General features: G+C 39.3%; 43 protein-coding genes, 4 tRNA genes, 4 pseudogenes and 1 riboswitch. Of the genes and pseudogenes, 36 read left to right on the top strand and 15 right to left on the bottom strand.

The features are described from left to right. The first annotated feature begins 308 nt into the window (after positions 1–308). The 14 genes and pseudogenes from BSM4216_RS15685 to rlmH all read left to right on the top strand — a co-directional run bounded on the left by BSM4216_RS15685 (position 309) and on the right by rlmH (position 10,778). Positions 309–1,601: an adenylosuccinate synthase gene (locus BSM4216_RS15685; protein ID WP_003353447.1), complete on the top strand. Its 1,293-nt coding sequence runs from the start codon at positions 309–311 to the stop codon at positions 1,599–1,601. Between the two features lie 52 nt (positions 1,602–1,653). Further along, entirely contained in the window at positions 1,654–2,010 is a 357-nt protein-coding gene (locus BSM4216_RS15680) for a hypothetical protein (RefSeq protein WP_048624323.1), read from the top strand. Positions 2,011–2,031: 21 nt separating this feature from the next. Then, a tRNA-Lys gene (locus tag BSM4216_RS15675) sits at positions 2,032–2,107 on the top strand. A gap of 4 nt (positions 2,108–2,111) precedes the next feature. Next, positions 2,112–2,183, top strand: a tRNA-Glu gene (locus BSM4216_RS15670). 51 nt (positions 2,184–2,234) lie between these two features. Further along, a tRNA-Asp gene (locus BSM4216_RS15665) sits at positions 2,235–2,310 on the top strand. A gap of 103 nt (positions 2,311–2,413) precedes the next feature. Further along, positions 2,414–2,486: transfer RNA gene (locus BSM4216_RS15660), tRNA-Phe, on the top strand. Between the two features lie 234 nt (positions 2,487–2,720). Continuing rightward, positions 2,721–3,431, top strand: a complete 711-nt coding sequence (gene yycF / locus BSM4216_RS15655; RefSeq protein ID WP_003353449.1) for a response regulator YycF — start codon at positions 2,721–2,723, stop codon at positions 3,429–3,431. 6 nt (positions 3,432–3,437) lie between these two features. Beyond that, positions 3,438–5,261, top strand: a complete 1,824-nt coding sequence (gene walK / locus BSM4216_RS15650; RefSeq protein ID WP_048624322.1) for a cell wall metabolism sensor histidine kinase WalK — start codon at positions 3,438–3,440, stop codon at positions 5,259–5,261. Next, on the top strand, positions 5,258–6,589 hold the full coding sequence (locus tag BSM4216_RS15645; RefSeq protein WP_048624321.1) for a YycH family regulatory protein: 1,332 nt from the start codon (positions 5,258–5,260) through the stop codon (positions 6,587–6,589). Before walK ends, BSM4216_RS15645 begins: the two co-directional genes overlap by 4 nt. Further along, on the top strand, positions 6,576–7,358 hold the full coding sequence (locus BSM4216_RS15640; RefSeq protein ID WP_048624320.1) for a two-component system regulatory protein YycI: 783 nt from the start codon (positions 6,576–6,578) through the stop codon (positions 7,356–7,358). Before BSM4216_RS15645 ends, BSM4216_RS15640 begins: the two co-directional genes overlap by 14 nt. Before the next feature lie 16 nt (positions 7,359–7,374). Further along, positions 7,375–8,169, top strand: coding sequence for an MBL fold metallo-hydrolase (locus BSM4216_RS15635; RefSeq protein WP_003353456.1), 795 nt, complete (start codon positions 7,375–7,377; stop codon positions 8,167–8,169). A 436-nt stretch (positions 8,170–8,605) separates the two neighbouring features. Further along, a pseudogene (locus BSM4216_RS15630) lies at positions 8,606–9,810 on the top strand (S1C family serine protease). A 246-nt stretch (positions 9,811–10,056) separates the two neighbouring features. Further along, positions 10,057–10,215: a CxxH/CxxC protein gene (locus BSM4216_RS16580; protein WP_003353458.1), complete on the top strand. Its 159-nt coding sequence runs from the start codon at positions 10,057–10,059 to the stop codon at positions 10,213–10,215. An 83-nt stretch (positions 10,216–10,298) separates the two neighbouring features. Next, entirely contained in the window at positions 10,299–10,778 is a 480-nt protein-coding gene (gene rlmH, locus BSM4216_RS15625; RefSeq protein WP_048624319.1) for a 23S rRNA (pseudouridine(1915)-N(3))-methyltransferase RlmH, read from the top strand. 438 nt (positions 10,779–11,216) lie between these two features. On the opposite strand, the pseudogene BSM4216_RS16575 reads toward rlmH, so the two are convergent. Then, positions 11,217–11,444, bottom strand: a pseudogene (locus BSM4216_RS16575) (transposase); the annotation flags it as partial. 487 nt (positions 11,445–11,931) lie between these two features. On the opposite strand from BSM4216_RS16575, the gene BSM4216_RS15615 reads away from it, so the two are divergent. The 3 genes from BSM4216_RS15615 (at position 11,932) to BSM4216_RS15605 (ending at position 17,516) form a co-directional block, all read left to right on the top strand. Then, positions 11,932–13,590: a lactate permease LctP family transporter gene (locus tag BSM4216_RS15615; protein ID WP_048624317.1), complete on the top strand. Its 1,659-nt coding sequence runs from the start codon at positions 11,932–11,934 to the stop codon at positions 13,588–13,590. A 1,593-nt stretch (positions 13,591–15,183) separates the two neighbouring features. Then, positions 15,184–15,783, top strand: a complete 600-nt coding sequence (locus BSM4216_RS15610) for a deoxynucleoside kinase (RefSeq protein WP_048624316.1) — start codon at positions 15,184–15,186, stop codon at positions 15,781–15,783. 626 nt (positions 15,784–16,409) lie between these two features. Next, positions 16,410–17,516, top strand: a complete 1,107-nt coding sequence (locus BSM4216_RS15605) for a hypothetical protein (RefSeq protein WP_048624315.1) — start codon at positions 16,410–16,412, stop codon at positions 17,514–17,516. A 162-nt stretch (positions 17,517–17,678) separates the two neighbouring features. On the opposite strand, the gene BSM4216_RS15600 is transcribed toward BSM4216_RS15605, so the two are convergent. Beyond that, on the bottom strand, positions 17,679–17,951 hold the full coding sequence (locus BSM4216_RS15600; RefSeq protein WP_156179277.1) for a hypothetical protein: 273 nt from the start codon (positions 17,949–17,951) through the stop codon (positions 17,679–17,681). A gap of 454 nt (positions 17,952–18,405) precedes the next feature. On the opposite strand from BSM4216_RS15600, the gene BSM4216_RS15595 reads away from it, so the two are divergent. The 11 genes from BSM4216_RS15595 (at position 18,406) to BSM4216_RS15545 (ending at position 27,983) form a co-directional block, all read left to right on the top strand. Then, positions 18,406–19,887, top strand: coding sequence for an ArnT family glycosyltransferase (locus tag BSM4216_RS15595; RefSeq protein WP_048624313.1), 1,482 nt, complete (start codon positions 18,406–18,408; stop codon positions 19,885–19,887). A gap of 479 nt (positions 19,888–20,366) precedes the next feature. Further along, the gene (locus BSM4216_RS15590) at positions 20,367–21,920 is read left to right on the top strand and encodes a sodium:solute symporter family protein (RefSeq protein ID WP_048624312.1); all 1,554 of its coding nucleotides are present in this window, start codon (positions 20,367–20,369) and stop codon (positions 21,918–21,920) included. Continuing rightward, positions 21,898–22,125, top strand: coding sequence for a hypothetical protein (locus tag BSM4216_RS15585; RefSeq protein WP_048624311.1), 228 nt, complete (start codon positions 21,898–21,900; stop codon positions 22,123–22,125). Before BSM4216_RS15590 ends, BSM4216_RS15585 begins: the two co-directional genes overlap by 23 nt. 194 nt (positions 22,126–22,319) lie before the next feature. After that, complete coding sequence (locus tag BSM4216_RS15580; protein ID WP_048624310.1) at positions 22,320–22,622, top strand: urease subunit gamma; 303 nt, start codon at positions 22,320–22,322, stop codon at positions 22,620–22,622. A 16-nt stretch (positions 22,623–22,638) separates the two neighbouring features. Beyond that, on the top strand, positions 22,639–22,962 hold the full coding sequence (locus BSM4216_RS15575; protein ID WP_048624309.1) for an urease subunit beta: 324 nt from the start codon (positions 22,639–22,641) through the stop codon (positions 22,960–22,962). Beyond that, positions 22,959–24,668 (top strand): urease subunit alpha, encoded by a 1,710-nt coding sequence (gene ureC, locus BSM4216_RS15570; RefSeq protein ID WP_048624308.1) that lies wholly within the window; start codon positions 22,959–22,961, stop codon positions 24,666–24,668. Before BSM4216_RS15575 ends, ureC begins: the two co-directional genes overlap by 4 nt. 12 nt (positions 24,669–24,680) lie before the next feature. Beyond that, on the top strand, positions 24,681–25,127 hold the full coding sequence (gene ureE, locus BSM4216_RS15565) for an urease accessory protein UreE (RefSeq protein WP_048624307.1): 447 nt from the start codon (positions 24,681–24,683) through the stop codon (positions 25,125–25,127). Continuing rightward, a complete protein-coding gene (locus tag BSM4216_RS15560; protein WP_048624306.1) occupies positions 25,120–25,803 on the top strand; it encodes an urease accessory protein UreF in 684 nt (227 codons plus the stop codon). Before ureE ends, BSM4216_RS15560 begins: the two co-directional genes overlap by 8 nt. A gap of 26 nt (positions 25,804–25,829) precedes the next feature. Further along, on the top strand, positions 25,830–26,444 hold the full coding sequence (gene ureG, locus BSM4216_RS15555) for an urease accessory protein UreG (protein WP_003354884.1): 615 nt from the start codon (positions 25,830–25,832) through the stop codon (positions 26,442–26,444). Beyond that, positions 26,441–27,256, top strand: coding sequence for an urease accessory protein UreD (locus tag BSM4216_RS15550; protein WP_048624305.1), 816 nt, complete (start codon positions 26,441–26,443; stop codon positions 27,254–27,256). The genes ureG and BSM4216_RS15550 overlap by 4 nt, the downstream gene beginning before the upstream one ends. A gap of 40 nt (positions 27,257–27,296) precedes the next feature. After that, the gene (locus tag BSM4216_RS15545) at positions 27,297–27,983 is read left to right on the top strand and encodes an urease accessory protein UreH domain-containing protein (RefSeq protein ID WP_048624304.1); all 687 of its coding nucleotides are present in this window, start codon (positions 27,297–27,299) and stop codon (positions 27,981–27,983) included. 244 nt (positions 27,984–28,227) lie between these two features. On the opposite strand, the gene gntK is transcribed toward BSM4216_RS15545, so the two are convergent. Both gntK and BSM4216_RS15530 read right to left on the bottom strand, forming a co-directional pair. Further along, positions 28,228–29,769 (bottom strand): gluconokinase, encoded by a 1,542-nt coding sequence (gene gntK / locus BSM4216_RS15535; RefSeq protein WP_174521030.1) that lies wholly within the window; start codon positions 29,767–29,769, stop codon positions 28,228–28,230. Between the two features lie 321 nt (positions 29,770–30,090). Further along, positions 30,091–31,416 carry a GntT/GntP/DsdX family permease gene (locus BSM4216_RS15530; RefSeq protein ID WP_003354888.1) on the bottom strand — a complete coding sequence of 442 codons (1,326 nt, stop codon included), beginning with the start codon at positions 31,414–31,416 and terminating at the stop codon, positions 30,091–30,093. A 458-nt stretch (positions 31,417–31,874) separates the two neighbouring features. Here BSM4216_RS15530 and BSM4216_RS15525 point away from each other — a divergent pair, with 458 nt between their 5' ends. Further along, the gene (locus BSM4216_RS15525) at positions 31,875–33,248 is read left to right on the top strand and encodes an IS1380 family transposase (RefSeq protein WP_048624384.1); all 1,374 of its coding nucleotides are present in this window, start codon (positions 31,875–31,877) and stop codon (positions 33,246–33,248) included. A 592-nt stretch (positions 33,249–33,840) separates the two neighbouring features. On the opposite strand, the gene BSM4216_RS15520 is transcribed toward BSM4216_RS15525, so the two are convergent. Further along, complete coding sequence (locus tag BSM4216_RS15520) at positions 33,841–35,463, bottom strand: MDR family MFS transporter (RefSeq protein ID WP_156179276.1); 1,623 nt, start codon at positions 35,461–35,463, stop codon at positions 33,841–33,843. A 90-nt stretch (positions 35,464–35,553) separates the two neighbouring features. Then, on the bottom strand, positions 35,554–36,012 hold the full coding sequence (locus BSM4216_RS15515) for a MarR family winged helix-turn-helix transcriptional regulator (protein WP_048624300.1): 459 nt from the start codon (positions 36,010–36,012) through the stop codon (positions 35,554–35,556). A gap of 396 nt (positions 36,013–36,408) precedes the next feature. Between BSM4216_RS15515 and BSM4216_RS15510 the strand changes: the two genes are divergently transcribed. Continuing rightward, positions 36,409–37,044 (top strand): TetR/AcrR family transcriptional regulator, encoded by a 636-nt coding sequence (locus tag BSM4216_RS15510; RefSeq protein WP_048624299.1) that lies wholly within the window; start codon positions 36,409–36,411, stop codon positions 37,042–37,044. 35 nt (positions 37,045–37,079) lie between these two features. Beyond that, positions 37,080–37,535 (top strand): annotated as a pseudogene (locus tag BSM4216_RS15505) (ABC transporter ATP-binding protein); the annotation flags it as partial. Positions 37,536–37,910: 375 nt separating this feature from the next. Here BSM4216_RS15505 and BSM4216_RS15500 read toward each other — a convergent pair. From BSM4216_RS15500 to pepT, 4 genes are all read right to left on the bottom strand, one after another. Further along, positions 37,911–39,101, bottom strand: a complete 1,191-nt coding sequence (locus BSM4216_RS15500) for an oxalate decarboxylase family bicupin (protein WP_048624298.1) — start codon at positions 39,099–39,101, stop codon at positions 37,911–37,913. A gap of 125 nt (positions 39,102–39,226) precedes the next feature. After that, the gene (locus BSM4216_RS15495) at positions 39,227–40,141 is read right to left on the bottom strand and encodes a DMT family transporter (RefSeq protein WP_048624297.1); all 915 of its coding nucleotides are present in this window, start codon (positions 40,139–40,141) and stop codon (positions 39,227–39,229) included. 274 nt (positions 40,142–40,415) lie between these two features. After that, on the bottom strand, positions 40,416–41,537 hold the full coding sequence (locus tag BSM4216_RS15490) for a 5-methyltetrahydropteroyltriglutamate--homocysteine S-methyltransferase (protein ID WP_048624296.1): 1,122 nt from the start codon (positions 41,535–41,537) through the stop codon (positions 40,416–40,418). Between the two features lie 281 nt (positions 41,538–41,818). After that, on the bottom strand, positions 41,819–43,057 hold the full coding sequence (gene pepT, locus BSM4216_RS15485) for a peptidase T (RefSeq protein WP_003354897.1): 1,239 nt from the start codon (positions 43,055–43,057) through the stop codon (positions 41,819–41,821). Between the two features lie 375 nt (positions 43,058–43,432). On the opposite strand from pepT, the pseudogene BSM4216_RS15480 reads away from it, so the two are divergent. The 3 genes and pseudogenes from BSM4216_RS15480 to BSM4216_RS15470 all read left to right on the top strand — a co-directional run bounded on the left by BSM4216_RS15480 (position 43,433) and on the right by BSM4216_RS15470 (position 46,213). Next, positions 43,433–44,146, top strand: a pseudogene (locus BSM4216_RS15480) (polysaccharide deacetylase family protein). 275 nt (positions 44,147–44,421) lie between these two features. Continuing rightward, entirely contained in the window at positions 44,422–45,072 is a 651-nt protein-coding gene (locus tag BSM4216_RS15475) for an IS607 family transposase (RefSeq protein ID WP_048624295.1), read from the top strand. Next, positions 45,035–46,213, top strand: coding sequence for an RNA-guided endonuclease InsQ/TnpB family protein (locus tag BSM4216_RS15470; RefSeq protein ID WP_048624294.1), 1,179 nt, complete (start codon positions 45,035–45,037; stop codon positions 46,211–46,213). The genes BSM4216_RS15475 and BSM4216_RS15470 overlap by 38 nt, the downstream gene beginning before the upstream one ends. Positions 46,214–46,781: 568 nt before the next feature. On the opposite strand, the gene BSM4216_RS15465 is transcribed toward BSM4216_RS15470, so the two are convergent. From BSM4216_RS15465 to BSM4216_RS15450, 4 genes are all read right to left on the bottom strand, one after another. Beyond that, complete coding sequence (locus BSM4216_RS15465) at positions 46,782–47,585, bottom strand: glycosyltransferase family 8 protein (protein WP_048624293.1); 804 nt, start codon at positions 47,583–47,585, stop codon at positions 46,782–46,784. A 388-nt stretch (positions 47,586–47,973) separates the two neighbouring features. Next, the gene (gene metE / locus BSM4216_RS15460) at positions 47,974–50,253 is read right to left on the bottom strand and encodes a 5-methyltetrahydropteroyltriglutamate--homocysteine S-methyltransferase (protein WP_048624292.1); all 2,280 of its coding nucleotides are present in this window, start codon (positions 50,251–50,253) and stop codon (positions 47,974–47,976) included. Between the two features lie 141 nt (positions 50,254–50,394). Then, positions 50,395–50,590: riboswitch (cobalamin riboswitch) on the bottom strand. A 172-nt stretch (positions 50,591–50,762) separates the two neighbouring features. Continuing rightward, entirely contained in the window at positions 50,763–51,332 is a 570-nt protein-coding gene (locus BSM4216_RS15455) for a CBO0543 family protein (protein WP_048624291.1), read from the bottom strand. Between the two features lie 387 nt (positions 51,333–51,719). After that, complete coding sequence (locus BSM4216_RS15450) at positions 51,720–53,396, bottom strand: glycosyl hydrolase family 28-related protein (RefSeq protein WP_082142363.1); 1,677 nt, start codon at positions 53,394–53,396, stop codon at positions 51,720–51,722. A 453-nt stretch (positions 53,397–53,849) separates the two neighbouring features. Between BSM4216_RS15450 and BSM4216_RS15445 the strand changes: the two genes are divergently transcribed. Further along, complete coding sequence (locus BSM4216_RS15445) at positions 53,850–54,878, top strand: DUF3048 domain-containing protein (RefSeq protein ID WP_048624290.1); 1,029 nt, start codon at positions 53,850–53,852, stop codon at positions 54,876–54,878. 75 nt (positions 54,879–54,953) lie between these two features. On the opposite strand, the gene BSM4216_RS15440 is transcribed toward BSM4216_RS15445, so the two are convergent. Then, positions 54,954–56,246, bottom strand: a complete 1,293-nt coding sequence (locus BSM4216_RS15440; protein ID WP_003354904.1) for a CitMHS family transporter — start codon at positions 56,244–56,246, stop codon at positions 54,954–54,956. Positions 56,247–57,264: 1,018 nt separating this feature from the next. On the opposite strand from BSM4216_RS15440, the gene BSM4216_RS15435 reads away from it, so the two are divergent. Continuing rightward, on the top strand, positions 57,265–57,486 hold the full coding sequence (locus BSM4216_RS15435) for a P-loop NTPase family protein (RefSeq protein ID WP_053083266.1): 222 nt from the start codon (positions 57,265–57,267) through the stop codon (positions 57,484–57,486). Positions 57,487–57,671 lie beyond the last annotated feature (185 nt).

The following is a 57,671-nucleotide window of genomic DNA, read 5'->3' as shown; positions in this document are numbered from 1 at the left end:
CGAAATTAGCCAAAAGGGGCCTTTTCGCTTGCTCTCTATTGTCATCACGGAATTTTTTTGCTCGTGAAAAATGATTTTTACGAACGAAAACAATTTATATAAAAATAAATGTTCGGATTTTGAATTGACTAACAAGAGAAGATATTGGTAAAATAAAAAAGGTGCCAAAACTGAAAAGTTCATCTTCCAAGTGATGGTGGTATCTTGAACATGGAAGTTGTTCAGACCGGGATCTCAAACATGACTTTTGAGTTTTCTGCCGGTTTAAACAATAGAAACGATTAAAGGACCTTGCGGAGGTGCGGAGAATGTCATCAGTAGTTGTGGTTGGAACCCAGTGGGGGGACGAAGGAAAAGGAAAAATAACGGACTTTTTGTCCGAGCATGCTGAAGTGGTTGCTCGCTACCAAGGAGGCAATAATGCCGGTCACACAGTCCGTGTGAATGGAGTGACATATAAACTTCATTTAATTCCCTCAGGGATTTTTTATAAAGAAAAAATATGCGTGATTGGAAACGGTGTGGTGATTGATCCCAAAGCGCTTGTTGAAGAGCTCAATTACTTGCGAGACCACGGTGTATCCACAGAAAATTTGCGTATTAGCGACCGGGCTCATGTGATCCTTCCTTATCATTTGAAGCTGGATGAAGTGGAAGAAGAGCGTAAAGGAGCCAACAAAATCGGTACGACGAAAAAAGGAATTGGCCCTGCTTACATGGATAAGGCGGCGCGAGTCGGCATTCGCATTGCGGATTTGCTGGATAGAGAAATATTTGAAGAAAAGCTTGCCCACAATTTAAAAGAAAAAAATCGTCTATTGGAACGTTTTTATGAAACAGAAGGCTTTAAATTGGAAGACATTTTAGATGAGTATTACGAATACGGACAGCAGATCAAAAAGTATGTGTGTGATACGTCCGTAGTATTAAACGATGCGATTGATGAAGGACGCCGTGTGCTTTTTGAAGGGGCTCAAGGAGTCATGCTCGATATCGACCAAGGTACATATCCGTTTGTGACATCTTCTAACCCGGTTGCTGGCGGTGTGACTATTGGATCTGGCGTAGGTCCGACTAAAATCAATCATGTTGTCGGTGTGTGCAAAGCCTATACATCCCGTGTTGGAGACGGTCCTTTTCCAACAGAACTGCATGATGAAATAGGCGACCATATTCGTGAAGTTGGCCGCGAGTATGGAACCACAACCGGCCGTCCGCGTCGTGTCGGCTGGTTTGATAGCGTAGTGGTACGTCATGCTCGCCGTGTCAGTGGCATAACGGATTTATCACTGAATTCGATCGATGTGCTGACAGGGTTAAAGACGGTAAAAATTTGCACTGCTTACCGGTATAAAGACCAAATATTGAGCCATTATCCTGCCAATTTGCGCGTGCTGTCAGAATGCGAACCTGTTTATGAAGAATTGCCAGGATGGACAGAAGATATTACCGGTTGTAAAACGTTGGATGAACTTCCGGAAAATGCTCGCCATTATGTGGAACGTATTTCGCAGTTGACCGGTATTCCTCTTTCCCTCTTTTCGGTCGGTCCAGATCGTTCGCAAACAAATGTGGTGCGCAGCGTCTGGTCGCAAAATTAAACAAAAATAGGCTGACTTCTTAAAGATTGGACTCCTCCGAAGTTTACGATATATGGAGATGATCAAAGCAGATTATCGAGTATATTGTGAAGGAGGAGTTCAAACTTTAGATGAGGTCAGCTTTTTTTACATCCCATTCTTTTTTTCGACAAATCTTTTAAAAAGGTGTTGTCTAATTATCAAATGTTGTGTTATTATTAACAACGTCGCCGCTAATCATATCTTGAAAGATCATGCTCCCGGTGCGATTTCAGATACACAGTACAAACACCTATTGAAATTAGTCATTCGAGAGCCGGCGGCAAAAGGATGTTGGCAGCTTGAGCTGTTCATTGATGAAAAGACAGGACAAGCGGTTCTAGCCGTAATGATTAGATTAGTTCCTTTGTCCAAACTTCTTTATACATAAGAAGCATTAACATTTAATAATGAGCCATTAGCTCAGTCGGTAGAGCATCTGACTTTTAATCAGAGGGTCGGAGGTTCGAATCCTCCATGGCTCACCATTTCGGCCCGTTGGTCAAGTGGTTAAGACACCGCCCTTTCACGGCGGTAACACGGGTTCGAATCCCGTACGGGTCACTTGCCAGAAGAAAAGCTTCTTGCTGCCAACTTCCTTTCATGATGAATATTGGTCCCGTAGTGTAGCGGTTATCACGCCTGCCTGTCACGCAGGAGATCGCGGGTTCGATTCCCGTCGGGACCGCCATTTTCAACAATTGAACTTTTGCTTTGTTCCGTCAAAATTTGGTGCGGCAATCGTTGAATGAATGCATTGGACGAATGAATAAGCAGGTCGAATTTTTTATTGCGGCTTGGTAGCTCAGTCGGTAGAGCAAAGGACTGAAAATCCTTGTGTCGGCGGTTCGATTCCGTCCCAAGCCACTCAAAGAAGCATTGCGATGACATATTGCTCTCGCAGTGCTTCTTTTTTCATATACCGCCGATGTCCATTTGACAACATTCAGAAATGACGAATAGCGTTGATTTTTCTATCAACAGGTCGGATGAAAAGGCATCAAGAAAGTGTTAAAGTAATAAAAGACCTGTTCTATTTTACATTGAAATGATTTGATAATATATAAATAGTAGGATTCTCAATAAAAGAGGAGAGTAAGTATGCAAAAGAAAATTCTTGTTGTAGACGATGAAAAACCGATTGCAGATATATTGGAGTTTAATTTAAAAAAAGAAGGTTATGAAGTACATTGTGCTTATGATGGGGAAACAGCCATGCAAATGGTGGAGGATATCCAACCAGATATGATATTGCTTGATATTATGCTTCCGGGACGAGACGGCATAGAAGTTTGCCGGGAAGTGCGGAAAAAATACGAAATGCCGATAATCATGTTGACGGCAAAGGATTCTGAGATTGACAAAGTTCTCGGTTTGGAATTGGGAGCCGATGACTATGTGACAAAACCGTTCAGTACACGGGAATTATTAGCTCGTGTAAAAGCAAATCTGCGTCGCCATCAAAATGTGTCGACACAATCAAATGAAGAAGAGAATAACAGTGAGATTACGATTGGACCATTAGTCATTCATCCTGATGCATATGTCGTTTCAAAACGTGGAGAAACCATTGAATTGACACATCGCGAGTTTGAACTGCTCCATTATTTGGCAAAACATATCGGCCAAGTTATGACCCGAGAGCATTTGCTTCAAACGGTTTGGGGATACGATTATTACGGGGATGTTCGGACAGTAGACGTCACCATCCGACGCTTGCGTGAAAAAATTGAAGATAATCCAAGCCATCCGACATGGATTGTAACACGTCGTGGAGTAGGTTATTATTTGCGTACTCCGGATCAGGAGTAGAATTCGATGAAAAAAGTTGGTTTTTTTCGCTCAATCCGGGTCAAATTTGTTGTGATCTATGTCCTCTTGATTTTGTTTGCCACGCAGGTGATCGGGGTTTATTTTGTCCGTGAACTGGAAACAAAACTTGTCACCAATTTTAAAAACTCATTGAAAGAACGAGTCAACTTACTAGAGTATAATTTGCGCGAAGAAATGCTCAAAGACCGGAATGAAAATTCGGCGACATTAGAAAAAGACATTCGCAAAATTTTGGGGGATTTTGCAGCTTCTGACGTGTCAGAAGTGCGAGTGATTGATAACCACAATCGGATTATCGGGACTTCTGATCCTAACAACCAAGGAATTGTCGGACAAAGAACAACAGAGCTGGCGGTCAAGAGAACGCTTGCTGTCGGTTCGGAAGAAGACAAGATATATTTGGATCAGCAGACCCACAACCGCATTTGGGTGTATACTTCCCCCATTGTCTCCAATAAAGAGGTAATCGGGGCCGTCTATCTGGTTGCCAAAATTGAAAATGTCTTTAAACAAATGAATGAAATTAATCAAATCTTTATATCAGGAACCATCATTGCTTTATTGATAACTGCTTTTCTCGGTATTTTGATTGCCAATACGATTACAAAACCGATTACTGAAATGAGGCGGCAGGCCCTTGCAATGGGAAAAGGGAATTTTTCGAGAAAAGTAAAAGTATATGGCAATGATGAAATCGGTCAGCTAGCGATAACGTTTAATAATATGACAAAACGTTTGCAAGAAGCCCAAGCTTCCACTGAAAGCGAGAGAAGAAAATTATCTTCCGTATTATCTTATATGACAGACGGCGTCATTGCGACCGACAGAAGAGGGCGCGTTATTTTAATCAACAAGCCGGCTACTGAAATGTTGAATGTTTCACGTGAAACAGTAATGTCCGAATCGATTGTCACTCTGCTTCATTTAGAGGGCCAATATGAATTCGAGGACTTGCTGAATATGAAAGATTCCATTAATCTCGATTTCAGCACGAAAGATCGCCCTTATATTTTAAGAGCCAATTTTTCGATTTTACAAAAAGAAACCGGGTTTTTAAACGGACTGATTGTCGTTCTGCATGATATTACAGAACAAGAAGAAATCGAAATGGAACGTAAAGAGTTTGTCGCCAATGTGTCCCATGAACTGAGGACTCCATTAACCACGATGCGAAGCTATTTAGAAGCGCTGGCAGATGGAGCGTGGAAAGATCCGGAAATTGCACCGCGGTTTTTAGAAGTCGCGCAAAATGAAACAGAACGAATGATTCGTCTTGTCAATGATCTTCTTCAGCTTTCCAAAATGGACAACACCGATTTCAAACTGGAAAAAGAAGAATTAGATTTTGTGAAGTTTTTCCATAGAATTATTGATCGTTTTGAAATGACGAAAGAGCAGCATGTCGTTTTTGAAAGAAAACTTCCAAACTATCCGTTATATGTCGAGTTTGATCCGGACAAACTGACTCAAGTTCTGGACAACATTATTTCCAACGCCTTGAAATATTCTCCGGAAGGCGGTCAAATTACTTTCAAGGCGGAAGAAAAGAATCATTATATTGAGGTCAGCATTAAAGACCAAGGAATGGGTATACCGAAAAAGAACTTGGATAAGATTTTTGAGCGTTTTTACCGGGTGGATAAAGCACGTTCTCGTAAAATGGGAGGAACAGGACTGGGACTGGCAATCGCTAAACAGTTGATCACTGCTCATGGCGGAAAAATTTGGGCGACCAGTGTGGAAGGAAAAGGTACGACTATTTATTTGACGTTGCCATATGAACCATCAGAAGAGGAAGATTGGTCATGAAGAAGTACGAAAAAATCAAATCCGTCATTTTAGCAGTGTTGGTGGTTGCCAGCGCGATTTTAACGTGGAACATATGGACGTATCAGCCGGATTATGAGACGATTAACAATCACTATTTATATGAAGTAGAGATCAGCGAAAATCGCGATGCTTCCAGTTTAATTAAACCTGTCAAGATCATCTTCCATAAAGAGGGTGCACATTACGGCACTGTGAATGAGCGAGATATCGATACCATGATGAAGGAATTGATGAAGTGGAAATTTTATGATTTCCGCAATGTATCTCGCTATTTCAACCAGAAGGAACTGCAAAGGCTGGTCAATGGAAACGGCCGAGTGGATATTGAATATTCGGCACAAGTTCCGCTCAAAATGTATCAAAATGTACTGCACTTTGAAGATAAGAAATTGCCCAACGGCACTTTTGATCATATTATTTTGAACGATATGAACACGGCTGGAAGTGAGGCAACGGTCTATTTCGTATCTGTTCATAACAAAGCTGTTTATAAAACCACAATCGCTTCCAGTCAACTGAAAGAATGGAAAAAAATTTATCTAACCAAAGTCAATGACAAGAAGGAATACAGCGCCTATAAGTTTAAAACCGGCACCGTTTACTTGCCGAAAGAAAAAACAACGATGATTCGTTATAAATATATTCCCGATTTTATAGAAACCGAAAAATTTAAAGATGCCCTCTTTAGCGATCCCCATTTTGTGAAAAAGAATGTCAATTCCGAAGGGGAAGAATATACGGATGGTTCGAGTTTGATGAGGGTCAATTACACCAATAATATGATGTTTTATGTCAACCCTGCCCAGGAAGCGGAACTGGGCCATATATCCGATCTGAATGATTTAATGGGGAAAAGCATTCAATTTGTGAATGAACATGGCGGCTGGACAGATAAATATCGTTATTTTGACAGCGACTTGAAGGAGTCAAAGATTGTGTATCGGCTTTTCGTGAATGGGTATCCCGTTTTTAATGAAAATGGAATGGCGGAAATTCAGCAATATTGGGGAAAAGAGAAAATTTATAAATATGAGCGCCCTTACTTTACTCTTAATATTTCGCTGCCATCGGAAACTGTGGAAATCACGTTGCCGTCTGCTCAGGAGGCATTGGATTTTATTTCCAAACAGCCGGATTTTAATCCGGATTTACTGGAGGATATGGAAATTGGATACCAATTAATCCGTAGTCCACAAACCCCTAAAATATTGATCTTGGAGCCGGCTTGGTACTATAAGTACGGCGAGTCATGGTTCCCGCTCACGAATAAAAATTCGGGAGGAGGGAATCAAAGTGGATTGGAGTAAAACGAAAACCATTTTTATTTTTGTTTTTTTCATACTCGATATTTTTTTGCTGACGGTTTTTTTGAACAAACATTCGGCCAGCCAATTTGATATTATCGAAGAATCGTCTATTCAAGACAAACTAAAAAACGATGATATTAAATACGATAAGCTGCCGGGCGAGGTGGGGAAAACTCCTCTGATTACTGCCAAAGCCAAAACATTTACCAAAAAAGAAGTAGCTGGATTGAATAAACAAAAAGCAGCGTTGACGAGCGATCAAACGATGATCGTTTCCCATTTGGATAAATCGATTCCTTTAGATAAAGATTGGAAGGAAAATCTAAAGAAGTTTGTAAAAGAAGAAGTGTTGTATGGAGATCATTATGAATATTGGGGTTACGACAAGGATCAAAACCAAATCATTTTTTCTCAAGTATTCAAAGGAAATAAGCTTTTTAAAAACGGCAGCGGGCAGATATTGTTTGAAGTAAATAACAACAATGAAATTGATTCTTATGAACAGACCATGCTGGAAGAAATCGAAGAAAATAATAAAGAAAGCGTCCTTCCGGCAACGCAAGCAGTCAATAATTTATATAAAAATGGAATGCTGAAGCCGAACAGTACGATTAAAAAAGCCGAACTCGGCTATTATACGTTGGTTCAGCTAACGGAATCTCAAGTTCTTTCCCCTACTTGGCATTTTGCCATCGAACATAGAGGAAAAGTGAACCATCTATTTGTCAACGCTTTTGATGGCTCTATTCAGCAAACAGATAAAGAATGAATTGGGAGAGGATACCATGGCCATTCAATTTAGTGTACTTGCCAGCGGAAGCACTGGAAATGCCATTTACGTAGAAACAGATAAGCATTCGTTTTTAGTCGATGCAGGTTTAAGCGGAAAGCAAATGGAAGGATTATTTTCGAAAATAGGCCGCAATATTCGCGATTTGACCGGTATTTTGGTCACGCATGAACACAGCGACCATATTAAAGGCTTGGGAGTGCTGGCCCGCAAATACCAGCTTCCGATTTATGCGAATGAAAAAACATGGAGAGCGATGGAAGGGCTGGTCGGGGAAATCCCTACTGACCAAAAATTTGTGTTTGAAATGGAATCGGTTCAGACATTCGGAGACTGCGACATTGAGTCTTTTGGGGTATCCCACGACGCAGCGGAGCCGATGTTTTATATTTTCCATCATGAAGGAAAAAAACTAGCTTTAATTACCGATACCGGATATGTAAGCGACCGCATGAAAGGAACGATCCGGAATGCCGATGTGTTTGTTTTTGAAAGCAATCATGATGTGGAAATGCTGCGGATGGGGAAATATCCTTGGAACATTAAACGGAGAATTTTGAGCGATGTGGGACACGTATCCAACGAAGACGCCGCTTTGGCTATGAGTGAAGTCATCGGCGATCGGACAAAACAAATCTATCTTGCTCACCTCAGTCAAGACAATAACATGAAAGAACTGGCAAGAATGAGCGTTTCTCAAACACTGGAACAGCGCGGGATCGTTGTTGGAGAGCAAGTGAGGCTGATGGATACCGATCCTAAAATCCCGACGACTTTGACGGCAGTATAAAGCAACACTTTTCATAGCGTCAGTTGTATAAGATTCTATTTCACTTCCTTGTTTTGTACATTTTTCTTTATAACCGATGATAGGGTTCTGTCGGCAAAGAACTTTTTCATTGAAACGGTGCTTCGAGAAGCAAGCTTATTGCCTAGTGTGAACGGCTTCTTTATAGATTCCTGGTCAAGAAATAGATCTGGATCAGCTTATGAGCATATCATAAGCCGCAAAGATTCCGTTGCCTTTTTCGACAGCTAGAGCCTAATACATAACGACCCGTCATATTTTTGGGATGGGAAAGGCAAATCGCTTTGTGAATATTCCGATATTGTTTAAAATAAAAGCGGATGTTTTCATCCTTTTTTCACTATGAGGGGTTATTCTTATAGGAAAAAAGGAAGAATAAACTAACAGGTGAAAGCGATAAGAGAAAGGATGATAGGCAATGGGCTTTTACGATGAGGACCCGGCTCAAAAAAGACAGGCCGAGGAAAAGGAGGCTATTTTTTAGCCAGCCTAGCTGGGCTTATTGTGGGAGCGCTCTTGGTCCTTATAGCGCTGCCGAGATTAACGGATCAATCTATTTTGAACAGTGGCACGGGTACAGACAATACCGAAACGAATCAAACAGTCCGTCATGAAAAAGTATCGGTGAATGTGACAACGGATGTGACGAAAGCGGTCAGCAAGGCAAAGGATGCCGTTGTTGGAATTAGCAACATTCAATCAACCAGCTTTTGGGATACAGGAGAAACGAAATCAGAAGAAGCTGGATCTGGTTCAGGTGTGATTTATAAAAAAGTGGGAAACCGTGCTTTTATCGTCACCAACTATCACGTCATTGAAGGGGCTGAAAAATTGGAAGTCACCCTGGCAGACGGCACAAAAGTTCCAGCCAAAGTCCGCGGCGGGGATATATGGACGGATTTGGCCGTTCTTGAAATTGACGGTTCGCACGTGAAGAAAGTGGCGGAATTTGGCGATTCCAGTGCTTTAAAACAAGGAGAACCGGTTATCGCTATCGGAAACCCGCTTGGACTGGAATTTTCCGGTTCTGTTACCGAAGGAATTGTGTCTGGGCTTGAACGAACCGTTCCGGTCGATATCGATCAAGACGGCGTAGAAGATTGGCAAGCAGAAGTTATTCAAACGGATGCAGCCATCAACCCAGGAAACAGCGGCGGCGCTTTGATCAATCTAGCTGGTCAAGTGGTGGGAATCAATTCGATGAAAATTTCCCAAGAAGCAGTGGAAGGCATCGGATTTTCCATTCCAATCAATTACGCTGAGCCAATTATAAACTCCCTTGAAAAGTACGGGAAAATACAACGTCCGGCAATGGGTGTAACCTTAAGGAATGTAAACGAAATTTCCGCCTACCATCAACAAGAAACATTGAAATTGCCGAGCAATGTGAAAGATGGCGTCATGATCGAACAAGTCTTGCCTAATTCACCGGCAGATAAAGCTGGATTAAAGGAATTAGATGTCATTGTTCAGCTGGATGATCAAAAGATCCATGACATTCTCGGACTACGCAAATACCTGTATAACAATAAGAAAACGGGAGACACCATCACAGTCAAATTTTATCGGGAAGGAAAACTGAAAACGACAACTGTAAAATTAACAAGTGAGAATTCCTTCTAAATTCTGAAGCAAAGGGGCGGAATCCATTTCCGCTCTTTTTTACTGATAATGGACTTTCCGGCACTTCATGAGTTTTGATCGGGTTATTAGAAGGGGGATACTATTGTTTCGCACAGCTTTTATTCGATAGGACGCTCATTCTTTTTTTCGTTTGTTGAAGTGAAAGGCCTGTCGAAAAAGGTTTTTGGACACGCCGGCAATGGTTTAAACTATGGACAAAAAGCATTTTTAGAGGAGGGGATTCAAATGATTTATTGTTGTGAAGAACATGTGGAATTGGCATTAGAAATTGCCATTGACGAGCATGGAACGGCTCCGAACATGGAGAAACTGCCGGAGGAGCAACAATTGTCAACAACCTGTGAATATTGTCAAAACCGGGCGATATATGTTGTGGCAAACTAATATTCCCCTACAATATGTGGATAAAAAATGTGGATATGTGGATAAGTGCTGTGAATAACTTGTTTGTAAAGTGAGGAGAAAGTGTGAATATCTCAATTGTCACGGTCGGTAAATTAAAGGAAAAGTATTTAAAACAAGGAATCGAAGAATATTTAAAACGGCTGTCCGCTTATGCAAAAGTGGAAATCATCGAAGTAGCGGACGAGAAAGCTCCGGAAACATTAAGTGAATCGGAAATGGAGCAAGTCAAACAAAAAGAAGGCGAACGCATCTTGGCAAAACTTCATCCGGACACTCATGTCATCGCTCTTGCCATCGAGGGGAAAATGTACACATCGGAACAATTTTCTGCCCACATCGATCAGCTCACTACATACGGTAAAAGCAAAATCGCTTTTATCATCGGAGGCTCTCTTGGATTAAGCAGCCAAGTGCTAAAAAGAGCCGACGAAACCCTCTCCTTTTCTAAAATGACCTTCCCTCATCAGCTCATGCGCCTCATTTTACTCGAACAAGTGTATCGAGCATTTCGGATTATGAGAGGGGAACCGTACCATAAATAGTGGTAAATCCAAAGTATATAGGTAACTGTAAATAAGGAGAAATGGAAAAGGTTATTGGATAGGGTTATATTTATTTGGGAACTTCGGAGCAATAAAAGTTCTCTGCTTATTCAACTAAAGATCCTTGTTACTTCAATAATTATTCATATATAAATAGTATTCGGAATTCGTCGTGATAATGGTTGCTTATTCAATATCGGTCAAGAAATCTATTACTAAGAATGAAAATTAGAAAGATCATTAATAAAAATCTTAAGAACATCCATTTCTTGCAAACAGGAAAATTTTAAAAGCGTGAATTGAAAAAACGCCAAAGAAATAATGATTCTTTGGCGTTTCAGAGTGTAGACAAAAGGCATCCGAATGTGCGCTTTCGGATGCCTTTTGTCACTTTTATGCTTTCAAAGGTTGGGATTAGACCCCTCTAAGGGGTCTATTTTATGCCATTATTGGACTTTTCCATGCCCAGCAGGCCATCTTTTTCAAATTCATTGCAGCAAAAGTTAGCATCGCCTGCATGGACAATTTTTTTAAACCTCTTAAAGTTGTCCAACGCATACCATGCTTTTCCTTTGCATCAGCAAAAACACGTTCAATGGTTTCTTTCCGTCTTGCATAAATGCTCTTATTCTCTTGTGTATGCCGAAGATGATCAGCTTCCTCTAATGTTTTTTTATGCCGTTTGCATTCAGAATAATCAATTTATTGATATTTGGACTGGTTGACCAGTTTCGATTCTTGAGTTTTCAATATGTTTGGTCATTCCAATTAAATTGAATCTTTTCATTTTAATTTTTTTGAGGGCTATTGTTATCAAATTATACAAGTATACCTGTCATACTAGATTGAGATTTTCCATAATGGCTAATATCATTAGTCAAACGTCAGTTCCTTTATATGCAAGGGTTTTTGATTTAAAGGGAATTTTGTTTTTTTTTCTGCCCGTCTCTTTCAACATTTAAGTCTGAAGATGATAACTCTGCAAATAGAAAAAGTTCAAATTAAATTCACAAATAAATGTGAAATATTTCACAAAGTAATGGTATATTAACATTGTAGAATTGATTGTGAAATATTTCACAATAATATTTAGACTAAGTTTATTTTTACAGGCAAGAATAAAAAGGAATTACTGATTAGGAGTTGAAAGGTCATGAGTGTATGGGAGCAATTATATAATCCATTGAACAACATTTGGTTGTCAGCTGCTATAGCAGCCATTCCAATCATCCTTTTTATTGTTATGTTAGTCTTTATTAAGTTAAAAGGATATGTCGCAGGTGGCTTAAGCGTTCTAGCAGCAGGAGCTGTGGCTCTTTTCGTCTATAAAATGCCGGCTGCTATGGTTGCCGCATCTGCCGTATACGGTGTTCTTGCCGGGATATGGCCGGTGGCATCCATTGTATTAGCTGCTATCTTTTTATATAAAATAACGGTAAAAACGGGACAATTTACGATTATCAAGAATAGTATTTCATCTGTAACGGAAGACCAGCGAATTCAAGTGTTGCTTGTAGCTTTTTCATTTGGAGCCTTTTTGGAAGGAGCTGCAGGGTTTGGAGCGCCCGTAGCCATCACTGCTGCGATTCTTGTTGGTCTTGGATTTCGTCCTTTGTATGCCGCAGGACTTTGCTTGATAGCCAATATTGCAGGCGGGGCTTACGGTGCAATGGGAATACCGGTAACCATCCCTGCACTGCTTACCGGTTTAAATGGCCTTTCTGTTGCAAGATACACTGCTTTGGTTCTGCCTTTGGTGAGCTTTATGATTGCCTTTTTGCTTATCTTCATTGTGGATGGCGTTAAAGGAATACGCCAAACTTTCCCTGCCATACTGGTAAGCGGTGGCTCATTCAGTCTTACACAGGCTTTCGTATTGTATTTCTTGGGAGCTGAACTGGCAGATATTTTTTCTGCGATTGTTAGTTTACTTGCACTCATTCTTTTGTTAAGAGTATGGAAACCAAAAGAAATCTATCAGGTGAAACGCTCTGAAAACAACTCGGAAACAGCAACAGAAGAGACGGAAGCAACAGAAGCAATGGAAGCAAAGGAAGTATATCCTATTAATAAAATTATATTTGCCTGGCTGCCATTCATATTATTAACTGTATTCGTAACGTTGTTTAATCTATCTTTCATAAAAAAATTGTTTGAAGCGGGCGGTCCGTTGAATAAACTTGTTCTTCTTTTTCCGATTCCTGGGCTAAATAACCTAGTGATTCGGCATGCGCCGGTGGTGCCTGAAAAGAGCCCGTATCCTGCTGTTTTTAAACTTGATTTATTCTCATCTACAACGACAGCTATTGTATTAGCGATCATTTTTACTTTGCTGATACTACACTGCGATTGGAAGTTGATAAAAGAAACGGCTGTCGAAACAGGAAAGGAACTCATTTCACCTATATTAACCATTTGCAGTGTACTGGCATTCGCCTATATTTGTATGTATTCAGGCATGTCATCGACGCTTGGTCTTGCTTTTGCTTCTAGCGGAAAGATTTTCCCGCTATTTTCACCCATTCTTGGTTGGCTAGGGGTATTTTTAACCGGTTCTGTCGTGAATAGTGGATCATTATTTGCTCCTCTTCAATCTGTAACGGCAACACAAATCGGAATTCCGCCGGAAACAATGGTTGCTGTTAACGTCATGGGGGGAACAATGGCGAAAATGATTTCTCCGCAGTCTATCGCTGTGGCTGCTGCGGCTGTAGGACTGGTAGGAAAAGACAACGAATTGTTCAAGTTTACAATAAAGTACAGTTTAGTTTTACTGATTTTAATTGGTTTCATTAGCTGGTTTATTTTCTAATCTTTCACATTTGAAAAGAGCAACATCATCATGATGAAAGAAAAAATAAATTAGGTTGGCAAGGAATAGTGATATAAAAAAGAATGTTTAGGTGATATTTTTGGTACAGCCTCACACTGATCCAATTAAGATATATGCGATTATATGAATAATATTTGAGGAAAATTTATTCGAGAAATTTATATACGTTGCAGAAAACCGTATCATAAGCGAATGAGATGATTAGAAATGTTCGCTAGCGGAATGGTTAATAGAGCTGGATGATTCTCGTATCATCCAGCTCTTTTGTGCGCCTGGCATGGGTGCAGTCTATAGGGTGAAAGTCCTGAACTGCGAAGACAGTAGTAGCAGTTAGCTTAACGCAAGGGTGTCCGTGGTGACGCGGAATCTGAAGGAAGCGAGCGGCAAACTTAGGGTCTCTCGGAACACGAACTTCATAGAAGGCTAGGTAACATTGGATGAGTCTGCAAAACAAGATAAAGTCCATACTGCCTTACCCAGGGAGGTCTGACGGACACGCCAACTGAGTTGGTAACCCATCTAGCGATGGATGGCTGAACCGTCAGAAGTCAGCAGACGTCATAGTACAAATAAGGTCGCTCCTTTGAGAGCTTCTGGTCAGCATCGGTTCCATCTGCTTCCGGCAACATCCAATCTGTTGTCAATAATGAACGGTTATTCTTTTGCTTCGAATATCCCATCTTATCCGTTTTTGCCGTTACGTTTCAAATCCTTCTACATTCTAAAAAGGTTTCATTAATGCAATGACATTTTCTTCGTCATCCACAAGGACTATTATTCAGCATTCTATCAAATCTCCTTTAAAGTATTAGACTTATTTTTCATCAAAACCGTAATCTTTCGTCATAAGTTCACAACATTTTGTTAGTAATATGTATTTGAATAACAAATGAAAATTCGGTAGCGAAGTGAGTAAACAGTCGTTTTTTTCGTTCGTTGGCAAATTTAATCAATACAGAAAAAGAGTGGTCTATAGGCAGTAAAGGTGTTTGAGAATTGAAAGAGCATATTGAGAAAAATGTGCATCTTTTTTAAGGAACTAGACAAACCTTATTCGAAAAGCAGAAAGAACCAGATTTTTATGAAAAATATGGTAGTACCATTACCCTATATGATTTACGTCATTTTTATCATACTTTTGCAATTACCCAATGGAGTTAGCTGGAAATTGATCCTCCGCATTCATCAATAAAAAGAAGAAAAGAGAAGGCAAGTACCCCTCTAAAAAGTTCCACTGTACATTTAACAGCAGCGCTAATATAATAGAATCTTGCGTAACAATGAGATAAACCTTTCAACAACGACTCTTTCTTCCTGCTGAAAAGTATACCTGATTCGTCATTCATGGACGGATTTACCGAAAAGGGAGTTCCAATAAATAATATCAACAAAAAATAGCAAAAATTTTTCATTCATATCTCATGCTTATAAAAAGATAATGGGTATCGTTCGATTCAATTTAAGTGAAACCTATCTCATTCAAAGGTGCAAACTTAAGAAAAGTAGGTGACCTCTTTGTTTTACTACAACCAGTTGAAAATACTCAATCAAAAGAAGGGGGATTATGGGGACATGATCGTAATAGATGGAGTGGTAGGTGTTGGAAAGAGTACATTGATGGAAATTCTGGAGAAAAACGGGTACATAGCTTTTAAAGAGCCTGTCACTAATAATCCCATTTTGGATAAATTTTATTATGACAGAGAAAGATATAGCTTTCCCTTGCAAATTTATTTTTTAAATGAAAGGTTTAAACAAATTAAAAAAGCTTCTCAATATCCAAATTCGGTTTTAGACCGAAGTATATATGGCGACGTCATTTTTGCCAAAATGTTGCGCGACAATGGTGAAATGAGCGAGGTTGAATTTCAAATATACTTAGATTTATTCGGAAATATGATGGAGCATTTAAAAGCGCCTAAACTCTTGGTATACTTAGAAATTTCAACGGATGAAGCCATAAAGAGGATTAAAAAAAGAGGGAGAGAGTATGAACAAGTAGTAGAAAGAGAATATTGGGAAAGACTCAATCAAAATTATCGTGAGTATTTTGAGCAATATTCGTTTTCTCCTGTTTTAAAAATCAATGTGGATCAAATCGATTTTGAAAATAATCTTGAAGATAGAGAATATGTATTGAATTTAATTGAGAAATCACTACATACTGAATGATTGAAGATATGGATAAAAATCGCCGGAACATTATTGCATCTTATATTGTATATTTAAATACGTTTTGAGCCATGGATGTGCTCCTTCTCATTATTGTAAAAGGATCATTTTACAAAGAGGACGCAGCATACGGCTCTTTATTTATTACGTAATTATAAGGACAATGATGAATAAAATGAGGGAATTGCAAGCGGTTCTTATAGGGGAAGAAATATTATTTGCTTCCCTTTGTTTTTTATGTTATTTGCCTCGGGAGATGTTGCGGTGAGCCGTACCATAAATATATTAGCTTCTTGATAGAGTCTCGGATCCGCATCGATTCATAGTTAATATTTGTTGAGTCAGAAAAATGTACAATCTTGTTTTTGTTCAATGCTGATTTATAGATGCAACGGGGGTTGCGGTGCTTTGCAACTACGGCTATCTTTACTTTTTAAATCTAATGTATTATTAAGTAAGGATTAGGAGAATTTATTTCTATCGTTGGATCTTTTGGTTGTGGCAAGTCCGCTTTTGCTCAATTTAATAGAATGATTATTTTGAAAAAAGTAAGCATCAAGGTTCTTTTTATAGTTTTCGATTTACATCATCATCTTATGACTAGGCTTTAGTAAGAGGGTGATCATATGAACATTATTCAACTGTTTAATTGCTTTTATAGAGAAGATGTGGTTACGGATCTGATGGCAAATTTAATCAATACAGAAAAGAAGTTTGCGAACTGGTTTGTGGAAGATGTATGTCAGGTTTCTGGTTCATATAGGGTGGTGAACGCACATACGCGTGTGGGATTAGGAAAGGGCATTGGAACTCCGGATTTAATTATTGAATTGAAAAATGATTCAGCAGCTGAAAAAATTTTGGTTATTGAAAATAAACTAGGTGCTTTAGAAGGCTATGAGCAAACAAATCGGTATGCATCCGACCAGGGAAAGGAAAAGCTTTTTAAAGCTCTTAAGATTTCCCCGGTGCCTATTGAGTTTTTCTTTCTTACTTTAGATCCTTTTACGCTGCCAAAGAATACGCAATTTCATAAAAGAGATTATCAACAATTTGTTGACATGAAATGGGATACACTGATCCAAGATCCGACAGCTGTTCTAGTCATGAAAGATTTTTCTTCTTACTTAAAATCGTTTTATGCCCCTATTTTAAATGTAGACTTAAAAGATCAGATTGAAAAAGCGACGACTGGCTTAGATTCTTTGCAAAGAAAACTTTTATGGATCCAAGTTTTTCAACAAAGTCAAAGTCAGTTTCCTGAATCGTTAAAAATGCATTTCGGAGAAGTAGAAGGATATGGAAGGAATTCTGCTGTGTTTTTATTTCAAAAAGAAGAATGGAAGCAAAATGAATTTAACGGAAAAGAGCTCCAAGCAAACTCAATCAATATTCATTTCGAAGTTACGGTCAATTTGGTAGGAAGTTCGCCCGGTAAAGTATCTAGCTTTTCGGTCCATTATGAACCCAATCCATACAAATCGAAAAAGACGTATGAAGGTATTCCCGGTTATGAAAAATACACCATGCTCCGCTCAAAACGTACAAAAGCTTTTCATCAATCCGTGTTGAATTCGGATTTTTCAAATGAAGTATCACTGCGAAATGGCAGTAATTCGATTTTATTTGTTCCGTTAAATGACCATACGACGTTTGAAGGACTAATCGAAGAATTGCTGCAAAAAATGAAAAATATTGAACCATATATAGATCGTATGTTGCAAATAAAATGAAACAAGCAGAAACACTTTTCTTTTCTGCTTGTTTTATGCAAGTAGAACACGTTGAGATGGCTTGATACACCTGCTGATTAAATTTGCGGTGGATAGTGGTATAAAAAATGATTTTATTGGTAGACATTATAATTCATTAAAATACCTTTTTAGTTTGTCATTTTACAAATTTCGAGTTTGGATGAATTCTTCTAGTTCCTGTTTTAAACGATCCATATTTTCCTTCAGGTGAATTTCATCTTGCAGATTATAATGGCTGATGATCTTTCTTACGTCGGAATTCAATAAAAATAAAGGCCCATGGTGTTCTCGCAAGTTATGGAACCATAATTGTTGTTTCAGTATTTTTATATTCTGATTCGTTCTTCTTTGTTTTTTTGAAGGTATTGAAGTTATACATAACCAAACGACGATATCGAAGAATGCAGCAATCAAAAGAAAGCCCCCTTTTTTATTTTTCGCTTCAAAAGAAGAATTGGAAAAAAGCATATAAAAAGAAAGCACCGCATTCTTATGATTGAAAAAATTGGACATATCCGTAAAAATTCAGTACGTGACATGGCCTTATCTTAGTGCTAAAATTCATACGAAGGATGCTAGCCAATCTCTGTACAGGATGATTTAATATAATGATATTGGAAGATTTAGCCTTGTTTTCATCTCTATGTAACGAGGCTTTTTCCTTTTTTGAAGTTTTTGGAGTGCATCTTTGCAAAAAGTTTTAAGCGACGGTGTCAAAAGCGTAAAGGATTCCATAAAACTCCATGAGTAGGAGAAAATTTTGTTCTTCACAATAAACATGTGTTGGGAAATGGAGTTTCTATATGGAATTTTTATAATGAGTTTTGAATTTTAGATTTTGAATTTATGACAACAAGGAGTTTGGCTTATGTACTGGTCAGATCGAAAAGAAAACGCCATTTATTTTTTGCTGGCCCTGATCTTGTTATCTGTTGCTTGCTATAATATCTTTTTCAATTTAGGCAAATTTCCTATTTATAGTTGGGATGAAGCAAGACACGGAGTAAATGCTTATGAGATGTTAAGACAAGGAAATTTTATCGTCAATACTTATCGTTATAAGATGGATTATTGGAATTTAAAACCGCCTCTTAGTTATTGGGCCATCATGCTTGGCTATAAAACGGCGGGATTCAATGCTTTAGGATTAAGATTAATCTCAGGCATTTGTGCTATGTTGACGATTATCATCGTAGGCATTTTTGTGAAAAAGAATTTCGGAAATGCAGCTTCCTTATTATCGATGCTAACATTGTCGACAAGCACTCAATTTTTAATTAATCATAGTGCACGAACCGGTGACGCAGATTCTCTTTATGTCTTTTTATTTACAGTGGCTATTCTGTCTTTGCTGCTTAGCGAGAAAAAGGATTATTGGCTGTATGTATCGGGACTGGCCTTTGCTTTGGCTTTTTTAACAAAAAGTTGGCATGCAGGGAATATAGCCGTCATTATGGGATTGTACCTCTTTATTACTGGAAAATACAAAAAATTATCCTTTAAAAAATGGATGATGTTATGTTTGTGCATGATCGTGCCCATTTTGATTTGGGCGGTTATACGATATCAATATGACGGCTTTGCTTTTTTCCAAAATATGATTTCGTATGACTTGCTGCATAGATCAACGGTTCCCATTGAAGGTCATGTAGGCGATGAATCTTACTATGGAGTCATATTATCCCATTTTTACTTTTTGTGGTTCGCTGTTTTATTGGGAATGATTTTAGTCTATCATTTTCATCAAAATCTTTCGATTAATCTATCCAAGCATGAAAAACGATCTTATATAATAGGGCTCTGTTTATGGGTGATTGTTCCTTTCATCCTGTATACGTTAGCTAAAACGAAGATAAGATGGTATATTTTGCCTGTTTATCCTCCGCTAGCCATCATGATAGGGATTTTGGCCAGCAGAATTTTGTTGAAAGGTAAATGGCTGGTCAAAATAGTTCTTTTATCGACCATTCTTTTTGTTGCTCATTATTATGAAGGGGAAATTCTAATGTATGTCAACAACCCCATACCGAATGATCAATTAAGTTTGATTGAAAAAACGAAGTCATTGGATGGAGTAAGGGGATACAGCTTATTTAAATACCATCCAAAAAGACATAAGGCGGTATGGGCTCAAAGTGCGGTTCTAACGGCTGAATTAGTGAATGATTTGAAAGTGCAAGGCGGAGATTTTCATGCCTTCTTAAAAAATGATAGAGCCTTGCTTTTAGTGAAAAAAAGGTTTTATACAAAACAATTGGCCGCTTCGAATCATTTAAACATCGTCGCCTCCAATCACTGGGGCTACATTCTTAGTAAAGAGAAGATTCGGATGAAACATCAATTGAATTGAATCAGAGAATGACACATGTGGGATTGGACACCATTTATCGAAGGAGCAGGCAAGAATTTATGGATTCATTCTTGCCTGCTTTGTTCAATTCAAAAGTGATTGGTGACAAATATTTTCTATTCTTTAGGTCTTTAAAATGCCGAAATGCCCCATATATTATCCGCATGTCCTTTTTCAATACTTATATCTGCACTCTCTAATCCCCAAATCTTCCATTTCAAACGTTGTGAAAAAACAAAGTTCCATTATTTCCTCTATAATCCTATTTCTTTATTCATTGTTAAAAAATTTAACATATCGTGTTAAGAACATAATGTCAAAACCATCGAAAATGGGAGAAATAATCTGAAGTACAGATTTATATTTCAGAAAATTTAGTATTGACAAAAAATTAAGTTATATTTTATATTTATTTTGTGTTAAGTTATATAACATTTGTTTGAATTCTAACATTACCATCATATTAAAGGAGGGATAGAATGTTATCATCGAGTGTCGGGTATCTCATATTGCTTATCTTTGGAATTGTTTTTACAGTGATTACAGTTTTGATCCAACGTCGTCAAGGAGAAGTCATGACGGCAGAACAATTTAGCACCGCAGGCAGGAGTGTCGGAGTGGGTTTAGCGAGTGCTTCCATTATTGCCGCTTGGACATGGGCAGCGACATTAATGATGTCTTCTTCTACCGGATATCAATATGGAATTAGTGGCCCTTATTGGTATGCTGCTGGCGCTACTATTCAAATTTTACTATTTGCGATAGTGGCCATTCATTTGAAACGGAAAGCACCGAATGCTCATACATTTTTAGAATTTATCGCTCAGCGATTTGATAAGAAAAATCACCGATTGATGCTCGTATTCGCTTTAATGACCAATATCATCGTAACGGCAATGGTCATTTTGGGTGGAGCGGTTTCTTTACACTCTTTAACGGGAATGAATGTATATATTGCAGCGCTTTTAATTCCTATCACTTTCACGATTTTCACGGTGATCGGTGGATTAAAAGCTTCCTTTATTGCAGACTACTTAAATACAGTTATTATCTTTGCCATTCTTGCGATTTTTGCAGCGGCTGTTTATTACAAATTCGGTGTTACGGATATTTATGAAGGATTACGTAAAATCCCTGAATCCAAACAAATGATCACAATGGCTTCGATACCGGGACTGTTTTTTGGAATGATCAATATTATTGGTAATTTTGGAACCGTATTTGTGGATCAATCTTATTGGCAGCGCGCCATTGCAAGTACAGAAAGAGCGGCAGCGAAAGCCTATATTTATGGAGGGATTGCTTGGTTTTCAATTCCGTTTACCATAGCCACTTTTCTAGGTGTGGGTGCAGCCGGGTTAGGAATTTCTGTTGACTCGCCGGACTCTGTTGCCCCTATTATGGCGGCCCACGTCATGGGGACTGTTGGATCTATCTTATTTTTAATTATGCTTTTTATGGCTGTGATGTCTACGGGTGTTGCGGAACTGACGGCTATTACAAACATCATCGTTACGGACATTTACCTTCACTCCATCCATCCACAAGCAAACAGTCAAAAAATATTAAGTGTTTCCCGCCAAGTAACCTTATGTGCCGGATTGGCAATGGGGCTATTGTCCATTTTGCTTTTTAAAGTAGGGATAAGCCTTAGTTTCGTTTATATGGCAATGGGAATTTTTATAAGCAGTGCCGTGATTCCTGTTACCCTTGGGTTGTTATGGAAACGGGCAACGAATGAAGGATCTTTTTATGGAGCTTTATTGGGAATGATCAGCGGACTCATCGCATGGGTTTCATCTGCCTATGCCACATCAGGAGAAATTACGATCGAATCGTTAGGCGGGCTTTATCCTATGTTGATTGGAAATTTAACGGTTTTTGTTATTAGTGGTGTTATTTCCATTGGTCATGGATTGCTGTCCAGTCAGGAATTTGATTTTGATTCTTTAAAAGATAAGTTTAAAAGCTACGATGATGACTTATCTGAATATGGAAAGGAAGTTAGCTATGGAGAAACAGCCAATAAATAAAGACGCCAAGTTGTGCATACAGTGGGCTATTTGGTTAACCGTTATTTTGATATTTGTGTGGCCCGGGATTATGTTTATCACAGGATATCAGTATAGTTTATCGTTTTTTAAAGGTTGGACTGTACTTGCTTTCGTATGGTTAATGGTAGCCGGTATTTTTATCACGATCAGACCGTTGATGGAGCTTTTTAAGAAAGATCAATAATATATCGCAAAAAATATTTTAAAAAATCGCAGTTGCTAGCGGGTTTGTAAAATGAGTGAGAATCTGTTGGATGTATTAGAAGGAAATTTGATATAATTATTAGACGAAAAATTCTAAATATTCGATCTTGTGAATGGAGATTTACAAGATCAATTTCATAGTTTGGAACAAGCACTTAAAATAGGAGGTTATCCATGAAACTGACTTCACGTGAAATGGAAAAGCTCATGATTGTAGTGGCGGCTGACTTGGCCCGCCGTCGTAAAGAGCGGGGCTTAAAATTAAATTATCCTGAAGCTGTCGCAATGATTACATATGAAGTGCTGGAGGGGGCGCGGGATGGAAAAACGGTAGCTCAGTTAATGCAATACGGTGCAACGATTCTTACAAAAGAAGATGTAATGGAAGGGGTTGCCGAAATGATCCCGGATATTCAAATTGAGGCAACCTTTCCTGATGGAACAAAGCTTGTCACGGTTCATGACCCGATCCGTTAAATGAGGAGGACGTACGATGATACCAGGGGAGTATGTATTAAAAAAAGAACCTATTTTATGCAATCAAAATAAGCAGAGCATCAAGATTCGCGTGTTAAACCGGGGCGATCGACCTGTTCAGGTTGGTTCCCATTTTCATTTTTTTGAAGTGAATCAATCGCTTCAATTTCATCGTGAAAAAGCATTTGGCATGCGTTTGAATATTCCGGCTGGAACGGCGGTTCGCTTCGAGCCCGGAGATGCGAAAGAAGTAGAAATAATTCCATTTTCAGGTGAACGCAAAGTGTATGGTTTAAATAATTTAACGAATGGATCAGTTGAAATGGGGAAAAGAAAATGAGTTTTTCGATGTCTCGAAAGCAATATGCAGATATGTTTGGACCGACTGTCGGCGATGCTATTCGTTTGGCGGATTCAGAATTGTTTATCGAAATTGAAAAAGACTATACAACCTATGGAGATGAAGTAAAGTTTGGCGGCGGCAAGGTGATCCGAGACGGAATGGGGCAGCATCCTTTGGCGACAAGCGATGAATGCGTCGATCTCATATTAACAAACGCGATTATTGTTGACTATACAGGTATTTACAAAGCGGATATCGGCATAAAAGATGGAATGATTGCCTCCATAGGCAAAGCGGGGAACCCGCTGTTAATGGATGGGGTCGATATGGTGATTGGAGCGGCAACGGAAGTCATAGCCGCAGAAGGGATGATTGTGACAGCCGGAGGAATAGATGCTCATATTCACTTTATTTGCCCTCAGCAAATCGAAACCGCTCTTGCATCGGGTGTGACCACTATGATTGGCGGAGGAACAGGACCCGCTACAGGCACAAATGCCACTACTTGTACACCGGGGCCTTGGAATATCCATCGTATGCTTCAAGCAGCCGAAGAGTTCCCGATGAACTTGGGTTTTTTAGGAAAGGGAAACTGTTCAGATGAGGCTCCTTTAAAGGAACAAATAGAAGCGGGAGCAGTGGGATTAAAGCTTCACGAAGATTGGGGATCGACAGCGGCGGCTATTGATACATGTTTGAAAGTGGCGGATCTATATGATGTGCAAGTAGCGATTCATACCGACACTTTAAATGAAGGTGGATTTGTCGAGGATACATTGAAAGCCATAGACGGTCGAGTGATTCATACCTATCATACAGAAGGAGCTGGAGGCGGGCATGCTCCGGATATTATAAAAGCGGCCGGCTTCCCGAATATTTTGCCTTCTTCTACGAATCCAACTCGACCTTATACTATCAATACTTTGGAAGAGCATTTAGATATGTTAATGGTTTGCCATCACCTAGACGCCAATATTCCGGAGGATATTGCCTTTGCCGATTCACGCATTCGGAAAGAAACCATCGCGGCGGAAGATATTTTACATGATTTAGGCGTATTCAGCATGATTTCGTCCGATTCACAAGCGATGGGGCGCGTAGGAGAAGTGATCATTCGTACGTGGCAAACAGCTGACAAGATGAAAAAGCAAAGAGGGAAGTTACAAGAAGACAAAGGTGTGGGAGACAACTTTCGTGTGAAACGTTATATTGCCAAATATACGATCAATCCAGCAATCGCTCATGGTATTGCGGATTATGTGGGTTCTGTTGAAGTGGGGAAATTAGCTGATTTAGTGGTGTGGAATCCTGCTTTTTTTGGTGTGAAACCTGAACTGGTTTTAAAAGGAGGAATGATTGCTTACAGCACTATGGGAGATCCCAATGCCAGCATTCCGACACCGCAGCCGGTTTTATATCGTCCGATGTTTGCAGCGAAAGGAGATGCCAAATATCAAACGTCTATCACCTTTGTTTCAAAGGCAGCGTATGAAAAAGGCATTCATGAACAGTTGGGTTTGAAGAAAAAGGTGAAACCGGTCTATGGAATTCGAAAATTGACGAAAAAAGATTTAATTTTGAATGATAAAACCCCAAAAATTGACGTCGATCCTCAAACATATGAAGTGAGGGTAGACGGTCAATTAGTGACATGTGAACCGGCAGAAATCGTCCCGATGGCACAACGGTATTTCTTATTTTGAGGTGAGAAAAACATGATGGTTGAAAAAGTAGTCGGAAACATCACGACATTAGAGAAAAGAGTTCCACATATAGAACGGGTTTATATGCGAAGCGATGATTTAGTCAAACGGGTGAAACGGGTTGTGACAGATCATGGCAAAGAGATTGGCATTCGCTTAAAAGAACATCAGGAATTACAAGATGGAGATATTTTATACATGGACGATCACAATATGATTGTGATATCGGTCTTAGAAGATGATGTATTAACGATCAAACCAACATCCATGCAGCAAATGGGGGAAATTGCGCATCAACTTGGCAATCGGCATTTGCCGGCGCAATTTGAAGGAAATGAAATGATTGTGCAATATGACTATTTAGTAGAAGAACTGCTTCAGAAGCTATCGATTCCATTTACACGTGAAAAAAGAAAAATGAAACAAGCATTTCGCCCAATAGGACATCGTCATGAATAGATTATTTTCACTTTTTCAGTTGTGTGATTCCAACTTTCCATCGGGATCGTTTTCTCACTCTTTTGGATTGGAAACATACATTCAAGAAAAAGTGATCACGGATAAAGAAAGCTTTAAGAATGCTATTTCCGTTTATATTCGGAAACAGCTGTTTTTCACAGAAGGCCTTGCTTGCAGACTGGCTTATGAAGCAATGGAACAAAATGAACCATCCACATTGGAGGAGCTTGATCACATTTTATTTGCATCGAACGTTGCGCAAGAAACAAGAAGCGGGAATCAAAGGATGGGGGAACGGATGGCCAAGCTATGTGTGGATCTGTATCCATCTCCTATTTTAATAGAATATACAAACCGGATAAAAGAAAAGAAAGCGTATGGTCATTCTGCCATAGTGTTTGCGATTGTCGCTTACCACTTAAAGGTGACAAAGGAAACGGCAGTTGGAGCCTATTTATTTGCCAATGTATCTGCTCTTGTGCAAAATGCGGTGCGTGGAATTCCGATTGGTCAAACAGACGGTCAAAAGATCTTAGTTGAAATTCAACCTCTTTTAGAGGAAGGGGTAAGAACGATTTCACAATTGCCTAAAGAGGATTTAGGAGCGGTAAGTCCCGGGATGGAAATTGCTCAAATGCGCCATGAACGTTTAAATGTGCGCTTATTTATGTCTTAAAATTCGGAATATAAGGAGTGAGAAACGTGGAACCAATACGTATTGGAATCGGAGGGCCTGTTGGAGCGGGAAAAACGATGCTTGTGGAAAAATTGACGAGAGCCATGCATAAAGAATTGAGCATCGCCGTTGTGACAAATGATATCTATACGAAAGAAGATGCTCAATTTCTTCTGAAGCATGGTGTGCTGCCGGCAGATCGCGTCATTGGTGTGGAAACAGGAGGGTGTCCGCATACAGCTATTCGTGAAGATGCATCCATGAATTTTGCCGCCATTGATGAACTAAAAGAAAGGCATCCCGATCTTGAGTTGATATTTATCGAAAGCGGCGGGGATAATCTAGCCGCTACATTCAGCCCGGAACTAGTCGATTTCTCTATTTACATTATTGATGTAGCGCAAGGGGAAAAAATTCCGCGTAAAGGTGGACAAGGGATGATTAAATCTGATCTTTTTATCATCAATAAAATTGATCTCGCTCCGTACGTTGGAGCCAGTTTAGAGGTTATGGAGCGCGATACTCTGGCAGCGAGAGGGGATAAGCCATATATTTTTACCAATTTAAAAGATGAAATCGGTCTTGCAGAAGTATTGGAATGGATTAAAACCAATGCACTTTTGTACGGATTGGAATCATGAAATATACAGGAGTATTACAAGTATCTGCCGCCAAAAAACGGCAAAAAACCATTATCTCATCTTGCTATCATGAAGGGGCCTTAAAAGTGAGCCGTCCCATTTATCTTGAAAAGGATCTACCTTTCTTATATCTCATTCATGTTGGCGGAGGTTATGTAGACGGGGATGTCTATTTAACCAATCTCAACGTGGAAGAAGAAGCTGAGCTGGCGGTTACAACGCAATCCGCCACAAAAGTATATAAAACACCAAAGAAGCCTGTTGTTCAGAAAACGAACATCCACTTAAAAAAAGGAAGCGTTCTTGAATACTTGCCGGATTCTTTAATTGCTTATAAAGAAGCACGTTTTATACAAGAAACGACCGTTCATATAGAAGAGGATTCCGGTTTTTTTTACAGCGATGTCATTACACCAGGTTGGGCGGAAGATGGGAGTTTGTTTCCTTATGATTGGATTCGTTCGAAATTAAAAGTATATAAAAAAGACCGGCTTGTGTTGTTTGATCATTTACGGCTTGAGCCGGATGAAGATATGTCCGGAATGTTGCAAATGGACGGATATACTCATATCGGCACTTTTTTGATCTTTCATCAGAAAGCAGATAAAACATTTCTTGACCGTTTATATGATGAAATGGAGGCTTTTGATTCCGACGTTCGATTTGGTATGACATCATTGCCGGCTAGCGGCATTATTTTACGTATACTTGCACGTAGTACGGGTATCATTGAGAACATGATTTCTCGCGCTCATTCATTTGCCAGACGAGAGTTATTAGGCAAGAATGGTGTCACTTGGCGAAAGTATTGAAAGATAGGGTGAGGAATAAACGATATTAGGAGGCTTATAGATGGACCAAGTAGACTTGCTTTCCGTTTTAACTTTAGGATTCGTTCTTGGAATAAAACATGCTATGGAGCCGGATCATGTGATAGCTGTATCAACGATTGTTTGTCAAAGCAAAAAACTTTGGAGATCCTCTTTAGCCGGAGTCTTTTGGGGGATCGGGCATACATCCACATTACTTATATTTGGAATGACTATTATTTTGATGAAGAAAAAAATTTCACAAGAATGGTCGATGTCATTAGAGTTTTTAGTCGGAATCATACTCGTTTATTTTGGAATTTCAGCCATTCTTTCTCTTAAGAAAACGCATGAACATTCTCATTCACGTCTTCATCTTCATACAGATCATCCTATTTATACATATAAAGGGATTCCCTATGTTAAATCTCTTTTTATTGGGATCATTCATGGACTTGCCGGTAGTGCAGCCATGGTATTGTTGACAATGAGTACAGTAGAAAAGGCATGGGAAGGTCTTCTTTATATTCTGTTTTTTGGCGCCGGAACGGTTTTGGGCATGCTTTGCTTTACGACTTTAATTGGGATCCCATTCACACTGAGTGCCAAAAAGATTCGTATTCACAATGCCTTCATTCAAATAACAGGCTTTATCAGCACGGTATTCGGAATTCATTATATGTATAATTTAGGTGTAACCGAAGGCTTATTTAAACTTTGGATACGGTAAATGGGAACAAGAAAATGTTTTTTGCTGCATCATGATAAGATCATTCGTTCCATCATAATGGCGAACGGTATTAAAAACTATTGGCAGGATGATGGGTGGTTTGACAGATGCTTGGAGATCTTTTTTCTAAGCCAAAAACAAGGGCGGGGTCTTTACCGTTTTTGGTTAGGAAATAAAAAAACAAGGGAATCGTGATTAGACGAAAGATTCCCTTGTTTTTCTTTTCTGCGCTTGCTAAGTGTTCCTACACTCTTTTCTTTTGAAAGGCTGCAATACTTTCATATTCTTCTTTTAACAGTCGAGAAAGACGAATGTAGATAGGAATTAATTCTTTATAGACGGATACATGTTCTGGATTCGGTACATGATGATGGGTGGCGCCTACCATTTCCGATACTACGTGTAATGAATGAATTTCACCTAGACTATATAAGCCAAGGATAGCAGCTCCCAAACAAGAACTTTCAAAACTTTCCGGTATATATACCTCTTGATCGAAGATGTCCGCCATCATTTGACGCCAGAGTGGGGATCTGGCAAAGCCTCCGGTGGCTTGAATTTTTTTCGGCTCACCGATTAATTCTTCTAAGGCAAGCAGAACGGTGTATAAGTTGAAAATAACTCCTTCCAAAACAGCACGAATTAGATGTTCTTTTTTATGATGCAAACCTAATCCAAAGAAAGAGCCTCTTGCATTGGCATCCCACAATGGAGCCCGTTCTCCGGCTAAATACGGATGAAATAATAATCCGTCCGATCCGGGATTGACTTTTGCCGCTATCTCTGTCAACACTTCATATGGATCTTTCCCTAAACGCTTCGCTGTTTCGACCTCTGAAGAACCTAGTTGATCGCGAACCCATCGGAAAATCATGCCTCCGTTGTTGACCGGGCCTCCAATGACCCAATGGTTTTCAGTCAATGCATAACAAAAGATTCTTTCTTTAGGATCGGTTACAGGGCGGTTCGTTACGGTTCGGATAGCACCGCTTGTCCCAATGGTGACAGCCACAACTCCGGGATCTATTGCATTTACTCCTAAATTGGATAATACGCCATCACTGGCTCCTACCACAAAAGGAGTGGACGGGTGCAAATTCATTTCTTTTGCAAACGTTTCATCCAATCCTGTTAAACGATAAGTAGTTGGAACAGGACGTGACAACTGTTCTTCTGATATACCGGCGATATGTAGAGCCTCTTCATCCCATTTTAAGGAATTTAAATGAAACATTCCTGTTGCGGAGGCAATCGAATAATCAATCACATATTCCTTAAATAGCTTATAAAAGATATATTCTTTTATTGATATGAATTTATAGCTGCGTGCAAATATTTCGGGATGCTCATTTCGAAGCCATGTCAACTTAGAAAGAGGAGACATCGGATGGATAGGCGTTCCGGTCCGCCGATAAATCTCATGGCCATTCATTTCCTTTTTTATTTTTTCGGCCCATTTTGCGCTTCTGTTATCCGCCCAGGTGATGCAATTCGTTAAAGGCTTGCCTTCTTTGTCTACAGCAATGACGCTGTGCATGGCGGAACTAAAGGAAACGCAAAGAATATCAGATGGCTGAACATGGCTATCTTGTATCGTTCTCTTAATGGTGTTGACCACAGCGCGGAAAATTTCTTCCGGATCTTGTTCTGCCGTTTCTGGTGTAGGGGAGAATAAAGAATATTCAATTCCATGTCTTGAAATAACGGATCCTTCTGCGGAAAACAAAACGGATTTTGTACTGGTTGTTCCAATATCTACACCGATTACATATTTTGAACTCATGATTTTTTCCTCCTTACAAATACCTGACAACCTAAGTGCTCTCTTTTCCGATAAGCGCCTTTCTTTCTTTAGCAACAAGCTATTATCAGTAAGGTCCAGTCCTGTTTTCATCGGTTCTTTTCTTTACACAGGTTGATGACATGAACCGTTTTAAGCCACTCCATCTCTTAAGGATTAAAAATTTTTCCATCATTTCCTTTTTACAATCTTCTGCCATCGTTTGCATCATACCATATTCTGTCCTATTTTGTTTTCATCAGCTCATGTTGTTGAATTCTCAAAGAGATAAACTCCCTCTACGGATGTGTAGAAGGAGTTTTGTTTTTATACAAACATATTAAGCAGCAAAGCGCCTGCAAAAGCGGTAAATGAAAGGATTGTTTCCAATACGGTCCATGTTTTAAACGTTTCTTTCATGGATAATCCTAAATATTCTTTTACCATCCAGAATCCGGCATCGTTTACGTGTGAGAACATTAAGGAACCTGCACCCGTTGCGATCACGAGCAATTCCAGATTGACACCGGACATATGTTCAATAATAGGTGAAACGATGCCAGCCGCTGTGGTTAAGGCGACGGTTGCTGAACCTGTAGCAATACGAATTAATCCTGATATCATAAAGGCTAAAACAAGGGGAGACAGAGATAGATGTTGGGACATATGACCAATGGTCGTACCAACACCGCTATCGATAAGGATTTGTTTAAATCCACCGCCGGCTCCAATGATTAAAATGATGGAACCAACAGGCAGCAAGCATTGATCTGTTAATTTCTTAATGTCTTTTTTACTCATTCCTTGACGAATTCCAAGGAAGTAGAATGCTGCGAAACAAGCGATCAGAAGCGCAATGATAGGGCTTCCAATGAATTCGAAAAATTTCATGAAGCCTTTAGGCAGTGGCAAATATGGTGCAACGGCCGATAAAATCATTAACAATACAGGCAATAAAATGATGAAGAACGAAAGTCCTGTACTAGGTAATGTTTTCGCTGTCATATTGACGCGAATTAACTCCGGTTCGCTTTCAGGAATGACGCGTTTATGAACCCATTTTGCAAATAATGGTCCTGCGATAATGGCTGCAGGAAGCGCAATAATCAAGGAATAAAGAAGCACTTTTCCAAGATTGGCATTGTAAATCTGGATCGCGGCAATCGCTCCCGGATGCGGCGGCACAAGACCGTGTACGATCGATAAACCGGCAATGACAGGCAAAGCGATTAATAAAATGTTTTGTTTCGTCGTTTTATGAATAGAAATGACTAATGGCAATACAATCAAAATTCCGACTTCAAAGAACACAGGAATTCCAATAATAAACCCTGAAAGAAGCATGGCCCAGGGCAATTTCTTTACACCGAAAAGCCGAACGAAGAAATTGGCCACTTGCATTCCAGCGCCTGATTCTGACATCATCTGTCCTAAAATGATGCCTAATGCCAAAATTCCGACTAAATGGCCTAATACACCCCCAACTCCGGTTTCATAGGCAGTTACGATTTTATCCAAGGACATTCCGGACATGATCGCTAAGAACAAACTGGCGACAAGCAAGCTGATAAACGCATGCCATTTCCACCATGATACTCCTAAAATAACAATGAGAATGGCCAAAAATGTAATGGTCAACAAATATAGATCCATACTTCATTTCACCTTCCTTTTATACGGTAATCGTTTTCAAAAAAGTTGAAAACGATACTGTCATGTTTTTGTTGTGTTAGGGGGTCACAAATTTCCTTTTCGGATGGGACTGAATGTAATCACTGCAGCACAACTAATAATTGAAAGCATTTTCATTTTGTAAGTAAATTATATGAAAAAATTTTTCGTAAATCAATAGAATTTTATTTAAAAAAAAACCGTTTTTGTTTTTTTTTTAAATAAAATTCTATTGATTTACAAAAAATTTTTTGTAAACAAGAGAAAAATTACGAGAAATATCATAAGAAATCGAAATCATTATATTCCTATAGAAAGTGAAAATGGGTATTTATAACTCTTATCCTGAATCCGTGACAAAACATCTTTACAATGGTCGCAAACCGTTGATACGATAAGGAAAAACGACGTTGACGATTCTTCATCAAGTAGGTGATGTGATGAAAGATTTCCCGATTCGGTTTGTATTGACAGATGAAGCGATTACCCCAAGTGCTGGGCTTGCTCTCGTTGGCTACTTACTCCATCGAACGAAACTGGATAAACGGGTAAACGCACTTCGGCTTCCAACGGTTCGTCGAGAAGTGCACATTTCCCATAGCGATGTCATTCGCTCGATGATTGGCTTGCTTGCCACAGGAAAAACGGATTTCGATCATATCGAAGCGTATCGTCAGGACGATATCTTTTCGGCATCGATGGGGATTCAGCACGTGCCTTCCTCTCCAACCTTGCGACAACGACTCGATCAGCTCGCTTGTCTTCCGATGACCGAAACGATTCTTTGGGAGGAGTCCATACGTCTGTTGATTCAACGACATGCCACTTTGTCCCCTTGTTGGACCAAAGGAAAGACGACATGGCTTCCCCTTGATATAGATGGTTCCCCATTTGACAACTCCGATACGAAAAAAGAAGGAGTCAGTCGAACGTATAAAGGATTTGACGGTTTTACACCGTTGTTTGCGTATGCAGGGAAGGAAGGGGATCTCGTTCATGCCGAGTTGCGTCCAGGGAAACAACATGTGCAAGACAACATGCCCTCGTTTTTAGTCACCGCTATCCGTCGAGCTCGTCAACTGACTTCATCTCGTCTGCTTGTTCGCATGGATGCAGGAAACGATGCAGAAGCGAATGGGCACGTATGCCTAAAGGAAGACGTGGACTTTGTCATCAAGCGAAACTTACGCCGAGAATCGAAAGCGCTTTGGTTCCAGATCGCTTCGCAAAAGGGCAAACGTGTCGATGATGGACAAAGCGAAGGAGTACAAACCTATGAGCTATGCCTTCCACAGAAGGCAGCGATCGATGGAAACACGTATACGTACGTTCAAGTCACCCAAGTGACGGAACGGACGATGGAACGCAATGGACAGCTGATGCTCGTTCCTGATTATGAAGTGGAAAGCTATTGGGTGCGGCTCAAAGGATACGAGCATGTTCGAATGAGCGATGTGCTCGCGTTGTATCATGACCATGCGACAGGCGAACAGTTTCATAGCGAACTGAAGAGCGACTTAGATTTAGAGCGGCTTCCATCTGGGAAGATGAAAACGAATGCGCTCGTGTTGGTCATGGGAGCCTTCGTTTACAATCTTCTTCGTCTGATTGGACAAGATCTATTAAGCGATCCGAGACATCCGTTGCACCACAAAGTGAAACGCCGCCGCATCAAGACGATTATTCAGACGGTGATCACGATGGCAGGGCGACTCGTCCGTCGATCACGACAGATCTGGATGAAACGGACGCGAAGGAGTGGCTATAGCGAGCCCCTACTGAACGTCTATCAGAAATGGAGAGAGGCAAGATAACGAACGAATGTTCGGGCACTGATGTCCAACGTCACTCCCTGTGCTTTTTTGTCTATTTTTTTGGTTCGTATACCTAAAAAAAGAGATTTGTTCCATTTTCGGAAATAGAGATGACATAGGTCATAAGCATAAAAAGGGTTTTATGGATTATCAATCCATCAAAATTACAACAAAATCAAAGTCGATTTCAATTCATCACGGATTCAGGTTAAATTTAATGATAGGATTTTTGAGAATATATGAACTTTTTATTTGTACAATGAAAATGCCATGAACATTGAAGCTTGAAATTCTAAGTCAAGAAGCCGCACAGGTCATCGATTCATGGCGTTCAGTTTCTTCCGTTCATATGAAATCATTTAGATAATCCGAAGATCTTCAAAGAAAAGGATTTTTTCAATTAGACGGAGTTTATTTACACGGGAACTGTTATTTTTGCAAAAAATTAGTTATCTATTACTTCGCCAAACGAAAAAAAGAAGCTATCCAAATGGACGGCTTCTTTTTCGCATGGCTGTTGCTAAGAAAAGATGGAACTTGTTATATTGAAATCATTGCAAACAGCCCTTTGATGAATGATATTTTCGTTCATTTAATTCGAATTGGTAGCAACGACTTTTTTTCTATTTTTCAGTTTCGATTCTTTTTCACCTTTTTTGTTCGACAAGTGGATTTGTTTTAAGAAAAGGGTACACGCTGCTCCAGCTACGACAAACCATAAACCTACAAAAAACACGCTATGCAAGGAATCCATTAAGGATGTTTTTAAAATCGGCACCATTTGATTGGACAATTCAGGAGGCATCTGTTTCAACGTTTTTGGATTAAAGAGCATTTGGAACAAACCTTCTGGATTGTCTGCTATCATCTGTTTAAATTTTGATACGATAGGTCCCGCCTGTGCAGGCAATGTATTTAAAAATGGAACTAGTTTGTCTGTCAATAATGTTCCGGATGTGCTATTCATGACAGCTCCTAAAACGGTAATGCCAAAAGTACCTCCAATAGAACGGAAAAATTGGCTGGAAGAGGTGACAACCCCCAGTTCTTGCTTTGAAAAACTTTCTTGAAGAGCCAAAGTAATTGTTGGCATCACGAACCCTAACCCTAAACCTATCACAACCATATAAGATGTTGCGACTAACTTGCTTGTATCCATATCTAAAGTAGTTAATAAAAAGAGTCCACCGGCCATAATGAACATCCCTATCATGATTTGCAGTTTGATGCCCATCTTGTAAACGAACTGGCCGCCGATAATGCTTGTAATAATCATGGAAATCATCATCGGTGTCATGATCGTTCCGGATTGAGTAGCACTGACTCCAATAATGCCTTGCATAAAAAACGGAACAAACGTAACGGCTCCAAACATTCCAATCGTCATAAAGAATCCAATTAAATTCAAGAAAACGAATGTTCTATTTCTGAACAAATGCAAAGGAAGAATCGGTTCTTTCGCTTTCCTTTCCACGATCACGAAACTCACTAAACCGATGGCTGCCAATGCAAACAGACCGATAATTTGCCATGAATTCCAATCGTAGTCTTTTCCGCCTAAACTAAGCGCAAGAAGCAAGCTGACGGTTCCGACCATCATCGTAAACATACCGGCAATGTCAAAGTGAATAGGGCCTGTATGTTTGTGTTTTTGTAATCCTAAGGCGATAAAGATGGTGGCTAAAATTCCAACAGGGAGGTTGATATAAAATACCCATTTCCAGTTTAATGAGTCGACAATCCATCCGCCGATTTGCGGACCAATGACAGAAGCGAGGCCATAAATTCCGCCAAAAATTCCTTGGAATTTGGCGCGCTGCTCTCCCGTAAATGTATCCCCGATGACAATCATAGCCATCGGCATCATGATTCCGCCGCCAATTCCTTGTATACCACGATAGATAATTAGCTCTGTCATGTTATGGGCCATTCCGCAAAGTGCTGATGCCCCCATAAAAATAATCAGTCCTGCAACATATACCACTCTGCGGCCTAATAAATCCGATAATTTTCCTGCGATCGGAACAATAGTAGTAGAAGTAAGCAAATAAGCGGTAGTAAGCCATGTCATCATACTTAATCCGCCTAGGTCTCCTACGATTTTTGGCATAGCGGTTCCCACAATGGTTCCGTCAAGCGCAGAAAAGAACATCGCAATAATAAGACCAATCAATAATATCGTACGATTATGATTTGTATCCATCGTTTTATCCATATCCATAGCTCCTTTTTTCTTTTGTATCATCTATAAACGGGATGTTTCGTTATCTTAAGTTAACGAAACAACATGTTGATCCTTTATCCTTCAGTCTGTTCGTTCTTCTATTTGTTCTTTTTCTGTGTAATTTGCAAGTTTTTCGGCGGTCTCCGCCATAAACGAAAGTTCATCTTCTGTCAAATAGGAAAGGTATTTGGTTATGGTGGCTTTTCTACTTTCCAAAATGGTTTCCAACATATTTTCTCCTTGTTTGGTCAGTCTAATATTGACCACTCTTCTATCCTTTTGATCATGCTCGCGCATAATGAGTTTGTTCTGTTCAAGGCGATCCATCATAAATGTTACGGCACTTGGTTTTACACCCAGGTGATCGGCTAATTGAGAAATGTTGCATCTTCCTTGTGTTTTTAATAAAGACAGAACAAATAGTTGTGTAGGTGTTATCCCATGATCATGTAGACTTTCCGACATTTCCGGATGTATTTTTTGGTAAACGAAGTGACTGGCCGATTGAATTCGTGCAATGTAGTCGCAAACATCCCTCATAATAGGATTCCCCTTATTAATTAATGGAGATAAATATAAACTTTATAAATATTTATTTTATATAAAATTCCATTCCATTAAATATAAAGGGTATTTAAATAAAAATCAATGGTTTTTTTTAATACTAACGAGTTATATTCACTCATTTATGGAAACATCCTCTATTTATCGTTCTTTTTTCATGTCAAAAAAATCTGCAGGATGAACCTTTTCATACAAACGGTATTTTTTTCACAAAACTTTATATGATATTCCGATCAAGTTTTGAACATTCCTCTTGAGGATAGGATGCATCAGGAAATTTCATTTTATATTCTATTGACCTAATTGGTCAATAGGTTATGATGAAATTGACCAAATCGGTCAATAACGGTAAATAAATGGGGGGATCATCATTTGTTTTCCAATTTCTTTCAAATAAATCCAGAAAAGCAAGAACGAATTTTAAATGCGGCACTAAAAGAATTTGCCAAACATGGTTATGAAAAAGCGTCCACCAATGGGATTGTAAAAGAAGCCAATATCTCAAAAGGGCTGCTTTTTCACTATTTCAAAAATAAAAAGGAATTGTTTTTATTTTTGTATGACTATTTTGTAGAGATGATCATGGATGAGTTTTACGCGAAAATCGATTGGAATGAAAAAGACTTGTTCATGAGATGGCGAGAATGCGCAGTCCTGGAATTTGAATTAATGAAGAAATATCCCGATATCTTCAATTTCTTTATAGCCGCCTCTCAAGAAGAATCCGACGAGGTAAAAAAAGAGTTAGAGCAAAGGAATAACGAAATATTGGTCAGCAGCTATCAAAAATTATTTACCGATATTGATACTTCAAAATTTAAACAAGGCCTTGATATAAACAGAGCTATCAAAATTATCATGTGGACGATGGAAGGATTATCAAATGAACAGCAAAAAAAGATGAAGCAATTCTCTTTGAAGCATTTCGATATGGATGAAATATTATCGGAAATGGATCATTATTTAAATCTGCTTAAGGAATCTTTTTATGATGAAACCGAAGATTGAGAAAGTCTGCATTATTAAAAAAGGGGGTTCAAAGAATGAATGTCATTGAAATCAACCACTTGACGAAAACCTATGGAAAGGCAAGAGGAATTACGGATATTAGTTTTACGGTTGAACAAGGTGAGATTTTTGGATTCATCGGACCAAATGGTGCGGGAAAGTCGACGACCATAAGAACGTTATTGTCTCTCATTTATCCGACAAGCGGAAATGCCAAGATTTTCGGAAAAGACTGTATAAAATATGCTCCTGAAATCAAAAAAGACATCGGGTATTTGCCTTCAGAAGTTTTTTATTATGACAATATGAAGGTGATAGATTTGCTGAAATATTCAGCCAGCTTTTATAAAAAAGATTGCAGCAAGAGAATGAAAGAATTAGCTGAAATAATGGATTTGGATCTGAATAAAAAAATAGATGATTTATCTTTGGAGAACAAAAAGAAGGTTGGGATCGTTCAAGCGCTGCTCCATGAGCCAAAGCTGATGATTTTTTGATATAAAAAATAAATTGATAATCAGTTATTGACAAAAAGAGCGAAAACCATGACTAAAAAGTCATGGTTTAAACTTGTCTTTAATAACTGGATAAAATGCTTTGTGCTTGTTGGTTCAATAGGATAAAGTTGCGAAATCTTTGTGTAACAGTGAATGATTCAAATAAGGTGAAATGAATCATGGATAACCATTTGCGGAGGCAAGATCTGCTCACTGGGAGATTGAAGATGAGGGCAAGGAGTGAGACTTAGCGAATGCACAGGATTTTTCAATCTTTCCTTGTGTTTGTGATGTAAAAAATCATTATAAGCGACAGCTAATTTTGGAGTCGGCAGACAGCTCACAGAAATGATCAACGGTTTGGTCGTATTAAACTTGTCGTTGTTGATTGGAGTATTTAACAACCGGCCATTTTTCTTTACGTAGTGCGTTCATCAATTCTGGTCCTGCATGCAAGTTGTCCGCTACCAGCTCCCGAGGAGTAAGCGCCATCCACTGATTTAGTGACACATCGGCAAAACGGTCACTCTTGAACATCTCCAGAAACCATAGGCTTTGGTCACCGGTGTTCTGGATGTAGTGTCCGAAGGCGAACGGCACATATCCTACATCGCCGGCCCGGTAATTGAAAGTTCGCGCCTTGCCATTTGCTGCGAATACGGTCATGCGTCCCGTGCCCGATAGGTAATACTGCCATTCATCGTTATTCGGGTGCCAATGCATTTCCCTCATAGCGCCTGGCTTGATTTCTACCAATGCCGCCGCAACGGTAGTTGAAATGGGGAAGTTGGTGGAATCGACTATACGCACTGTCCCGCCCGGAGTGACGAGCGGTTCCTGCGCAAGCAACCGGTGTGTGAAGCTTTTGGGCACCGTTCCATAAGGGTCCGGTATCTTTTGGCTCTCCAAAGGACCGGGAACTTTTGATTGGTAAATGTATCGTTGTTTTTTGGGTATATGAGCAAAGGCGTTTTCTGATACGCCGAAATTTGCGGACAGTACGTCTTTCGGTGTGTGCGCGAACCAATCTGAGATGGAGAAGGTGTCGAAGTCGGAGAAGTTGCCGTCATCGAAAACAAGCAGAAACTCGCAGCCTTCTTCAAGCCCTTGGATGGAGTGTGGAATGCCGGGGGGAAAGTACCATAGATCCCCGTGGCCGACGTCCGCAATAAAGTTCCGACCGTTCTGATCGACGGCGGTGATGCGCGCCCGGCCCATAATCATGAAGGCCCATTCCGCTTGTTTATGCCAATGCAGCTCACGAACACCCCCAGGGGTCAGACGCATGTTCACGCCTGCCAGTGTGGTTGCGATCGGCAGCTGTCTTACCGTTACTTCTCGTGACCAACCACCATGATTTAACTGCATATTGGTGTCGGAAAAAGAGAACTTCAAGTTAGGGATCGTTCCGGCATCGGTGGCAGGCGGAACCAGCATGTCGGGGTTCTCCAGGTCCCTCATGATGTCCCGCGGACCGAAATCGGTTGCACCGGCGCCATCATCTCTTATAGGATGAGGCACATGGCCATAATAATGCTGATTCCGAGTTCGATTGTCCATGAAACACGCTCCCCTTCCTCAGATCATGCAATAAGTCATTTATCTCCATTCTATGATCGCTTTGTTGTGTGTATGTTTTATTCTTTATGGCTTGCATTTGGTTGGTGAAATCTATTTATGTGTCGCTATTTCGCACTTATTTTTTGTTGGTTTAACAGGGCGGCCTGTTCTTGCCTTCTTTTTTGGCTGGACAGATAGACGCCGATAAAGACGAGGAGTCCTCCTAAAATCTGCACGAAAGTAATAGGGTTCCCCATGAGCAGGCTTAGAAGAGCGGTAAATACCGTGATCAAATTCAAATAAATTCCCGCTCGGCTGGGGCCAATTTCCCGAATGGACGCATTCCAGAAAACAAAAGATCCGACGGAGGGAAAAATTCCAATGTATAAGATTCCTATCGCGGCTTCTTTGCTAAGAGGAAAGTGGACGCCGGAAACAAGAATAAAAGGAAGAAGCATCACCAATCCCAATAATACGGATACCGCAGTAGCAGAAATGGGGGGAACGTTTTGAATCTTTTTCCCTAAAATGGAATAAAACGTCCAAACGAGGATGTCCAAGAGCATGAAGAGATCGCCTCGGTTATAGTCAATGAGAAAAATTTGCTCCAAGTGTCCTTTCGTTAAAACAAGAAGAACCCCCAGAAGGGAAATGACGAGGCCGAAGCCGTTCACCAGCGAAATTCTTTCCTTTAAAAGAATGGCGGAAAAAAGGACGATGACTGCCGGATTGATCGAATTGACCAGCGCTGCATTTAAGGAGGTCGTAAACCGCAAGGCCTCATATAAAAGAAGGTTATACCCTAAAATCCCCAACAGCGACAGAACGATGAGAATTTTCCACTGGTTCCAAACGTTTTTCCAATCCGGACGTTCAATCCAATGAGCGAGAGGGAATAAAAGAAAGATCGCAATCACCCAACGGGAAAATGTCATTTGTAAAGGAGACATTTCGGCCACTACATATTTTCCGAACACATAATTACCTGCCCAAAATAAATTGGCTAGGACTAGAAACAAAAAGACTTGGTATTTTTTCATCGCTATTCCTCGCTTTTCTTTCCGTTTTTCAATGAATCTTTACAATAGTTCCTAAAGATTCATTGAGTCGCATTCACAAAAATAAAAAATCGATTTCCGTTCATGATCCTTTTGAAATTTTTTAAATCATTTTGTGTTGATGGGAAAATCGATCCGTTTCAGATTGGGGGGGCGGTGTTGTTTAGAGAACATAAAATCGACGTTTCGGTTTCATTGATAAAAAGACATATCACCCGTGAATACCGGAATGATATGTCTTTCTAAATACATTTTATTATTTCCATATATCTTGGGCAATTTGAACGACATGGCGCAGTTTCGCCCATTGCTGTTCTTCCGTTAACAAGTTGCCTTCTTCTGTTGAAGCAAAACCGCACTGTGTGCTTAAACATAATTGGTTTAAATCAACATAATGGGAGGCTTCATCAATGCGCCGTTTAATATCGTCTGGATTTTCCAGTTCTCCCGCTTTTGATGTGATTAAGCCGAGCACAATTTTCAAATCGGATCGATTCACGAATCGGAGCGGTTCAAAGCCGCCAGCTCGGTCGCTGTCATATTCGAGGAAAAAGGCGTCTATATTCAATCCGTTAAACAGGACTTCTGCTACCGGCTCATAGCCGCCGGAAGAAAACCATGTCGAGCGATAATTGCCACGGCAAATGTGCATGGTAATCGTCATATCATCCGGACGGACCGCCACAGCTTCGTTTATTAACTTCATGTATGTAGTGCTCAATTGATCGGGGTCTACTCCTTGAGCCAGCATTTCTTCTCTTTTCTCGGTTGAACACAGGGCGCCCCAAGACGTATCATCGAGCTGCAAGTAGCGACAGCCTGCATCATAAAAAGCTTGTATCGCCTTTTGATAAGTTTTAGCTAAATCATGGAAAAATTCTTCTTCGTCCCCGTAAGCGGTTTTTTCGATTTTGCCTCTTAAATGAAGCATACTTGGACTTGGAATGGTCATTTTAGCAATATGGCTGCCGGCGATGCTATGGAGATATTGATAATCTTCCAGCATAGGGTGGTCTGTGAAATCCAATTTTCCTGTCACTTTAATTCCATGAGACTTTGTTTGCATTTGATGAAATGAAATGCCGCTTTCTGTTTCATAGCTTTCGACGCCGTCAAGGTTTTCAAGGAAATCAAAGTGCCACCATGCTCGGCGAAATTCACCATCTGTCACGGCTTGAAGCCCGATTTCTTTTTGTTTTTCAACGATCCGTGCGATTTCTTCATTTTCAATCAGCCGCAATTGGTCAGCTGTTATTTCGCCTGCTGCTCTTTGAGAACGAGCTTTTTGAATCCGTTTTGATCTTAACAAACTGCCCACTTGATCCGCACGAAACGGCGGTTTTTTGGTTTGCAGTGATTGAATTGTGTGTTGTTCCAAAGTTGTTCCCTTCCTTCCTTTAAATAATTAAATTAAATGGTATCAAATATTCAGATAGAAGTAAATATTTTGAAACATAAAACAGGTCTGTCATATCGATCGTTTCTGCATACTTGATTCTATTTCTCGGAAATGTGGCCCTATTTAAAAAAGAAATTGAAGGATCTTAGCTTCTTTTCTACCAAAATTCTGTTTTCTGATTGTCTGTAAAAAGAAAAACGAACCCAGATGTAAGATGGGTTCGTTTGATGTGTTTTTTAGCCAAAACATAACGGTAAGGATCATGCATTGGCCTTTTGTTCAAACAGTTTGATGATTTCAATAATCACGTTCGTTGCTTTTACCATATTGTCGGCGGAAATGTATTCATATTTGCCGTGGAAGTTTTCTCCGCCTGCAAAAAGATTAGGTGTCGGGAGGCCCATGTACGATAGCTGTGCGCCGTCGGTACCTCCTCGGATCGGTGTAACTTTCGGTTCAATGTCTAAATTTTTCATCGCTTCGTACGCAATGTCGACAATTTCTTTGACCGGTTCGATTTTTTCTTTCATATTATAATATTGATCTTTGAGTTCCAACAAAATATTATCTTTCCCGTATATATTTCTGAATTCTTCTACAATCTTTTCTAATTGGGCTTTTCGGGCGTTGAATTGTTCTCGATCAAAATCCCTGATGATGTAGTGCAAAGTTGTTTGTTCGACATCACCGTTGATCGCAAGCAAATGATAGAATCCTTCGTATCCTTCCGTATATTCAGGTGATTCCTTTTCCGGCAGTTTACGATGGAGTTCCATGGCAATCTTTGTCGAGTTCACCATTTTCCCTTTCGCTGTTCCGGGATGTACGTTGTTGCCTTTGATCGTAATTTTGGCAGCGGCAGCGTTAAAGTTTTCATACTCCAGTTCGCCGAGTGGGCCGCCGTCCACTGTGTAAGCATATTTTGCATCAAAAGCGTCTACATTGAATTTATGAGGACCTCTTCCAATTTCTTCATCCGGTGTAAACGCCACTCTTACCTTTCCGTGCTTAATTTCTGGATGATCCAATAAATAAGCCATAGCCGTCATGATCTCGGCAATCCCCGCTTTATCATCGGCGCCGAGAAGAGTGGTGCCGTCAGTGGTAATCAACGTGTGGCCTTTATAGTTAGCCAGTTCAGGAAAATCTTTTGGCGAAAGTACGACATTTAGAGATTTATTTAAGATAATGTCACCGCCGTCATAGTTTTCGACAATTTGCGGTTGAACGCCGGCACCGGTAAAATCAGTCGCTGTATCCAGATGGGCCAAAAATCCAATGGTCGGGACATTTTTTTCCGTATTGGCCGGAAGAGTGGCCATCACATAGCCGTTTTCATCCACTGTCACATCTTCCATGCCGATCGCTTTTAATTCGTCCACAAGCATGCGGGCAAGCGTCCACTGGCCGGGAGTAGATGGACAAGTGTTGCTGTTTTCATCAGATTGAGTGTCCACTTTGACATAAGAAATAAATCTTTCCATTACTTCCTTTTTCATTTTCGTTCATCTCCTCACGTTTTATTTTATATTATACTCTTCCGAGAGGATACATACTTTCTCGGATGTTTTCTACAATCGAGAAAACCAACAATTTTTTATTTTCCTTTTTTTCACGCGAACACCTTCTTTTTTGCTGACAAAGATCGTTTTCAATGAAACTCGTAAGCCGATTGAGATTTTGATCCAAAATGCAAGAAAAATTTTATTTTAAGTCCAACAATGGTTTTTAGCACTCACTTTTTTATTTTCAAGGCTTTGAATCGACCGAATGTTTAGGCTTTCTCAATAAAAATCTATGGCATACGATTTTTGATATAATAATATGACCTTTAAACATTTCATTAAAACTAAATAAGAAGTAGAGGTAAATGTATGAAAAAAAGAATTTTTGTAGTCGGAATCGTTTTCCTGGCCATTTTTCTTCTTTTGTATGGTACTTACAAATTAATGAATTCACGAACATACCAGCTATTCGGAGGGTTAACCAACCAGGTTGAAACAAGTCAAAAAGTTGTGGCTTTGACCTTTGATGATGGGCCTACAAAGAATGTCGTTCAACTGTTGCCTCTTTTGGATAAATACAATGCGAAAGCCACTTTTTTTGTCATTGGGAATGAGTTGGAAAAGAATCTGGAGGAAGGAAAGAAAATAGCACAAGCAGGACATCAAATTGGCAATCATAGCTATTCCCATAAGCGAATGGTCTTTAAAACCCCTTCCTTTATTCAACAGGAAATTGAAAAAACCAATACGTTAATCAGAAAAACAGGTTATAAAGGGCCCATCGATTTTCGACCACCTAATGGCAAAAAATTGGTGGGATTACCGTATTAGTATTACTTAAATAAACATCATATGGATACCATCACTTGGAATCTTGAACCAGACACCTATTATACTTCCGTTTCTGACAAAGTCGATTATGTAGAAAAAAATGTGAAACCCGGGTCTATTATTTTGATGCATCCAATGTATGATGATACGGGAAAAGAGTTAAAAGCCATTGAAGGAATATTAGCGGCCTTGTCCAAAGAAGGCTACAAATTCGTCACGGTGAATCAGTTGCAAAAATGGAAAAACAATTAGTCTGAAAATGGGTGGACATTCATACTATATGTAAACTATTGAGGTTTACATCACTTCATTAGTGATTTTAGGAAAAAAGAAAATATTAGCAGATTCCTGTTATCATGTTAGCGACTTTGCCAATATATTGAATAAGCGTGTTCATATAACCATATAAAACTTTCCATAAGTTCTACGGAGGCTTAAACAGTTTTAAATAACTTATAAAAAGTTATAAAATTTTTATTGACTTTATAATTTTTTCATGCTATATTTAATTTAAGGAGGAATATAGCATGAGATATTATAGCATTCATGAATTTTCCAAATTAATCAATCGAACGCCACAAACTTTAAGAAATTGGGACAAAAGTGGAAAATTAAAACCACATCATACTGGCTCAAACGGCTATAGATATTATTCTCACGATCAACTTAAAGAGGTACTTGGTATTAAAGAAACTAGTCAAAAAGTGGTTGGTTATTGCAGAGTTTCTTCTAATAAACAAAAAGATGATTTGCAAAGACAAGTTGAAAATATGAAAAAATATTTAGAATCGTTAAATGTTGAATATGAAATCATTCAAGACATTGGTAGTGGGATTAATTACAAGAAAAAAGGTTTGCGTCAACTAATCAAAATGATAAATAACAAAGAAGTAGATAAAATAGTAGTATTCTATAAAGATAGGCTTCTTAGATTTGGTTTTGAATTGGTTGAGTATATGGCAAACCTTAATGGGTGTGAGATTGAAGTTTTAGATAGCACTGAAAAAACAGATGAACAAGAACTTGTAGAAGATTTAATACAGATTGTTACAGTATTTAGTTGTAGATTACAAGGAAAACGTGCTAATAAAACTAGAAAGTTAGTAGATGAATTAATTGAGGAAAATGAGGAGTTGCTAAATGATAAAGTCAATAAAAGTGATGTTGAAACCAAATAATAAGCAAAAAACTAAATTATTTCTATATGCGAATACAGCTAGATTTGCTTATAATTGGACAATTGCAAAGCAACAAGAAAATTATCAAAATGGTGGTAAATTCATCAATGATTCAACTTTGAGAAAACAGTTTACTCAAATGAAAAAACTTGATGAATTTAATTGGTTGAATTATGTAAGCAATAATGTAACGAAACAAGCGATTAAAGATGCTTGTGATGCTTACAAACGATTTTTTAAAGGACTATCAAAATATCCAAAATTCAAGAGTAAAAAGAAATCTACACCTAGTTTTTATCAAGACAATGTGAAAATTAAATTCACAAAAACACATGTAAAAGTAGAAGGATTTGCTTCAAGTAAGAAGTCGAATAAACAAAAGATAAATTGGATTCGATTAGCTGAGAAAGGACGTATTCCATTTGGTGAAAATGTTAAGTATACGAATCCTCGATTTACATTTGATGGTTTGAATTGGTGGGTATCTGTTGGAATAGAAACAGATAGTGATTATTCTCCTTCAAAAACAGAAGGGATAGGTATTGACTTAGGAATAAAAGATTTAGCTGTTTGTTCTGATGGTAAAGTTTATGGAAATATTAATAAAACAAAAAGAATTAGGCAATTAGAGAAGAAAAAGCGTAGGTTGCAACGCAAAATATCAAGAAAATATGAAAAAGGAAGGGAGGGAAACCGTTACAGGAAAACCAACAACATTATAAAAAGTGAAAAGCAACTTTTAAAAGTTTCACGAAGACTAACGAATATTCGTCATAACTACATACATCAAATCACTTCTGAAATCGTAAACAGAAAACCAATGTTTATTGTTTTAGAAGATTTGAATGTAAAAGGTATGATGAAAAATAAACATTTAGCTGAATCTGTTCAACAACAATGTTTCCATGAATTTAGAAGACAAATTGAATACAAGTCAAATTGGAATAATATTCGCTTCATTTTGGCGGATAGATGGTTTCCAAGTTCTAAGTTGTGTTCTTGTTGCGGAAAAGTTAAAAAAGACTTGAAGTTATCCGATAGAACTTTTGAATGCGAATGTGGAAATATTGTTGATCGAGATTATCAAGCGTCTATAAATCTTAAAAAATATGGTGAAAATGTTTTAGAATCTGCATCTTAACAATGCAAGTTAATGCAGACATGTACCGATTCGTTAGTCGGGAATTTACGACTTTGGAGTGTTACACCAAATGCAAGTAGCGATCTGTTTAATAGATAGACGTGAAAGCAGACACGATGAAGAAGTAATGAAACATAAAAGTTGTAGGAAATTATAACTTTTTATAAGTTTTCTGTAACGGTATTCAAAATAAAGACAAGGACTGTAATCGGGTTAATAAGTTCTCTTATTGTATGCGTTTATGGGGTGTATCGCTTGTTTCTTGAAACACCGTCATTTCATTCACTTGTAATTCCTTTCACTTTTGCTATTTCTGGTCTTATTGGCATCATTGGATTTAGTGTCGAATTACGGAAAATACATTCCAATTAAACGAATTTTAATAAACAAAATTCGAGTAGAGATGGGGCGTTTCTAACCCTTTTCACCACAGAACGAAAGAGCTGTACGCGTAGATCTTCGCATACAGCTCTTACTTTTTTATCTTGAAAGTCTTGGAATGAGAGACATTAAAATAATATTGTCTGTAGTGTTAACAATGTTTTATGGTTCCGTTATTCTGAAATCTTCATTCCTTATATTGATCGTAAAAACACTTGAGTTCATTTTTGTACTGTTTATGCCAAGGCTTGTCTTTTCCGCAATAATGGATTAAAACGGTGTTGCGGCGAATCCAGTCGATAGTGTGTTTTCGCTTAGGGATCAGTTTCGAAAGTTCATAATAGCGGGCATCGTAATTGTATTTCAGGCTGTCTGCCGGCTTGATTTTATCCCAATATAAAGCATTCAATACGTCTTGGTCTGGGAGAACGAGTTTTAATTTGTTTTTTTCGATAAACTGGTAGATCTCTTCGATATTCACTTCTTTTCGGATAGACGCCATGTTCATCAACAACACACCTGTATTAAAATAGCCCTTCGCATTTGGTGTACGCAACCGCAATTTGTTGATTGCCCGCGCCATTTTAGCAGAATGTTCGTGCTCGGCAGCGACAAATAAGCAATTTTCAAAATCGGTCCAATAAAAATCTGTGATCGGATTAATACAAACAATATCCGGATCAAGATACAATATTCGATCGACATCCTCCGGCAAAAATTGATAAGCGGCCAGCCGATAATACATTTCGGATGTGTAGTGCCGAAATACAGGTGCATCTTGAAACCATTTCGAATCTACGAATATGGGAGTGAAACGATGTCCTTTTGAGAATATGTATTGCTCCAAAGTTTTTATGTCTTGATCCGGTATGTCGGAATATAGAAGATAGATGGAAAATGACTCGTTTTTGTTGTTGCAGAACAGTGAATGTAATAGTACTTTCAGCGGGGGTAAGTAATTGGCATTCAGTGTCACAAGAATGTTCATCATGTGCATACACCCTTACGAATTTACCTTTATTAAGAAAAACAAAACAGTCTTATATCATTTTATTATAAAATGAAAATTTTTTCATAGATGAGAACTAATCTAATATGGGAAAATCGTTTGTTTTGAACGAGAAAAGGGGAGTATAGACAAGGGGATCCGGGGGCATTTTATTTCTTTGGTTTCTAAATTATTTTGGAAAGTTGAAAAGGTTCTTTTTAACCGTTCATAGATTGAAAGAAGATTGTGAGATTTGTTCATTCATAAGGGGTCATAAGTACCCCTTCAGCAACAGCGATAACATAGTGTTTTTCATGATATGGAAAAGATATATTAGATTCATAATGAAAGAAAGGGGCAAGCCGCGCCCCTTTCTTTTCAGCGTATAAAGTTAGCGTATGGTTTCCTTTAGTTTGTTTCTGATTTCGTCGGCTGCAGCCGTCATGTTTTTTAAAGAGGCAATCGCTTCTTTTTCACTTCTTGTTTTTAAACCGCAGTCAGGGTTAATCCAAAATTGGCCGGGATCCAACACTTGTAATGACTTTTCAATAATAGCGGCCATCTCTTCTACAGTTGGTATTCGAGGGCTGTGGATGTCATAAACGCCTAGTCCGATTCCTTTGTCGTACGTTTGTTTTTCAAAGACAGGGATAATTTCGCCATGGCTTCTGGATGTTTCAATTGAAATCACATCCGCATCCATTTTGCTGATGTCTTCTAAATAAGAAGCAAAATCGCAATAGCACATATGAGTATGAATTTGCGTTGTATCTTGGACTGTTGAGGTGGTGATTCGGAATGCCCGCACGGCCCAATTCAAATAGTTTTGCTTGTCATGATCCTTCAAAGGCAATCCTTCCAGCAAAGCGGGTTCATCTACTTGGATCATCGCAATGCCTGCTGATTCTAATGCTTCCACTTCTTTTCTTAAAGCGAGCGCAATTTGTTCGCATACTTCTTGACGAGATTTATCATCGCGAACAAACGACCAGTTTAAAATCGTCACCGGTCCCGTAAGCATCCCTTTTACAGGCTTGTCCGTTAATGATTGTGCATAGACGCTTTCTTTCACGGTCATCGGCTGTAAAAATTCTACGTCGCCGTAGATAATAGGGGGACGGACACAGCGTGAGCCATACGATTGGACCCAACCATTTTCGGTAAAAGCGAATCCTCCCAGTTTCTCCCCAAAAAACTCCACCATATCGGTTCTTTCAAATTCACCATGAACCAATACATCCAGTCCTATCTCTTCTTGTAGACAAATCCATTTTTCAATTTGCTGCTGAATAAACTGTTCGTACTGCTGTTCATTCCATTCGCCTTTTTTCCATTTTTGCCTTGCCTTGCGGATATCAGCTGTTTGCGGAAAACTGCCGATAGTCGTTGTCGGAAGAATGGGGAGGTCGAACGCTTCTTTTTGGACGGATTGGCGAATGGAATAAGGCGATTTTCTTTTCGCTGATACATGTTGTAAGTTTTTTTGAGCATGCTGTACACTTTGGCGATGTCTTTCCGAATGGTTTTTCCATGTTTGGATGATTTGTTGGTTTTCTTGAAAATAAGCGTCGTCCACCCCGTGTTGATCTCTTGCCAGGAACACAATTTCGGTTAATTTTTCATCCGCAAAAGCCAACGATTGTTTGATGATTTTGTCTAATTTTGTTTCGTTCTTCGTCGTTACCGGTACATGAATTAAGCTGCAAGAAGGTTGAATCCACAGCATCGATTCCGGAACGACAGAAGTGATCTTTTCAATGAGATGACGTTTTTCCGCTAAATCAGACCGCCAGATGTTCCGTCCGTCAATGATGCCAGCCGCGAGCACTTTATTGTCGGGAAAGTCGTGAGTAAGCAGTGATTCTAAGTTGTTTTCGCCGCCATGGACAAAATCGAGTCCGACTCCTTGAATCGGCAAGTCCATAAGCTCTTGGTACCAATCGACGGAATCAAAGTATGTTTGCAGCATAATTTTTAAGTTTGGTGCCGCCTCATGCAATTGATGATAAATGAACTGGATCGTTTTCATTTCCTCTTTGGAAATAGAAGTAACGAGAATAGGTTCATCGATTTGCAGCCATTCTACCTTTTCATTTTGCAATTCCTGTAAAATTTGTTCATAAAGAGGAAGAAGCTGCAAAATAAGGGCAGGGAGCTCTTTTTCCTTATATCCTTTGGACAGTTTGATGAAGGTATATGGCCCGATCAGTACAGGTTTTCCTAAGATTCCAAGCTTCCTTTTTGCTTCTTGGTACGCTTTCAGCGGCTTGTTTTCAATGAGTCTTGGTTGGGCGTTGTTCCATTCAGGCACAATATAATGGTAGTTTGTATTGAACCATTTCGTCATTTCGCAAGCATGCGCAGTGTCGCTGCCGCGCGCCATGGCAAAATAAACAGAAAGGGGAATGTCATTTCCTTTCCAATTAAATCGTTCCGGTACTAATCCAAACATAGTTGCCGTGTCCAACATTTGATCGTAAAACGTAAAATCGCCGACGGGGATAAGGTCAATCCCGATTTCATGCTGTTTTTTCAAGTGTTGATGCCGAATGGATTCCATCGTCTGTAGAAACTGGCTTTCATCCACTTGGCCTTTCCAAAATTGTTCCAATGCTTTTTTCCATTCTCGATTTTCACCAATACGTGGATAACCAAGATTGCTTGATTTCATGTGTTTTTTCACTCCCTAATTAATTTCCCCAAATAAAAAGGCATTTCTAACGTTCGATAAGGAGTTAGAAATGCCAAAAAAAGGGTGTAAAATACCCTGTTTTTTCCATTCATAACACCTCCCTATCTCCCGTAGGTAAAAGCAGTGTTGTCAGAACAGGCAGGTCTCCTGACTTAAGGGTCATCGCTTTTTGCCGACCTTCCCAGCCTTTTCGGCCAGTGGCTGCATCGGCATTGCTCGCCTCTTACAGTGGCGGGACCGTGCCGGATTTGCACCGGGCTTCCCTTTTCATCCAAGGACAAAAATCGTCTTTGGAACCTGTTCCCACAATATTAAATTGTAAAAAAATAATTTATATTATAAATTATAGAAAAACAGTAACGTCAAGATATCATGATCGGTGGTAATTGTCAAGGGAGCAAAAAATAGGAGAGTGAGGGTTCACTCTCCATCGAAAGTAGGATCTGTTAAGCATTTTTTCAATCGATTTCAGAATGGTTCGTTAAAGTTTAATGAGCCGGTTTTTTTTCACCCAATAAAAAGATCTTTGTTACAATCCGAGAAATTAAGAATGTGATCAAGTATACGATCAAAATGTGAAAATAGTTCACCCCGTCAAATACGACTAATAAACCAAGGCTGGCCAAAATCGGTTTCACGATAAAAGCGAATACACAGGCGGTAAGAAAGGAATAGAGATAAAAATTTTTATTGTGATTCAACGTCCATTGATAGACGAGCATAAAGACGACCGGAACAAGGGAGGCATCCAATGAAAAACTAGGAAAGTAAGGAATGGCTTCATAGGGATATCCCCATAATCTTGTCCTTACCCCGTATGTATCAATATATGCAAACCAAGCATGTATATTAAAGCCATAAAATCCAATTAAAAAAATTTTCTCTCTGTCTATCGTAAAAGCTAAAACAATTAAGGGAACGATGAGCATTAACACAACCACCCAAAATTGCCATGTATGAAAACTGGAATATTGTGCCCAATAGTCTGCATGTAAGATACTTACTTTTTGTTGTAATTTTGTTACATAATCGAATAATTGCTGTTGATGTTGGTTCATAAAATCCCACCTTCCTGTTCGTTTCTCTATATTTATGGTTACCTAAAAGACGAAAAATATACGACATGCACTAAGGAAATCATAATTAGATTTATTAGATCTTTGATCCCACATGAATCATCTTTTTTCTCGTTGCAGATGATGGAAAAGTAGAATTGGGAATAAGAAATAAAAGGAAAAATTACCACCGCAAAGAGAAGATTTCGAAGGTTGAAATGAACTCTCCGCTTCCCTATCCGGATTGAACAGATCAGGAAAAGATGTTATATGGTCGTTATGGGAATGAAGATCAACTACGGATGACTTGGCGTAAGAACAACGGCCCCAAAGTACCGATTAGTTCCACTAACCATCGGGGAGGATGAAAAAACTCCCCTGATGGAATTTTTATTTTATACAAATCGGCATTTTATAGCCCACAGCTTGAAAATTGGAAATGGAGGGGGGAAACTCTACGGTTTTCAGCCCGCATTTGCCGTTTGGATTAAAGGCTTTCAAGTGATGAACGTGGATATTTTGAACTCCGGCACCAATCTGAATGGCCAGAGGAGCGGACTGGCGGATGGTTGAATGGCGAATGGTGACGTCATCTGCCCGCTGTGGACCGCCAAAGATCTTAATATCCGCACCCGCTGTATGGAAATTCCGTATCGACACATGATTCAACACGATATTGCGCGCCCGATACTGAATGGCGATCACAGGATTTCCCTTGTAGTCATAATCCGGGTCGCCTATTAATGTAAAATGGTTGATGACTACGTTCCGATAGGCAGAAACAACCAGTCCCCTGGGGGAAGAATGCTGATATAAATCTGTATAGATCGGCGCGATTGACACCATCATTGTCGCCTTTATGTTATAAGCCGTCTTTGATTCGGGATCCGAGATTTTATGGTGTCCGATATGACGGAAGTTATAAGAACGGTTATCGTGGACGGATAAATGTCCGATGATGTAGATGTTGGATGCTGCCGAAGCATTGTGGTGGGCTTTAATTTCTACGCCGCCGAAGCATCTTGACGTCGAGTTATGGACGAGCCATATGTTTCTGGATCCATCATCCACTTCGATGCCGTTGGAATTGGATATCCCTTTTGGATGGGCTCTTCCGCTTGGATCGCACATGTGGCTGTTGGAAATAAAAACGTAGTCACTGTGATGAGTGGTGATTCCATCATCGCCAAACCCATATCCGTTTAATTGGTCAAGCCAAATGTACCGGCTTCGGCCTCGGGCGCGTTTTCCGTCTCCTGCGTAATGATAGCGGGTTGAGGACACATCAAAACAATGCAGGCCGGGGTTAATGGCTTCCACCTGTTTGACCCATCCATATTTGACATTGGCGAATGTGAAGCAGCTGGAACTATGCCCGCCCGCGCTCGTACGCTCCGTGTTCCCGAGCCGTTCTATATTCCAGTCTAAACTCATCCCTTTTACCAAAATATGGTGATTTCCTTTCCGATGATTGGCATTTGTCACTAATCTTGTCTCGATGGGGGCATCGGGATGAAGCTTGATGGTTGTGATGCCTTTTCCTTTTCCGATTAAGCATGTCCAAGAAGGCAGTTTGATTCCTTTTGTTAAAAAAATACCTTCCGGCACGTGCACTATTACCCGCCCGTTCCCAATCGCTTTTTGAAACGCTTTGGTATTGTCGGTTTTTCCGTCTCCTATAGCTCCGTAATCTAACACATTTACGATCCTATCAATCTTGGACATTAAATGGATGTATTCTTGATCTAAAAGGTTTTTCCATATTGGATAAACAAAACCGTTCTCATCAAGATCTGTCTCCCATGAAATATCGTTCCTTTTTTGGACAGGTAAAAAGTTTGTTGTTTTTTTGATGACAGAAAGCACAGAAGCGGTGAAAGGATTTCGTTGCTTTCTCTTGTTGCTATATCGATCAAAAAGTTCATCGGTCTCCTTGATGACATTTTTCAAATCTGTTTTCGTATCCAAAAGGTTTGCAATCAAATCTTTATTTTTGATAGGATCGTGATTCTTATCTAAGCAAAGCAATGTTTTCACTCCCTTGAAAAACTTGGCGACAAGGTTCATGTATTTTGTAGTATTCTCCATTTGGGCTTATATAACCTTGTAACAAGAAGAAGGATTATTTTGTTTTCAAGTTGTATTCATCCTTTAAAATACTTTCTTCTTGTTTTAGGAGAAAATCAATTCATAAGCTTATACCCGTTTTCTGCCGGAAACATATATTGACAAAAGCGGTTCATTTGCGGACATTTGCTTTTTTTCTCGAACAAACCGATTGCAAGACAGTTCCATAGTTTAAGAATCGACGTGTACACGGTTGCTGACAGAGAAATTTGACAAGAATGATCAATAGGGAATGTACGTTTTTTAGCGAGCTGTTTTCAAATGTAAATTTATTTCATTTTATATGCCTTATGAGAGGGAGAGTTCAACCAGCAGCGATCAAGAAAAGAATCATCGCCGTTTCAAAAAGATGGTGGGAAGAAGTCCATATTATAAGAATAGGGGATTATGTTTATGTTGAAAAAATGGTTAGCAGCAGCTTGTATCATGATTTTGACATTATCGGGATGTGCCGGCAGCGGCAAAGAAAATTCACGGAATGATCGAGACCGAATTCAAGAAAAAGTTTCCGACACGGACAAACACGAAGTACGATATCGTTACCCGTTGACTGGGATCTGGACCAATCAAAAGCCTAGTGATCGCGCAGTGGCTGTGGTCATAAATAATCATCCGAAAGCTCGGCCGCAATCAGGGCTTCAATCAGCTGATATTGTGTATGAAGTGCTGGCCGAAGGTGATATTACTCGGTTTCTGGCCATTTTTCAAAGCCAAAAGCCCGATAAAATAGGGCCTGTCCGCAGCGCGAGAGATTACATGATTGATTTGGCGAAGGGCTACGATAGCCTGTTTATCGCTCACGGCTATAGCCCGGAGGCGAAACAAATGCTCCAATCGGGCTTGATTGATAATCTGAATGGCATTCAGTATGATGGCACTTTATTTAAACGGTCAAAGGACAGAAAGGCGCCCCACAATTCCTACATCACCTTTGAAAACATTCAAAAAGGAGCTGCCGAAAAGCAATTCAAAATGACTCCTGCGCCCAGGCCGCTCCCTTTTTATACGGATAACGAATCGAAGCATCTTTCCGGACGCAAGGTAGAGAACGTTCATATAGCTTATTCCAAATATTCACTTTTTAATGCAGATTATCGGTTCGATGCTAAATCGAAAAAAATGGAACGCTATTCCGGTGGAGAGCCAACAATGGATGCAGAAACGAAAAAACCTGTTTTAGTGGATAATCTGTTGATTATCGAAACGATCCATCGTGTTATTGACAGCAAAGGGCGGAGAGAGATTGATTTAACTTCGGGTGGAAAAGCCTATTGGATTCAACGGGGCGTGTGCCGAGAAGTGGAATGGAGAAACGAAAACGGCAGGATTTTGCCGTACGAAAACGGGCACTCTCTTCCATTCGTTCCCGGCAAAACATGGATCAATATTGTCAAAAGCCTCGATTCCGTTTCCTTTTCATAGGCAGCATTGAGCTTCATTTATAAGGGAGGCTTTCTTCAAAAATGGGAAAGCCTCGGCAACCTTTTTAAATAAAGCTTAAAACGGAATCACCTGGATGATGACGGCTACGATGATCATGACAATGGTGGAACCACATGCCCATTTTAAGAAGGCTCGCTGCAAATCGCCGAATTCTTCGCCGACCATTCCAACCAGTAAATAGGTGGATGGCACCAGAGGACTTAATAAATGAACGGGCAGGCCTAAAAGCGAGGCTCTTCCAATAGCCTCAGGATCAATTCCATAGGCGGAGGCTGCCTTTGAAATTAACGGAAGGACTCCAAAATAAAACGCATCATTGGACATAATGAACGTAAAAGGAGCGCTTAAAATCGCTGTTATAATCGCAAAGTGGGGACCCAAAGCTTCCGGGACGTGGGATATCAATGCATTTGCCATCGCATCAATCATTTTCGTTCCCGATAAAATACCTGTGAAAATTCCGGCTGCAAAAATCATGGACACAACCGATAATGCGTTTCCTGCGTAAGCAGCAATTCGCTCCTTTTGATCTTCTAAACGAGGATAATTTACGATAGCGGCAATCGCAAAACCCGCCATAAACAAAATCGGAGTTGGAAGAATTTCCAGAATTAATCCAATTAATAGAGCAACAGTTAACAAGGCGTTGAACCACAGCAGATGTGGACGTTTATTGGAATCTTCTTCTAAAGCTGCTGCTTGCTCGACTAGAGTGCTTTGATCGATCTCCATAATACCGATTCGTTTTCGTTCTTTTTTTCCAAGCCAATAAGCCATCAATAAAACAAATATTACTCCTCCTATCATAGAAGGGACGATCGGTGTAAAGAGATCAGAAGTTTCCAGATTTAATGCACTCATTGCCCTGGCTGTCGGTCCACCCCAAGGGAGCAGATTCATTACGCCTGATCCGGAAACCGCAATGCCCGCCAAAATAAGCGGCTTCATGCCAATTCGTTTATAAAGCGGCAGCATAGCGGAAATCGTAATCATATAAGTGGTTGTGCCGTCTCCGTCCAGCGAAACAAGAAGTGTCAATACAGCTGTCCCGATGGCGATTTTTAATGGATCGCCTTTTACGACTTTCAGGATTTTGGCAATGATGGGATCAAATACTCCGGCGTCGATCATGAGTCCAAAATAAAGAATGGCGAATAAAATCATAATTCCGGTTGGAGCGACACTTTTAACCCCGTCAAGCGCCATCGTTCCAATGTCTTTTCCAAATCCGCCTATGAGAGCAAAAAGGATCGGGATGATCATCAAGGCGATCATGGCTGAAAGCCGTTTTGTCATAATGAGAAACATAAAGACAATGATCATGAGGAAACCTAGTACAGCAAGCATCTTATCACCTCAAGCAATGTTTTTTATTAAGTATATCAAATAGGGGGAAGTTTAGTAATCGTTTTCAACGAGAAAATTAAAGTGTTTTTAGAATATTTTGTTTTTTATTCGCGATCTCAAAAAAACCGTATTACCACTAGTGCCTCTCATATAAAGCTCAAGTCCTAAATATTATGTAAATCTCTTGATAGACTAACTAGGATGGATGACATGCAGTATGGTTTTAGAAAATCCAGAAAGTTTCTCTAGCAGTCGCCTTCTCCGACAAAATATCATGATAGAAACGTTTGCGACTAATTCTTACTCGGCTCTGGATTCCACGTTCTCCTTGACACGGCGAATAATTTATCCCACTCTCTTAAAATTGGAGACTCCTGATTTTTGATTGAGCGTCTTGATTTTTCGTTCCAGCCATGCAGATGTATATCATCACAATATCTATTTTTTGGGAATTAATCTTATCTTGAAAGGGGAAAAGTATTCGGCAACGATGTAATAGCAACAGCCATTTCAGATCTTTAACATTAAAGGTGATTCGTACCATTTCCACGAAAAAGAAAAAGCAGTCATTTATCCTTCGTGGTTGTCGAATTAAACGTTCATAATGTGGGGAATATCATCTCGTTGAAATTGGGTAATTTCAATCGTTTTGTGACAACTCTTTTATTTACTTTCGCAAACAACTAGGCATTGTTCAAGAAATACATTTCTCCATTGCCTGATCTGATTCAAGTGAATCCCATTGAGAGAGGAATTTCATTCATCGTTTTTCCCTTTTTAGGACCTTTAGTACGAGCTGGAATTTATAATCTGTTGTATATCGTTTTCTCCATAAACCTACTTTAACGCCTCCTCATTTCGTGTCTAGTTTTATGGGGGGACTATTATAAATTGTTTTAACAACATCTTGCCTTTTTTAAGCAACAACAAGACTGTTTTTTTATTTAAATTCGAATTTTCCTGCAATTATATAGACAAATTTTGTTATTAAAACTATTTTTTTGGTATGAAACATAAATTGTTTTTTATCGCAATGTTTGCAAGAAAAACTGAGATAATTTTTCTTGATGAACCATTTACAGCGTTAGACCAAAAATCCCAGGAAATAGCGATAGATTTATTAAAAACATATAGCAAAAATGGGGGAGCGATTTTATTTGTTAGCCACTTGAAAGATTTACAGCGTGAACTAGCAAATAAAATTTATTTAATGTCAAATGGAAAATTAAAGGAGATGTAGCGATGAGGATAATGTATTCTATTATATTTATTGTTTCTTTAATTATAATTGCATACTTTTCTAAGACGAATTATATAAATCAAACGTCAGGAAAAATAATTGTAGCAGTTGCTTTTGGTTTTTTAGTTTCGTCAATTTTAAATATTTTTAAAAAAAGAAAATGATGCGGTTTTCTGAAATCTTTC

It is taken from the genome of Bacillus smithii, from assembly GCF_001050115.1.
GTDB lineage: Bacteria > Bacillota > Bacilli > Bacillales > DSM-4216 > Bacillus_O > Bacillus_O smithii.
This window is presented reverse-complemented; position numbering and strand designations above follow the sequence as displayed.

Excerpts from the sequence above, each read along its gene's own strand:
- BSM4216_RS15685 (WP_003353447.1), top strand. The coding sequence starts at position 309 with ATGTCATCAGTAGTTGTGGTTGGAACCCAGTGGGGGGACGAAGGAAAA.
- BSM4216_RS15635 (WP_003353456.1), top strand. The coding sequence starts at position 7,375 with ATGGCCATTCAATTTAGTGTACTTGCCAGCGGAAGCACTGGAAATGCC.
- BSM4216_RS15455 (WP_048624291.1), bottom strand. The coding sequence starts at position 51,332 with ATGAACCAACATCAACAGCAATTATTCGATTATGTAACAAAATTACAA.
- walK (WP_048624322.1), top strand. The coding sequence starts at position 3,438 with ATGAAAAAAGTTGGTTTTTTTCGCTCAATCCGGGTCAAATTTGTTGTG.
- BSM4216_RS15495 (WP_048624297.1), bottom strand. The coding sequence starts at position 40,141 with ATGAAAAAATACCAAGTCTTTTTGTTTCTAGTCCTAGCCAATTTATTT.
- BSM4216_RS15585 (WP_048624311.1), top strand. The coding sequence starts at position 21,898 with ATGGAGAAACAGCCAATAAATAAAGACGCCAAGTTGTGCATACAGTGG.
- BSM4216_RS15515 (WP_048624300.1), bottom strand. The coding sequence starts at position 36,012 with ATGAGGGATGTTTGCGACTACATTGCACGAATTCAATCGGCCAGTCAC.
- pepT (WP_003354897.1), bottom strand. The coding sequence starts at position 43,057 with ATGAAAAAGGAAGTAATGGAAAGATTTATTTCTTATGTCAAAGTGGAC.
- BSM4216_RS15580 (WP_048624310.1), top strand. The coding sequence starts at position 22,320 with ATGAAACTGACTTCACGTGAAATGGAAAAGCTCATGATTGTAGTGGCG.
- BSM4216_RS15500 (WP_048624298.1), bottom strand. The coding sequence starts at position 39,101 with ATGGACAATCGAACTCGGAATCAGCATTATTATGGCCATGTGCCTCAT.
- BSM4216_RS15680 (WP_048624323.1), top strand. The coding sequence starts at position 1,654 with ATGGAGATGATCAAAGCAGATTATCGAGTATATTGTGAAGGAGGAGTT.
- BSM4216_RS15525 (WP_048624384.1), top strand. The coding sequence starts at position 31,875 with ATGAAAGATTTCCCGATTCGGTTTGTATTGACAGATGAAGCGATTACC.
- BSM4216_RS15610 (WP_048624316.1), top strand. The coding sequence starts at position 15,184 with ATGATCGTAATAGATGGAGTGGTAGGTGTTGGAAAGAGTACATTGATG.
- BSM4216_RS15520 (WP_156179276.1), bottom strand. The coding sequence starts at position 35,463 with ATGGATAAAACGATGGATACAAATCATAATCGTACGATATTATTGATT.
- BSM4216_RS15465 (WP_048624293.1), bottom strand. The coding sequence starts at position 47,585 with ATGATGAACATTCTTGTGACACTGAATGCCAATTACTTACCCCCGCTG.
- yycF (WP_003353449.1), top strand. The coding sequence starts at position 2,721 with ATGCAAAAGAAAATTCTTGTTGTAGACGATGAAAAACCGATTGCAGAT.
- BSM4216_RS15475 (WP_048624295.1), top strand. The coding sequence starts at position 44,422 with ATGAGATATTATAGCATTCATGAATTTTCCAAATTAATCAATCGAACG.
- BSM4216_RS15590 (WP_048624312.1), top strand. The coding sequence starts at position 20,367 with ATGTTATCATCGAGTGTCGGGTATCTCATATTGCTTATCTTTGGAATT.
- BSM4216_RS15545 (WP_048624304.1), top strand. The coding sequence starts at position 27,297 with ATGGACCAAGTAGACTTGCTTTCCGTTTTAACTTTAGGATTCGTTCTT.
- ureE (WP_048624307.1), top strand. The coding sequence starts at position 24,681 with ATGATGGTTGAAAAAGTAGTCGGAAACATCACGACATTAGAGAAAAGA.
- BSM4216_RS15575 (WP_048624309.1), top strand. The coding sequence starts at position 22,639 with ATGATACCAGGGGAGTATGTATTAAAAAAAGAACCTATTTTATGCAAT.
- BSM4216_RS15440 (WP_003354904.1), bottom strand. The coding sequence starts at position 56,246 with ATGCTTGCTGTACTAGGTTTCCTCATGATCATTGTCTTTATGTTTCTC.
- BSM4216_RS15615 (WP_048624317.1), top strand. The coding sequence starts at position 11,932 with ATGAGTGTATGGGAGCAATTATATAATCCATTGAACAACATTTGGTTG.
- BSM4216_RS15550 (WP_048624305.1), top strand. The coding sequence starts at position 26,441 with ATGAAATATACAGGAGTATTACAAGTATCTGCCGCCAAAAAACGGCAA.
- BSM4216_RS15645 (WP_048624321.1), top strand. The coding sequence starts at position 5,258 with ATGAAGAAGTACGAAAAAATCAAATCCGTCATTTTAGCAGTGTTGGTG.
- BSM4216_RS15470 (WP_048624294.1), top strand. The coding sequence starts at position 45,035 with ATGATAAAGTCAATAAAAGTGATGTTGAAACCAAATAATAAGCAAAAA.
- BSM4216_RS15445 (WP_048624290.1), top strand. The coding sequence starts at position 53,850 with ATGTTGAAAAAATGGTTAGCAGCAGCTTGTATCATGATTTTGACATTA.
- BSM4216_RS15560 (WP_048624306.1), top strand. The coding sequence starts at position 25,120 with ATGAATAGATTATTTTCACTTTTTCAGTTGTGTGATTCCAACTTTCCA.
- BSM4216_RS16580 (WP_003353458.1), top strand. The coding sequence starts at position 10,057 with ATGATTTATTGTTGTGAAGAACATGTGGAATTGGCATTAGAAATTGCC.
- metE (WP_048624292.1), bottom strand. The coding sequence starts at position 50,253 with ATGAAATCAAGCAATCTTGGTTATCCACGTATTGGTGAAAATCGAGAA.
- BSM4216_RS15605 (WP_048624315.1), top strand. The coding sequence starts at position 16,410 with ATGAACATTATTCAACTGTTTAATTGCTTTTATAGAGAAGATGTGGTT.
- ureC (WP_048624308.1), top strand. The coding sequence starts at position 22,959 with ATGAGTTTTTCGATGTCTCGAAAGCAATATGCAGATATGTTTGGACCG.
- BSM4216_RS15530 (WP_003354888.1), bottom strand. The coding sequence starts at position 31,416 with ATGGATCTATATTTGTTGACCATTACATTTTTGGCCATTCTCATTGTT.
- BSM4216_RS15450 (WP_082142363.1), bottom strand. The coding sequence starts at position 53,396 with ATGAACCTTGTCGCCAAGTTTTTCAAGGGAGTGAAAACATTGCTTTGC.
- BSM4216_RS15595 (WP_048624313.1), top strand. The coding sequence starts at position 18,406 with ATGTACTGGTCAGATCGAAAAGAAAACGCCATTTATTTTTTGCTGGCC.